This window comes from Micromonospora sp. M42 (assembly GCF_000568915.1).
Taxonomy (GTDB): Bacteria; Actinomycetota; Actinomycetes; order Mycobacteriales; family Micromonosporaceae; genus Micromonospora; species Micromonospora chalcea.
Genome location: NZ_KK037233.1, coordinates 5,456,650 through 5,500,408 on the forward strand (window position 1 = coordinate 5,456,650; position 43,759 = coordinate 5,500,408).

Annotated in this window: 41 protein-coding genes and 1 pseudogene; 31 read left to right on the top strand and 11 right to left on the bottom strand. The window is 72.2% G+C overall.

The features are described from left to right. The 4 genes from rho to prfA all read left to right on the top strand — a co-directional run. The coding region (gene rho, locus MCBG_RS25210; protein ID WP_043328632.1) for a transcription termination factor Rho at positions 1-1,037 on the top strand (1,037 nt) is incomplete at its 5' end. A 144-nt stretch (positions 1,038-1,181) separates the two neighbouring features. Continuing rightward, entirely contained in the window at positions 1,182-4,634 is a 3,453-nt protein-coding gene (locus MCBG_RS25215; protein ID WP_043328633.1) for a phosphodiester glycosidase family protein, read from the top strand. 333 nt (positions 4,635-4,967) lie between these two features. Beyond that, a complete protein-coding gene (rpmE, locus tag MCBG_RS25220; protein ID WP_030504744.1) occupies positions 4,968-5,192 on the top strand; it encodes a 50S ribosomal protein L31 in 225 nt (74 codons plus the stop codon). A gap of 88 nt (positions 5,193-5,280) precedes the next feature. Then, a complete protein-coding gene (prfA, locus tag MCBG_RS25225) occupies positions 5,281-6,369 on the top strand; it encodes a peptide chain release factor 1 (RefSeq protein ID WP_043328634.1) in 1,089 nt (362 codons plus the stop codon). 66 nt (positions 6,370-6,435) lie between these two features. Here the strand turns inward: prfA and MCBG_RS25230 are convergent. Further along, positions 6,436-7,990, bottom strand: a pseudogene (locus MCBG_RS25230) (diguanylate cyclase domain-containing protein). 130 nt (positions 7,991-8,120) lie between these two features. Here MCBG_RS25230 and prmC point away from each other — a divergent pair. The 4 genes from prmC to MCBG_RS25250 all read left to right on the top strand — a co-directional run bounded on the left by prmC (position 8,121) and on the right by MCBG_RS25250 (position 12,488). Beyond that, positions 8,121-9,011, top strand: a complete 891-nt coding sequence (prmC, locus tag MCBG_RS25235) for a peptide chain release factor N(5)-glutamine methyltransferase (protein WP_043328636.1) — start codon at positions 8,121-8,123, stop codon at positions 9,009-9,011. Beyond that, entirely contained in the window at positions 9,011-9,655 is a 645-nt protein-coding gene (locus MCBG_RS25240; RefSeq protein WP_043330966.1) for an L-threonylcarbamoyladenylate synthase, read from the top strand. Before prmC ends, MCBG_RS25240 begins: the two co-directional genes overlap by 1 nt. Further along, on the top strand, positions 9,656-10,267 hold the full coding sequence (locus MCBG_RS25245; RefSeq protein ID WP_043328639.1) for an arsenate reductase/protein-tyrosine-phosphatase family protein: 612 nt from the start codon (positions 9,656-9,658) through the stop codon (positions 10,265-10,267). Positions 10,268-10,379: 112 nt separating this feature from the next. Next, positions 10,380-12,488, top strand: coding sequence for a transglycosylase domain-containing protein (locus MCBG_RS25250; RefSeq protein ID WP_043328641.1), 2,109 nt, complete (start codon positions 10,380-10,382; stop codon positions 12,486-12,488). Positions 12,489-12,491: 3 nt separating this feature from the next. Here the strand turns inward: MCBG_RS25250 and MCBG_RS25255 are convergent, their stop codons facing one another. After that, positions 12,492-13,118 carry a TetR/AcrR family transcriptional regulator gene (locus MCBG_RS25255; protein ID WP_043328643.1) on the bottom strand — a complete coding sequence of 209 codons (627 nt, stop codon included), beginning with the start codon at positions 13,116-13,118 and terminating at the stop codon, positions 12,492-12,494. 109 nt (positions 13,119-13,227) lie between these two features. Between MCBG_RS25255 and MCBG_RS25260 the strand changes: the two genes are divergently transcribed. After that, on the top strand, positions 13,228-14,010 hold the full coding sequence (locus MCBG_RS25260) for an SDR family NAD(P)-dependent oxidoreductase (protein WP_043328647.1): 783 nt from the start codon (positions 13,228-13,230) through the stop codon (positions 14,008-14,010). On the opposite strand, the gene MCBG_RS25265 is transcribed toward MCBG_RS25260, so the two are convergent. Further along, positions 14,007-15,473, bottom strand: coding sequence for an SDR family oxidoreductase (locus tag MCBG_RS25265; protein WP_043328651.1), 1,467 nt, complete (start codon positions 15,471-15,473; stop codon positions 14,007-14,009). The two genes, MCBG_RS25260 and MCBG_RS25265, sit on opposite strands and share 4 nt — an antisense overlap. 35 nt (positions 15,474-15,508) lie before the next feature. Between MCBG_RS25265 and glyA the strand changes: the two genes are divergently transcribed. The 14 genes from glyA to MCBG_RS25335 all read left to right on the top strand — a co-directional run bounded on the left by glyA (position 15,509) and on the right by MCBG_RS25335 (position 28,018). Next, positions 15,509-16,795, top strand: a complete 1,287-nt coding sequence (gene glyA / locus MCBG_RS25270; protein WP_043328653.1) for a serine hydroxymethyltransferase — start codon at positions 15,509-15,511, stop codon at positions 16,793-16,795. Then, positions 16,792-17,229, top strand: a complete 438-nt coding sequence (locus MCBG_RS25275) for a hypothetical protein (protein WP_030504734.1) — start codon at positions 16,792-16,794, stop codon at positions 17,227-17,229. The genes glyA and MCBG_RS25275 overlap by 4 nt, the downstream gene beginning before the upstream one ends. A 159-nt stretch (positions 17,230-17,388) precedes the next feature. Continuing rightward, complete coding sequence (locus tag MCBG_RS25280; protein ID WP_030504733.1) at positions 17,389-17,610, top strand: hypothetical protein; 222 nt, start codon at positions 17,389-17,391, stop codon at positions 17,608-17,610. 42 nt (positions 17,611-17,652) lie between these two features. After that, complete coding sequence (atpB, locus tag MCBG_RS25285; protein WP_043328655.1) at positions 17,653-18,432, top strand: F0F1 ATP synthase subunit A; 780 nt, start codon at positions 17,653-17,655, stop codon at positions 18,430-18,432. A gap of 93 nt (positions 18,433-18,525) precedes the next feature. Next, entirely contained in the window at positions 18,526-18,750 is a 225-nt protein-coding gene (atpE, locus tag MCBG_RS25290; RefSeq protein WP_018789141.1) for an ATP synthase F0 subunit C, read from the top strand. A gap of 29 nt (positions 18,751-18,779) precedes the next feature. Continuing rightward, on the top strand, positions 18,780-19,307 hold the full coding sequence (locus MCBG_RS25295) for a F0F1 ATP synthase subunit B (protein WP_030504731.1): 528 nt from the start codon (positions 18,780-18,782) through the stop codon (positions 19,305-19,307). After that, positions 19,307-20,128, top strand: coding sequence for a F0F1 ATP synthase subunit delta (locus tag MCBG_RS25300; protein WP_030504730.1), 822 nt, complete (start codon positions 19,307-19,309; stop codon positions 20,126-20,128). The genes MCBG_RS25295 and MCBG_RS25300 overlap by 1 nt, the downstream gene beginning before the upstream one ends. A 72-nt stretch (positions 20,129-20,200) precedes the next feature. Next, complete coding sequence (gene atpA, locus MCBG_RS25305) at positions 20,201-21,850, top strand: F0F1 ATP synthase subunit alpha (protein WP_030504729.1); 1,650 nt, start codon at positions 20,201-20,203, stop codon at positions 21,848-21,850. A gap of 4 nt (positions 21,851-21,854) precedes the next feature. After that, positions 21,855-22,784, top strand: coding sequence for a F0F1 ATP synthase subunit gamma (locus MCBG_RS25310; RefSeq protein WP_030504728.1), 930 nt, complete (start codon positions 21,855-21,857; stop codon positions 22,782-22,784). Then, a complete protein-coding gene (gene atpD, locus MCBG_RS25315) occupies positions 22,784-24,229 on the top strand; it encodes a F0F1 ATP synthase subunit beta (protein WP_043328657.1) in 1,446 nt (481 codons plus the stop codon). Before MCBG_RS25310 ends, atpD begins: the two co-directional genes overlap by 1 nt. A gap of 216 nt (positions 24,230-24,445) precedes the next feature. Then, positions 24,446-25,591, top strand: coding sequence for an LCP family protein (locus MCBG_RS25320; protein ID WP_043328659.1), 1,146 nt, complete (start codon positions 24,446-24,448; stop codon positions 25,589-25,591). A gap of 109 nt (positions 25,592-25,700) precedes the next feature. Beyond that, positions 25,701-25,979, top strand: a complete 279-nt coding sequence (locus tag MCBG_RS25325; RefSeq protein WP_043328661.1) for a F0F1 ATP synthase subunit epsilon — start codon at positions 25,701-25,703, stop codon at positions 25,977-25,979. 12 nt (positions 25,980-25,991) lie between these two features. Beyond that, positions 25,992-26,447, top strand: a complete 456-nt coding sequence (locus MCBG_RS25330) for a DUF2550 domain-containing protein (RefSeq protein ID WP_043328663.1) — start codon at positions 25,992-25,994, stop codon at positions 26,445-26,447. Positions 26,448-27,442: 995 nt separating this feature from the next. After that, a complete protein-coding gene (locus MCBG_RS25335; RefSeq protein ID WP_043328664.1) occupies positions 27,443-28,018 on the top strand; it encodes a hypothetical protein in 576 nt (191 codons plus the stop codon). 60 nt (positions 28,019-28,078) lie between these two features. Here the strand turns inward: MCBG_RS25335 and MCBG_RS25340 are convergent, their stop codons facing one another. Beyond that, the gene (locus tag MCBG_RS25340) at positions 28,079-28,495 is read right to left on the bottom strand and encodes a VOC family protein (protein ID WP_043328666.1); all 417 of its coding nucleotides are present in this window, start codon (positions 28,493-28,495) and stop codon (positions 28,079-28,081) included. Then, positions 28,471-29,043, bottom strand: a complete 573-nt coding sequence (locus MCBG_RS25345; RefSeq protein ID WP_043328669.1) for a cob(I)yrinic acid a,c-diamide adenosyltransferase — start codon at positions 29,041-29,043, stop codon at positions 28,471-28,473. The genes MCBG_RS25340 and MCBG_RS25345 overlap by 25 nt, the downstream gene beginning before the upstream one ends. Here MCBG_RS25345 and murA point away from each other — a divergent pair. Both murA and MCBG_RS25355 read left to right on the top strand, forming a co-directional pair. Further along, on the top strand, positions 29,042-30,463 hold the full coding sequence (gene murA, locus MCBG_RS25350) for a UDP-N-acetylglucosamine 1-carboxyvinyltransferase (RefSeq protein WP_043328672.1): 1,422 nt from the start codon (positions 29,042-29,044) through the stop codon (positions 30,461-30,463). The two genes, MCBG_RS25345 and murA, sit on opposite strands and share 2 nt — an antisense overlap. A 69-nt stretch (positions 30,464-30,532) precedes the next feature. Then, positions 30,533-31,381, top strand: a complete 849-nt coding sequence (locus MCBG_RS25355) for a 3-hydroxyacyl-CoA dehydrogenase family protein (RefSeq protein WP_043328675.1) — start codon at positions 30,533-30,535, stop codon at positions 31,379-31,381. A gap of 40 nt (positions 31,382-31,421) precedes the next feature. On the opposite strand, the gene MCBG_RS35340 is transcribed toward MCBG_RS25355, so the two are convergent. From MCBG_RS35340 to MCBG_RS25370, 3 genes are all read right to left on the bottom strand, one after another. Then, positions 31,422-31,817: an alpha/beta hydrolase-fold protein gene (locus MCBG_RS35340; protein WP_369799329.1), complete on the bottom strand. Its 396-nt coding sequence runs from the start codon at positions 31,815-31,817 to the stop codon at positions 31,422-31,424. Between the two features lie 499 nt (positions 31,818-32,316). After that, positions 32,317-33,162, bottom strand: a complete 846-nt coding sequence (locus tag MCBG_RS25365; protein WP_043328679.1) for an ABC transporter permease — start codon at positions 33,160-33,162, stop codon at positions 32,317-32,319. After that, entirely contained in the window at positions 33,159-34,007 is an 849-nt protein-coding gene (locus tag MCBG_RS25370) for an ABC transporter ATP-binding protein (RefSeq protein WP_043328681.1), read from the bottom strand. The genes MCBG_RS25365 and MCBG_RS25370 overlap by 4 nt, the downstream gene beginning before the upstream one ends. Before the next feature lie 86 nt (positions 34,008-34,093). Here MCBG_RS25370 and MCBG_RS25375 point away from each other — a divergent pair, with 86 nt between their 5' ends. The 4 genes from MCBG_RS25375 to MCBG_RS25390 all read left to right on the top strand — a co-directional run bounded on the left by MCBG_RS25375 (position 34,094) and on the right by MCBG_RS25390 (position 39,552). Continuing rightward, positions 34,094-34,618 carry a PadR family transcriptional regulator gene (locus MCBG_RS25375; RefSeq protein WP_043328685.1) on the top strand — a complete coding sequence of 175 codons (525 nt, stop codon included), beginning with the start codon at positions 34,094-34,096 and terminating at the stop codon, positions 34,616-34,618. After that, entirely contained in the window at positions 34,615-35,295 is a 681-nt protein-coding gene (locus tag MCBG_RS25380) for an ABC transporter ATP-binding protein (protein WP_043328688.1), read from the top strand. The genes MCBG_RS25375 and MCBG_RS25380 overlap by 4 nt, the downstream gene beginning before the upstream one ends. Continuing rightward, entirely contained in the window at positions 35,292-37,445 is a 2,154-nt protein-coding gene (locus tag MCBG_RS25385) for an FtsX-like permease family protein (protein ID WP_043328691.1), read from the top strand. The genes MCBG_RS25380 and MCBG_RS25385 overlap by 4 nt, the downstream gene beginning before the upstream one ends. A 103-nt stretch (positions 37,446-37,548) precedes the next feature. Next, the gene (locus tag MCBG_RS25390) at positions 37,549-39,552 is read left to right on the top strand and encodes a protein meaA (RefSeq protein WP_043328701.1); all 2,004 of its coding nucleotides are present in this window, start codon (positions 37,549-37,551) and stop codon (positions 39,550-39,552) included. A gap of 105 nt (positions 39,553-39,657) precedes the next feature. On the opposite strand, the gene MCBG_RS25395 is transcribed toward MCBG_RS25390, so the two are convergent. Together MCBG_RS25395 and MCBG_RS25400 are read right to left on the bottom strand one after the other, a co-directional pair. Further along, positions 39,658-39,954 carry a DUF1540 domain-containing protein gene (locus MCBG_RS25395; RefSeq protein WP_043328704.1) on the bottom strand — a complete coding sequence of 99 codons (297 nt, stop codon included), beginning with the start codon at positions 39,952-39,954 and terminating at the stop codon, positions 39,658-39,660. A 59-nt stretch (positions 39,955-40,013) separates the two neighbouring features. Further along, positions 40,014-40,631, bottom strand: a complete 618-nt coding sequence (locus tag MCBG_RS25400; protein WP_043328707.1) for a DUF4126 domain-containing protein — start codon at positions 40,629-40,631, stop codon at positions 40,014-40,016. A 71-nt stretch (positions 40,632-40,702) separates the two neighbouring features. On the opposite strand from MCBG_RS25400, the gene nucS reads away from it, so the two are divergent. Continuing rightward, on the top strand, positions 40,703-41,362 hold the full coding sequence (gene nucS / locus MCBG_RS25405; RefSeq protein WP_030503891.1) for an endonuclease NucS: 660 nt from the start codon (positions 40,703-40,705) through the stop codon (positions 41,360-41,362). 9 nt (positions 41,363-41,371) lie between these two features. Here nucS and MCBG_RS25410 read toward each other — a convergent pair whose 3' ends face one another. After that, a complete protein-coding gene (locus MCBG_RS25410) occupies positions 41,372-42,874 on the bottom strand; it encodes an aldehyde dehydrogenase family protein (protein WP_043328710.1) in 1,503 nt (500 codons plus the stop codon). A gap of 218 nt (positions 42,875-43,092) precedes the next feature. Between MCBG_RS25410 and MCBG_RS25415 the strand changes: the two genes are divergently transcribed. Beyond that, positions 43,093-43,539 carry an FHA domain-containing protein gene (locus tag MCBG_RS25415; RefSeq protein WP_043328712.1) on the top strand — a complete coding sequence of 149 codons (447 nt, stop codon included), beginning with the start codon at positions 43,093-43,095 and terminating at the stop codon, positions 43,537-43,539. Positions 43,540-43,759: the final 220 nt, after the last annotated feature.

Sequence of the window (43,759 nt, forward strand, 5' to 3'; positions counted from 1 at the left end):
ACGTCTCGATGTCCCAGATCAAGAAGTACGGCCTGCGCCGCGGTGACGCGATCACCGGCGCCGTGCGGGCCGCGCGGGACGGCGAGCAGCGGCGCGACAAGTACAACCCGCTGGTCCGGCTGGACACCATCAACGGGATGGAGCCGGACGAGGCGAAGCGCCGGCCGGAGTTCTACAAGCTCACCCCGCTCTACCCGCAGGAGCGCCTGCGGCTGGAGACCGAGCCGCACATCCTCACCACCCGGGTGATCGACCTGGTCATGCCGATCGGCAAGGGCCAGCGGGCGCTCATCGTGTCGCCGCCGAAGGCCGGCAAGACGATGGTGCTGCAGGCGATCGCGAACGCGATCACCCGCAACAACCCGGAGTGCCACCTGATGGTGGTGCTGGTCGACGAGCGGCCCGAAGAGGTCACCGACATGCAGCGCTCGGTGAAGGGCGAGGTCATCGCGGCCACGTTCGACCGTCCGCCGCAGGACCACACCACGGTGGCGGAGCTGGCGATCGAGCGGGCGAAGCGCCTGGTCGAGCTGGGGCACGACGTGGTCGTGCTGCTCGACTCGGTGACCCGGCTCGGCCGGTCGTACAACCTGGCGGCGCCGGCCAGCGGCCGGATCATGTCGGGTGGTATCGACTCCACCGCGCTCTACCCGCCCAAGCGCTTCCTCGGCGCGGCGCGCAACATCGAGAACGGTGGCTCGCTGACCATTCTCGCCACCGCGCTGGTGGAGACCGGGTCCATGGCGGACACGGTCATCTTCGAGGAGTTCAAGGGCACGGGTAACGCCGAGCTGAAGCTGGACCGGAAGATCGCCGACAAGCGTGTCTTCCCGGCGATCGACATCAACCCCTCCGGCACCCGCAAGGAGGAGGTCCTGCTCGCGCCGGAGGAGCTGGCGATCATCCACAAGCTCCGCAAGGTGCTGCACTCGCTGGACTCGCAGGCGGCGCTCGACCTCCTGCTGGACCGGCTCAAGCAGTCCCGCACCAACATCGAGTTCCTGATGCAGATCGCGAAGTCGACTCCGGGCGAGTGAGCTGACGGATCCGACGAACGAGGGGCACGGCCGTACGCGGCCGTGCCCCTCGTCGCGTACCGGGTACCGCCGATGGTGAAGTTTTCCTACGGTTCAGTCGCTAGGTATTGAAACTTCTGTTCATCGTCGGGTTGACTGTCGTCCATGCGAACCCGCAGTCGACCCGCCCGCCTCGCCGGCGTCCTGCTGCTGACGCCGTTGCTGACCATCACCGCGCCGACGCCGTCCGCCGCGACGGCCGCCGGGCCGTCGCCCGTCGCGCCGCCGGCCGCCACCGCCGCCGAGGACGCGCCACGCGCCTCGTCCCGCCCCGACCCCGCCGTCGCGCTCGCCGGTGTGGAGCCGGCCGGCGGCCTGGAGACCGCCAAGAGCACCCGGCCGGTCGCGCCCGGCCTGAGCCTGACCTCCTTCGACAGGTACGACGCGGCCGGCTGGCTGCGCGCCGACGCGCTCACCGCCGACCTGGGCGGCGGGCTGACGGTGGACTACGTGAACTCCGGCGAGGTGACCAGGGACGAGCCGCTGCGCGCCGCGGTGGACCGGTCCCGCGCGGTCGCGGCGGTCAACGGAGACTTCTTCGACATCAACAACTCCGGCGCCGCCCAGGGCGTCGGCATCCGCTCCGGCGAGCTGGTGCAGTCGCCGATCGCCGGGCACCCCAACGCGGTGGGCATCAGCGCGCAGGGCATCGGCCGGGTGGTCGAGGTCGGCTTCGAGGGCGCCGCGACGCTGCCCGCCGGCCCGGTGCCGCTCACCCAGTTCAACAACATGGTGCAGCGCGACGGCGTGGGCGTGTTCACGCCGCTCTGGGGCTCGTACACCCGCAAGCGGGCCGTGGAGGGCGCGGCCCGGACCGTCGAGGTGACGCTGACCGGCGGCCGGGTGGCGAGCGTGGCCACCACGGCGGGCGAGGGGCCGATCCCGGCCGGCAGCACCGTGCTGCTGGGCCGCGAGGCCGGTGCCGACGCGCTCGCCGCGCTGCGGCCCGGCGACGCGGTGGACGTGACCTGGCGGCCGCGGGCCTCCGACGGCGGTGACCTGCGCGCCGCCGTGGGCGGCGGCAACGTGCTGGTCCGCGACGGCGTGGTGCAGACCATCGCCGACGCGTCGCTGGCCCCGCGCACCGCTGTCGGTTTCTCCGCCGACGGACGCAAGATGATCATGATGACGGTGGACGGCCGGCAGGTGGACAGCCGGGGCGTCACCCAGACCGAGATGGGCCGCATGATGGCCGAGCTGGGCGCCGCGAACGCGCTCAACCTCGATGGCGGCGGCTCCTCCACGCTGCTCGCCCGGGAGCCGGGCGCGGCCACGGTCCAGGTCGAGAACAGCCCGTCCGACGGCAGCGAGCGGCCGGTACCGAACGGGCTCGCCGTCTACGCCCCGAAGGGCAGCGGCCGGCTCGCCGGCTACTGGCTGGAGACCGCCAGCGACCCGACCGCCGCGCCGGGCGTCGCACCGGTGCGCGGCGGCCGGCCGGACCGGGTCTTCCCCGGCCTCACCCGCCGGCTCACCGCCGCCGGATACGACGAGACGTACGGCCCGGCCGCCGGCGAGCCGCGCTGGCACGCCATCCACGGACGGGTCGACGGCGACGGCGTGTTCCGGGCCGCCGTCCCCGGCCGCAGCACCGTCACCGCCGCCCGCGGCCGGGCCCGCGGCACCATCGAGCTGACGGTGCTCGGCCCGCTGCAGCGGATCGACGGCACCGTCGACCGGGTCGGCCTGGACCGCGCCGGTGACAGCGGCCTGTTCGGCGTGGTCGGCTACGACGCCGAGGGCAACACCGCGCCGATCGAGCCGGCCGACCTGAAGCTGGAGTACGACAGGGACCTGCTCTCCGTCACCCCCACCGCCGACGGCAACCTGTCCGTCAAAGCGCTCGCCGCGACCGGCTCGGCGCTGGTCACCGCACGGGTGGGCAACCACAGCACGGTCCTGCCGGTGACCGTCGGGCTCACCGACGTGCCGGTGGCCGGGTTCGACGACGCGGCGTCCTGGAAGTTCAGCCAGGCCCGCGCCTCCGGGTCGGTCGCACCGGCGGAGGGGCACACCGGGGGCGGGCTGCGGATGTCGTACGACTTCAGCCAGTCCACCGGCACCCGGGCCGCGTACGCCGACCCGCCCGCGTGGATCGACGTACCGGGCCAGCCGCAGGCGTTCGGCATGTGGATCAAGGCCAACGGCACCGGCGAGTGGCCCAGCCTGCACCTGCACGACGCGCAGGACACCCAGTTCGTGCTGCGCGGCCCGTACCTGGACTGGACCGGTTGGAAGTACGTCGAGTTCGCCGTACCGCCGGGCGTGCAGTACCCGGTGCGGGTGCGCCGGTTCTACGTGGCCGAGACCGACCCGGCCAAGCAGTACCGCAGCGAGGTCGTGATCGACGACCTGGTGGCCCGGGTGCCGCCGGACGTGCAGGCGCCGCCCGAGCCGAACCGCACCGACCGGGTGGTGCTGCGCGACGGCACAGTGGACGGGGCGCCCTGGCGCTTCGCGGTGCTCTCCGACGCCCAGTTCGTCGCCGCGAACCCGGACAGCGACCTGGTCGCCCAGGCCCGCCGTACGCTGCGCGAGGTCCGCGCCGCCCGGCCGGACTTCCTGATCATCAACGGCGACTTCGTGGACACCGCCTACCCGGCCGACTTCGCGCTGGCCAAGCGCATCCTGGACGAGGAGCTCGGCGGCGAGGTGCCCTATCACTACGTGCCCGGCAACCACGAGATCATGGGCGCGCCGATCGACAACTTCCGCAGCGTCTTCGGGGACACCTCGCGCGTCTTCGACCACCGGGGCACCCGGTTCCTCACACTCAGCACGGCCACCGGCTCGCTGCGCGGCGGCGGGTTCGACCAGGTGGAGCTGCTGCGCCGGACGCTCGACCAGGCCGCCGGCGACCGCTCGGTGGGCTCGGTGGCGGTGCTGTTCCACCACCCGCCGCGCGACCCGAGCCCGGCCAAGGCCAGCCAGCTCGGCGACCGTAAGGAGGCGGCGCTGGTCGAGCAGTGGCTGGCCGACTTCCAGCACCGCACCGGCAAGGGCGCGCTGATGGTCAACGGGCACGTCGGCACGTTCCACGCCGACCGGGTGGACGGCGTGCCGTACGTGATCAACGGCAACTCGGGCAAGGACCCGTCCACCCCGGCGGCGCTCGGCGGGTTCACCGGCTGGACCGAGTTCGGGGTGGACCCGGTGACGCCGGGGGAGGCCGAGCGGGCCCGCCGTGACCCGCTGGCCGAGGGCCCGACGTGGGTGAGCGCGGAGATGCACGCGCACGTCGACCGGCTCGCGCTGACCGCGCCCGCGCAGGTGCGCCAGGGTTCGCCGGTGGACGTCACGGCCACGCTCACCCAGCCCAGCGGCCGGCAGGTGCCGGTGGCGGCGCCGGTCAGCGCCGACTGGTCCGGGTTCCCGAACCTGCACATCGGCGGCGCGACGGGCGTACGGCCGTGGCACGTGGCCCGGTTCGACCCGGCCACCGGCCGGCTGACCGCGCTGCGCCCGGGGGCGCAGGTGCTGCTGGCGGTGACCGTCAACGGCGTGAAGGCCGAGACGACTGTCACGACGGCCGCAGCGGTCCGCGCCCCCGCCGCCTGACCCGGAGGCCGGGGCTCCTCATCCTGGGGGAGGAGCCCCGCCCCCCGCCCCCCGCCTCGCTCCGCCGCTCCGCTCCGTTGATCATGAAGTTGACCTGGACAAAAGCGACAGGAATTGCCGCCAAGTTCATGATCAGCAGGGTGGGGGGCGTGGGGGTGGGAATGCGGGAGTGTGGGCGGGCGTTGCGGGTGGCGGACCTCCTGTGCCGGGTGGAAGACGCCCGTGGCAGACTGGTCAATCGGCCACCGGTTCCGGTTCACGCCCGAGCCCGTCGCGGACGACGGGGAGCATCGACGGCGACCCGGCGACCACCGACGAAAGGACCGAGGCGACATGAAGCCCAACATCCACCCGGAGTACGTGACCACCGAGGTCCGCTGCTCCTGCGGCAACACCTTCACGACCCGCAGCACCGCCAAGGGCGGCGCCATCAGCGTCGAGACCTGCAGCGCCTGCCACCCGTTCTACACCGGTAAGCAGCGCGTGCTGGACACCGCCGGCCGGGTCGCGAAGTTCCAGCAGAAGTACGCCAAGGTTCAGGGCAAGAAGGCCAAGTAGCTCCGTCGACGACGCCCGTGTCCGGCTCCTGCCGGGCACGGGCGTTCGTCCGTTTGTGCCGGTTTTCACCCCAAGGAGCATCCGCAGCATGAGCAGTGAGCGCCTGGCCGCCCTCCTCGACGAGTACGCCGAGCTGGAGCGGCGGCTGGCCGACCCGGCCATCCACGCCGACCAGGGCACCGCCCGGCGGGTCGGCCGCCGGTACGCCGAACTGGTCCCGCTGCACAAGGCGGCCGGCGAGCTGGAGCAGGCCCGCGCCGACCTGGCCGCCGCGCGCGAGCTGGCCGCCGAGGACCCGACGTTCGCCACCGAGGCGGAGGCCATCGCCAGCTCCCTGCCGGCGCTCGAGGAACGGCTCGCGGAACTGCTCATCCCGCGCGACCCGCACGACGCCAAGGACGTGATCGTCGAGATCAAGGCCGGCGAGGGCGGCGAGGAGTCGGCGCTGTTCGCGGGGGACCTGCTGCGGATGTACACCAGGTACGCCGAGCGGCACGGCTGGGTCACCGAGGTGATCGACGCCCAGGACTCCGACCTCGGCGGCGTCAAGGACGTGTCGCTGGCGATCAAGAGCAAGGGCGTGCCGGAGGGCGGCAACGGGGTCTGGTCCCGGCTCAAGTGGGAGGGCGGCGTGCACCGGGTGCAGCGCGTCCCGGTGACCGAGTCGCAGGGCCGGATCCACACCAGCGCCGCCGGCGTGCTGGTGCTGCCCGAGGCGGAGGACGTCGACGTCACCATCGACCCGAACGAGCTGCGCATCGACGTGTTCCGCTCGTCCGGCCCCGGCGGGCAGTCGGTGAACACCACCGACTCGGCGGTACGGATCACCCACGTGCCGACCGGCATCGTGGTGTCCTGCCAGAACGAGAAGTCGCAGCTGCAGAACCGCGAGCAGGCCATGCGCATCCTGCGGGCCCGCCTGCTCGCCGCGGCCCAGGAGCAGGCCGACGCGGCGGCGTCGGACGCCCGCAAGGCGCAGGTCCGCACCGTGGACCGGTCCGAGCGGATCCGCACCTACAACTTCCCGCAGAACCGGATCACCGACCACCGTATCGGCTACACCGCGTACAACCTGGACCTGGCGCTGGCCGGCGAGCTGGACGGGGTGCTCGACGCGCTGGCCGAGGCGGACCGCGCGGCCCGCCTGGCCGGCGAGACGGAGCTGTCCCGCCGCTGACCGCTGGGTGTTAACAGGGGGCCCTTCCTCTACCGGAGGCGTTAACAGGGGGCCCTTCCTTACCGCTCAGCTCGCGCGTGGTCGCGCCTTGGCGCGCAGCATCTCCCGGTCGGCCAGCTCGAACGCGGTGCCGAGCGCCTCCCGGACGCTGACAGTGGTGCTGCCGTCGACCTCGGCGAAACCGATCGTCACCCCGACCGGCGTGCCCGGGACCAGGGACTCCCAGTCCTCGGTGCGGACGGCGGCCTCGATCCGCCGGGCCACCTCGACCGCCTCCGGCATGACGGTGTCGGGCAGCACCACGACGAACTCGTCGCCGCCGTAGCGGGCCACGAAGTCGCCCCGCCGCATCACCCGGTTGATCACCCCGGCGACCCGTTGCAGCACCAGGTCGCCGGAGTGGTGGCCGTGGCGGGTGTTCACCGCCTTGAACCCGTCGAGGTCGCAGACCCCGATCACCACGCGCTCGCCCCGGGACACCACGGCGCCCAGGTAGCGCTCCAGCCGGCGCCGGTTGGGCAGGCCGGTGAGCGGGTCGGTGAGCGCCTCGCCCTCGTACCGGGCCGCCTCGCGGCGCATCTCCTCGTGGTCGATCCGGGCGGCGATGCCGTCGATGTAGACGTCCCGCAGCCGGTCGCTGCGCCGCGCGGCCAGCCGGAACGCGTGCCGGTCGGCCCGGTGCGCGCCCGCGTGGTCGCCGGCCCGGGCAGCGCGACGCTGCGCAGCCGGGGTGCCTCGGCCGCGCCGAGCGTCTCGTCGGATACTTGGAGCGCGTCCAGCCGGTTGACCGCCTCGATCGGGCGGTTGGCGGCGACGGGCCAGGCAGACCTGACCGAGCTGGCGCAGTTCAGCGGGCGCGGGCGCTGTCGCCGCCGTGGCCGAGCAGCCGTTTCGGGTCGGCGTCCCCGGCGGACTCCACCCGGTCGCCGAGCGCGGCCCGCCGGGCGGCCGCGTAGCCGTACGCGGCGAGGCTGCTGGGGCGCAGGTTGCCGGCCCGCCCGCCGCGCAGGAAGCGGGCCAGGTCACCGGCGACGTCGCGCAGCACCCGCAGGCAGCCGTCGCTGTCGCCGTTGTGGTCCAGCGCCACCGCGTTGCGCAGCCGGATCCCCGGCGCGGCGAACGTCTCCTCCGGGATGCCGGCGCTGAGCCCCACCTCGCGGGCCCGCTCGATCGCGCCCAGAGCGTGGCCGTGGAAGCTCAGGTACGAGTACGCCATCGCGAGGTCGTGCCAGCCCCACGCGGTGTCCCGGTCCGGCGTGTCGTCGGCGCCCAGCGCGCGGGCGGCCCGGACCAGGTGCATCACGCACCGGTCCAGCGCGCCCTGGTGGTGGGCGGCGAGCGCGGCGAGCGCGTTGAGGTGCCCGTGCAGGTAGGGCTCGGCGAGGTCGCGTACCGCGGCGGAGGCGTCCTCGACGGCCCGGGTGAACTCGGCGGTCCGGCCGAGGTTGATCAGCGCGGACAGGCGCTGCACGAGCGCGTCGGCGCGGGCGTACGGGTCGCCGGTGGTGCGGATGACGCGGTCGAGCAGGACGCACGCCTCCGCGGACCGGCTGGCCTCCTGCAGTGACCGTGCGCGTCGGAGAGCGTCAACCTGGTCCTCGACCTGGTCGAGCCAGCCCACTCGCGACCTCCCTGCGGTGTGCGCCCGGACGCACCCGCTCGTGAGGTGAGCCGCGACGCCTCATGATTATTGCGTGACCGCACTCCCGCAACACCCGTCCGAAGGGACAGAACGCGAACGCGCCTCGCTGGTGATCAACCGGGTGGCGCGCGCGCTCGCCGCGGCGGGCGTCGAGGCGCCCCGCGCCGAGGCCGAGCAGCTGGCCGCGTACGTCCTGGACGTGCCACGCGGCCGGCTGGCGCTGGCCGACGGCTTCACCCCGGCGCAGCGTGACCGCCTGGACGCCCTCGTCGGGCGGCGGGTGACCCGGGAGCCGCTGCAGCACCTGCTCGGCTCGGCCGGTTTCCGGCACCTGGAGCTGGCGGTCGGACCGGGCGTGTTCGTGCCCCGGCCGGAGACCGAGCTGCTGGCCGGGTGGGGGATCGAGCGGGCCCGGGAGCACGCCGCGCCGCTCGTGGTCGACCTGTGCAGCGGCTCCGGCGCGATCGCCCTGGCGGTGGCGCAGGAGGTGCCCGCGGCCCGGGTGGTGGCTGTGGAACGGTCCCCGGCCGCGCTGGCCTGGCTGCGGCGCAACGCGGCCGACCGGGCTGCCGCCGGGGACCGGCCGGTCGAGGTGGTGGCCGCCGACGTGACCGGTCCGGAGCTGCTGGCCGGCCTGGCCGGGCGGGTCGACGTGCTGCTGTGCAACCCCCCGTACGTGCCGAGGTCGGTGGCGGTGCCGCCGGAGGTGGCCGGGCACGACCCGGACGAGGCGGTGTTCGGCGGCGCGGACGGGCTGGACGTGATCCGCCCGGTGGTGCGCCGGGCCGCCGAGCTGCTGCGCCCGGGCGGCGCGATCGGGATCGAGCACGACGACACGCACGCGGCGGCGGTGCCCGCGCTGCTGCGCGGCGACGGCCGCTACGACCGCGTCGAGGAGCACCGGGACCTGGCCGGGCGGCCCCGCTGGGCGAGCGCGTCCCGGCGGGCGGACGGCACCCACGCCGAGACCGCCCGGGCGTGGCAGACTGACTCCTCGTGATGCTCTACGACTGTCGGTCGCCCGCCGACCGGGACCGCGGCATCGCCGCTGCCATCGAGGCGGTCAAGAACGGGGAACTCGTCGTCCTGCCGACCGACACGGTCTACGGCATCGGGGCGGACGCGTTCACGCCGTACGCGGTGAAGGCCCTGGCGGACACCAAGGGCGGCGCCCGGCAGGCGCCCCCGGTGCTCATCGGCTCCCGGCACACGCTCGACGGCCTGGTGTTCTCGCTGCCCGGCGCGGCCCGCGACCTGGTCGAGGCGTTCTGGCCGGGCGCGCTGACCATCGTCGTGGAGCACTCGCCGAGCCTGGCCTGGGACCTGGGCGACACCAGCGGGACGGTGGCGGTGCGGATGCCGCTGCACCCGGTGGCGCTGGAGGTGCTGCGGGAGACCGGGCCGATGGCCGTCGCGTCGGCCAACAAGGTCGGCCAGCCGGCCGCGCTCACCGCCGAGGAGGCGCGCGACCAGCTCGGCTACGGCGTGCGGGCCTACCTGGAGGCCGGGCCGGCGGTGGACCCGGTGCCGAGCACGATCGTCGACCTGACCGGCGAGGTGCCGCGGGTGCTGCGTGAGGGCGCGGTGACGCTGGCGAAGCTGCGGGAGGTCGTGCCGGGCATCCTCGACGAGCGGGGGATCTGAGTGCCGCCCTTCACCGTCCTGCACGTCTGCATGGGCAACATCTGCCGGTCGCCGATGGCCGAGCGGCTGCTGCTGCTCGCGGTCCGGGAGCGGCTGGCCCGCCTCGGCGTCGACCCGGCCGGGTCGGACGCGCTCGTGCACAGCCACAGCGCCGGCACCGGCGGCTGGCACGCGGGCGAGGAGATGAACCCGCCCGCCGCCCGCCAGGTGCTCTCGCGCGGCGGCGACACCGAGGGGTTCGCCGCCCGGCGGCTGCGCTCGGACCTGATCGACGCCGCCGACCTGGTGCTCACCGCCACCGCCGACCAGCAGGAGTACGTGGTGGCGCTGCGGCCGGACGCCGCCGCGCGCACGTTCGTGCTGGGTGAGTTCGGCCGTCTGCTCGGCGGGCTGGACCGCGCCGCGCTGCCGCCGGCCGAGCCCACGCCGGACGCCGTGTACGCGCGCGGCGTCGCGCTCGTGGCGGCTGTCGACGCGGCCCGGCAGAACGCCTCCGCGCTGCCCACCGACGATCTGGACGATCCGTGGGGCCGGGGCGACCAGTGCTTCAGCCGGGTCGCGGACGAGATCGAGGAGACGGTGCAGCCGCTGGCTGCCGCGTTGTTGCCCTGAGATTCATCCTTCCTCGCGAACTTTCTGCGCCTTTCTCGGAAGGTGTCGGCTAAAGCGAACATTCGGGTCATTCTGAACTGGTCCGTACGGCCGGCTCCTGCGGGGAGAGCTGATGAACCGGGCCTATCTCGACAAACTGTTCACCGTTGTGCTCGCCGGCGTGCTCGCCGGGCTGGTCCTGGCCGTCGCGGCGCTGCCGGCCGCGCTGGTCTTCGGGCTGGGCCTGAAGAACCTGATGCCGTACACCGCGCTGCCGGAAGCGCTCAAGACGCCGCAGCCGGCACAGCGGTCCAACCTGTACGCCAACGACGGGCGGACGCTCATCACCTCGTTCTACGTCGAGGACCGGGTGGACGTGCCGGTCGCCGAGGTGGCGCCGGTGATGCGCGACGCCATCGTGGCCGCCGAGGACGTGCGCTTCTACGAGCACCACGGCGTCGACGTGCGCGGCGTCGCGCGGGCGTTCACCGCCAACCGCCGCGAGGGCACCCGCCAGGGCGCCTCCACGCTGACCATGCAGTACGTGCGCAACGCGCTGGCCGGGGACCCACGGCTGACCGAGGAGCAGCGCGCCGCCGCCACCGAGATCACCGTCGGGCGCAAGATCCGCGAGATGCGGTACGCGCTGACGCTGGAACGGCAGATCGGCAAGGACGAGATCCTCGGGCGCTACCTGAACATCGCGTACTTCGGCGCCGGGGCGTACGGCATCGCCGCCGCCAGCAAGCGCTACTTCTCCACCACACCGGACCGGCTCACGCTGGCCCAGGCCGCGCTGCTCGCCGGGCTGGTCCGGTCCCCGGCGGACGACCCGATCAACGGCGACGCCGACTCGGCGCGGCAACGGCGGGCGTACGTGCTGGACCGGATGGTGGAGACCGGCCGGGCGAGCGCGGCCGACGCCGAGGCGGCGAAGGCGGCGGAGCTGGCGCTGGCGCCCAACACCACCCCGAACGACTGCGCCGCGGTGCCCGCCGACCACAACGACTGGGGCTTCTTCTGCGACTGGTTCACCCAGTGGTGGAACGCCCAGCCGGCGTTCGGCGAGACGGTGGACGAGCGGCAACGCACGCTGCGCCGCGGCGGCTGGTCGATCGTGTCCTCGCTCGACCCGGACGTGCAGGCCAAGACGAGCGAGCAGGTGCGGGAGATCTACCCGGAGACGATCGCGCGCGCCGCGCCGACCGCAGTGGTGCAACCGGGCACCGGGCGGGTGCTGGCGATGGCGGTGAACCGCACGTACGGCGTGGCCGCGAACCCGGACGGTCAGCAGAACTACCCGAACACGGTCAACCAGCTGGTGGCTGGCGGTGGCGGCATCACCGGCTACCAGGCGGGCTCGACGTTCAAGCTGTTCGCCCTGCTGGCCGCGTTGGAGTCCGGGCTGCCGCTGGACACGGTGTTCGACGCGCCGCGCGTCTACGTCACGCAGTACCCGGTCGGCGCCGGCCCGGCGAGCTGCGGCGGCCGGTGGTGCCCGGCGAACGCCAACACCTACTGGATGGACGGCGACCGGGACATGTGGGACGCGTTCGGCCGGTCGGTGAACACGTACTTCGCCTGGCTCACCGAGCGGGTCGGCGCGGACCGGGTGGTCGAGATGGCCCAGCGGCTGGGCATCGTGTTCCGCGCCCCGGCCGACGCGAAGATGGCCCACGACGGCGCGAAGAGCTGGGGCCCGTTCACGCTCGGCGTCTCCGCCACCACGCCGCTCGACCTGGCCGGCGCGTACGCCGCGGTGGCCGCCGAGGGCACCTGGTGCCGGCCCACGCCGGTCACCTCGATCACCGACCCGTCCGGCCGGAAGATCCCCGCCGGGAACACCGACTGCCGGCAGGTGCTCGACACCGAGGTCGCCCGCGCGGCGGCCGACGCCAGCCGCTGCCCGGTCGGCGACCAGTCGATGTACCGGCGTTGCGACGGCGGCACGGCCGAGGAGCTGGCTCCGGGCCTGCGCCGCCCGGTGGCCGGCAAGACCGGCAGCTCGGAGCGGAACGCCACGGAGACGGTCGTCGCGTTCACGCCGCAGCTCTCGGTGGCGACGATCGCGGCGAACCCGGACGACCCCCGGGACGCGGTCGGCGGCGGCGTGCAGAAGCGGCAGATCGCCGCGGTGGGCCGCATCCTCGCGTGGGCGTTGCGCGACGAGCCGGTACGCGACTTCGTCCCGCCGGGCCAGGCGGTCGCCTTCCAGCACACCAGCCCGCGCACCGGCAACTGAGAGTCAGCTCGCCGGCCTGCCGTATCGCGCGACCATGGTTCGGACGGCTTCGTCGACGACCGCTGTCGTGCGGTCCGGGGTGACCGTCCAGTCCGGGAGGACCAGGCGCGGCCAGAGCAGGTAATTGGAGATCATCCCGAGGAAGTGCGTGGCGGCCATCTCCGGGTCGGCGACGTCCGCGGCTCCCGCGTCGTGCTCGGCCGAGAGGTAGATCCGGACGGACTCGAAGTACGGCAGTTTGCCCTGCGCGAAATGTGCTCTGGCCAGCTCGGGAAAGCGTGGCAGCTCGGCGATCACGATGCGGAACAGGTCGGTCATCTCCGGCCGGCTCAACAGCGTCGCGTAGTGCCGTCCGAGGACCGTCAAGCCGGCCGTCAGGTCACCGGCAGGTGGCACGTCGGCGACCTCGTTGCGGGCCCAGGAGTCGATGACGATGGCGTCGAACAGAGCCGCCTTCGTCGGAAACTGCTTGAACAGCGTCGCCTTCGACACGCCGGCACTGGCGGCCACACGCGCCAGTGAGGCCCGGTCGTAGCCCAACTCCAGGAAGAGCTCGGTGGCGGCCTGCACGATCAGCGCGCGCTTCTCCTCCGCCACACGCTGGTGATAGGCCGACGGCGCTGGGGTCATGCGGCCATCATAGCGAGGCGAGTGGGTTGACTCACCATTCGCCCAGGGCGTAGCGTCGGCATGGTGAGTCGCCCGACTCGCCATCCGTCTCGCGTCACCGGAGGATCCGATGTCCCGCTTCGCCAATCAGACAGTTCTCGTCACCGGCGGCACCGGTGGGCAGGGGGCCAGCCACGTTCGCGCCCTGCACGCCGAGGGCGCCAACGTCGTCATCGGCGCCATCGACGCCGAGCGGGGCGCCGGCCTCGCCGCCGAGCTGGGACACCGGGCGCGGTTCGTCCGCCTGGACGTCTCCCGGGAGGAGTCGTGGGTCGCCGCCGTCGCGGAGACCGAGAAGGCATTCGGCGCGCTCACGATCCTGGTCAACAACGCCGGGGTGCAGAACCCGCCGGCCCTCATCGAGTCCACCGACCGGGCCACCTGGGCTCGTATCCTCGACGTCAACCTCACCGGCACGTTCCTCGGCATCAAGGCGGCCGCCCCGGCGCTGCGTCGCGCGGGGGGAGGAGCGATCGTCAACATCGGCTCCACCATGGGCATGGGTGGTACCGCCCTCTACGCGCCCTACGTCGCCGCTAAGTGGGCGGTGCGTGGGCTCACCCGGACCGCCGCCCTGGAGCTGGGCCGCGACAACATCCGCGTCAACGCGATCCACCCCGGCGTGATCGAGACCCCGTTCATCACCGAGCCGGCGGCCGGCAGCGACGCCCCGATCGCCGACTTCTACTCGCCGGAGCCGTTCGCCGTCCCGCGACTCGGGCAGCCCGCCGACATCACCGCGCTGCTGTTGTTCCTCACGTCGCCGGACGCGGCCTTCATCACCGGCGCCGAGTACGTCATCGACGGGGGACTGCTCCTCGGCCCCGCACTGCGGGGCGACTCTCCCGCCTAACCGGCCGGGTGTTCGGCGCCCTTGGCGATGTTGCGGGCCATGCCGCCGAAGACGACGGCGTGGAACGGCGCCACCGAGGCCCAGTAGAGGTGGCCGGGCAGCCCGCGCGGGAGGAACACGGCACGCTGCACGTACCTGCTGCCGCCGTTACCGGCCGGTTCGGCGCGCATCTCCAGCCACGCCCGGCCGGGCAGCCGCATCTCGGCGCGCAGCCGCAGCAGCTCGCCCGGGACGATCTCCTCGACCCGCCAGAAGTCCAGCGCCTCACCGACCTGGAGGCGATGCGGGTCGCGCCGCCCCCGGCGCAGCCCGACGCCGCCGACCAGCCGGTCCATCCAGCCGCGGACCGACCAGGCCAGCGGGAACGAGTACCAGCCGTGCTCGCCGCCGACGCCCTCGATGACCCGCCACAGCGCCTCCGGTGGCGCGTCCACCGCCCGCTCCCGCATGTCGGTGTACGCGGTGCCGCCGGACCAGCGCGGGTCCGACGGCAGCGGCTCGGCCGGCGCGTCCGGCCCGCTCGCGTTCGACCAGCGCGTCTCCACCTGCGCGTCGCGCACCTTGGACAGCGCCAGCGCCACCGCCTGGTCGAAGCCGGTCAGCCCCTCGGGCGGGTCCGGCACGTACGCGGCGATGTCGTGCTCGTGCGCCACCGCCTCATGCACCAAGCTCTCCACCAGCGGCCGGGCGATCGCGTTCGGCACCGGCGTGATCAGGCCGACCCAGTGCGAGGACAGCGACGGGGTGAGCGGGCGCACCGGCAGGATGACCCGGGGGCGCAGCCCGGCCACCCGGGCGTAGCGCTGCATCATGTCGCTGAAGGTCAGCACGTCCGGGCCGCCGATGTCGAAGGCCCGGTTCACCTCGGCCGGCAGGTGCGCGCAGCCGACCAGGTAGCGCAGCACGTCCCGGACCGCGATCGGCTGGATCCGGTTGCGCACCCAGCGCGGGGTGACCATCGCCGGCAGCCGCTCGGTCAGGTACCGCAGCATCTCGAACGAGGCCGAGCCGGATCCGATGATCACCGCGGCGCGCAGCACCGCCGTCGGCACGCCGCTGTCCAGCAGGATCCGCGCGACCTCCGCCCGGGAGCGCAGGTGCGCCGAGGGCAGGCCGTCACGCTCCGCCGGCTCCGGCCCGCCGAGGTACACGATCCGGCGTACGCCGGCGGCGCGCGCCGCCTCGGCGAAGTTGGTCGCCGCCTCCCGGTCGGCCGCCTCGAAGCCGCGCTGGCCGAGCGAGTGGACCAGGTAGTACGCGACCTCCACGCCCTCGAACGCGGACGGCAGCGTCTCCGGGCGGCGCAGGTCGCCCTCGACGATCTCCGCGTCGGCCGCCCAGGGCACGTCCCGCAGCCGCCCGGCCGTGCGGGCCAGGCAGCGTACGGTGTGTCCCTCGGCCAGCAGCCGGGGCGCCAGGCGCCCGCCGATGTAGCCGGTCGCGCCGGTGACGAGGCATCTCACGGCCTCCAGTCTGCGGCTCCGTAGACTCCTTCGCTGTGGAGAACGCGAGGGACACCTTCTGGGGGCCGGACTTCCAGCAGCTCAGTACCGTCGACCCGGAGATCGCCGAGGTGGTGCTGGGGGAGCTGGACCGGCTGCGCGGCGGTCTGCAACTGATCGCCAGCGAGAACCTCACCTCGCCCGCGGTGCTGGCCGCGCTCGGTTCCACGCTCACCAACAAGTACGCCGAGGGCTACCCGGGCCGGCGCTACTACGGCGGCTGCGCCGAGGTGGACCGGGCCGAGGAGCTGGGCATCGCCCGGGCGAAGGACCTGTTCGGCGCCGAGCACGCCAACCTCCAGCCGCACTCCGGGGCGAGCGCCAACCTGGCCGCGTACGCCGCCCTGGTGCAGCCCGGTGACACGGTGCTGGCCATGGACCTGCCGCACGGCGGGCACCTGACCCACGGCAGCCGGGTGAACTTCTCCGGCAAGTGGTTCCACCCGGTCGGCTACACCGTCCGGCCGGACACCGAGACGATCGACTACGACGAGGTACGCGACCTGGCCCGGGCGCACCGGCCGAAGCTGATCATCTGTGGCGCGACCGCGTACCCCCGGCTCATCGACTTCGCTCGCTTCCGCGAGATCGCCGACGAGGTCGGCGCGTACCTGATGGTGGACGCCGCCCACTTCGTCGGCCTGGTGGCCGGCGGCGCGATCCCGTCCCCGGTGCCGCACGCCGACGTGGTCACCGCGACCACGCACAAGGTGCTGCGCGGTCCGCGCGGCGGCATGATCCTGTGCCGGGAGTCGCTGGCCGCGCGGATCGACAAGGCGGTCTTCCCGTTCACCCAGGGCGGCCCGCTGATGCACGCGGTGGCGGCCAAGGCGGTCGCGCTGCGCGAGGCCGCGCAGCCGGAGTTCCGCACGTACGCCGCCCAGGTGGTGACGAACGCGCGGGCGCTGGCCGACGGCCTGGTCGCCGACGGCCTGCGGCCGGTCTCCGGCGGCACCGACACCCACCTGGCGCTGCTGGACCTGCGTGAGACGGGCGTGACCGGCGCCGAGGCCGAGGCCCGCTGCGATGCCGCCGGCATCACGCTGAACAAGAACGCGATCCCGTACGACCCGCAGCCGCCGATGGTCGCCTCCGGCATCCGGGTGGGTACGCCGAGCGTCACCACCCAGGGCATGCGCGAGGGGGAGATGGGCCGGATCGCCGGGCTGATCGCGCGCGCGGTACGCACCGATCCCGGCGCCCCCGGAGGCGCCGACACGCTGGCCGGGGTGGCCCGCGAGGTCGCCGAGCTGGTCGCCGCCTTCCCGGCGTACCCCCGATGACGGCGCCACGGGCGGGTGAGCCCGGCGCGATCCGGTCCCGGCTGAACCACCTGCGGCTACCGTTGCTGGCGTGCGCGGCCCTCGCGGTGGTGGGGGTGCCGGCGGCGGCGCTGCTGCGCGGCCCGACCGGGGCGGCCGGCTTCGCGGCCGGGGTGGCGCTGGTGATCGTCAGCTACCTGATCTCCAGCCTCTCGGTGGCCTGGGCGGACGCCATCCACCCTCGGATGATCATGTCGGTCGGGTTGGTCACCTACGCCACCAAGATCGTGATCCTGGGCGTGGTGATGGCCGCCGTGGCGGCCACCGGCTGGCCCGGCCTGCCGGACATGGGCGTGGCGATCATCGCGGCCGTGGTGGTGTGGACCGGCGCCCACCTGACCTGGGCGATGAGGTCCCCGCTGCCCACATTCGAGCGTCGCGACGACAGCGAGTGACTTTGCTGAATCGTGTCCGGTACGGCGGGTGCCCTGACGGGCGCGACAGGAGTAACGTGGCGCCAGGTTGACGCGCCCGCAGTACGGCCCGCACGCTGTCCGCAGTGTGGGGGGTGCCGCACATCCCCGCGCGCCCCTGCTGATATTGTTCGCCACGTCATGGCCGATGACCCCCACTCCCACAAGTCCGACGAGCACTCGTCGGAGGGTGTGGCAGGCGCCGTCGTGGGTTACCTGCTCGCCGGCATTCTGGTGTGGGGTGGCCTCGGCTGGTTGGCGGAACGGTTCCTCGGTCTGCCAGCCGGCATCGGGGTCGCCGTCGGCATGATGCTCGGCGCGGCCGGGGCGATCTACCTGATCATGAAGAGGCTCAGTGCCTGAGTTCCGGCACACGCGGGTCTGTTGAGTGCGGAGGATGACACGGTGAGCGGACAGCTGGTCGTCGCCCAGGACCTTCCCTGGCCCCCCAGCGTCGGGGATTTCTACCCGCCGGACGTGGCCGGCCCCTGGGTCACCAAGTTCAGCATCATGATCTGGATCGCCGTCGCGCTGCTGATCATCTTCTTCGTGGCCGCGTACCGGAAGCCGAAGCTGGTGCCGGGCAAGGGCCAGTGGGCCGCCGAGGCCGTCTACGGGCTGGTCCGGGACAACATCGCCCGTGAGCAGATGGGCAACGCGGGCATCCGCTTCGCGCCCTACCTCACCGTGCTGTTCAGCTTCATCCTGCTGACAAACATCTTCAGCATCGTGCCCGGCCTGCAGATCTCGCCGAACTCGCACATCGCGTTCCCGATCGTGCTCGCCGCCATCTCGTACGTCATGTACAACTACGTCGGCGTCCGCAAGCACGGCCTCGGCAAGTACCTCAAGCAGAGCCTCATCCTGCCCGGCGTGCCGTGGCCGATGCACTTCCTGCTGATTCCGATCGAGTTCCTGCAGAACTTCGTCGTCCGGCCGGTCACCCTGGCACTGCGACTCTTCGCCAACATGTTCGCCGGCCACCTGCTCCTGCTGGTCTTCACCGTCGGCGGCTTCGTGATGCTCGGGTCGAGCAGCGTCTTCGTGCAGGCGACCTCGGTCTTCTCCTTCGCGATGGCGATCGTGATGGCCTTCTTCGAGGCGCTGGTGGCGGTGCTGCAGGCATACGTCTTCGTCACGCTGAGCGCCAACTACATCGGCACGTCGCTGGCCGACGAGCACTGAGATCCGGCTCGGCGGGCACCCGGCCCGGCCAAGCATCTGGTACCGACCGCGTACACGTGAGCCCTCACGTGTGAACTAGGAGGAATACCCGCAATGAACGTTCTTGCCGAGATCGGTGGCAACGTCAACACCATCGGCTACGGCCTCGCCGCCATCGGCCCCGGTATCGGTGTGGCCCTGGTCTTCGCGGCCTACATCCAGTCGAGCGCCCGCCAGCCCGAGTCGGCCGGCTACAACCGCACCTGGCTGGTGCTGGGCTTCGCCCTGGTCGAGGCGCTGGCGCTGTTCGGCCTGGTGCTCGCCTTCGCCGTTAGCTGACGCGAGCTCTCCCGATCCGGAGGTCTGACATGTATCTCGCCGCCGAAGGCGCGCACAATCCGATCTTGCCGATCTGGCAGGAGATGGTCGTCGGAACGATCTCCTTCGCCCTGCTCGTCTTCGTCCTGCTGAAGTTCGTCATGCCCCGCATGGAGGCGATGTACCAGGCGCGGGTCGACGCGATCGAGGGTGGCATCAAGCGCGCCGAGGCGGCCCAGGCCGAGGCGAACAAGCTGCTCGAGCAGTACCGGGCCCAGCTCGCGGAGGCGCGTACCGACGCCGCCAAGATCCGCGACGACGCACGGGCCGACGCCGACGGGATCCGCCAGGACATCCTCGCCAAGGCGCGTGAGGAGTCCGACCGGATCATCGCCGCCGGCAAGGAGCAGCTCGCCGCCGAGCGGGCCACCATCGTGCGCGAGCTGCGTACCGAGGTGGGCACCATCGCGGTGGACCTGGCCAGCAAGATCGTCGGTGAGTCGCTCGCCGACGAGGCGCGTCGCAAGGGCACCGTCGACCGGTTCCTGAGCGGTCTCGAGAGCACGGGGGCCCGCTGATGCAGGCCGCCAGCCGGGAGTCGTACCGGGCCGGGGCCGAGCGCCTCGACGCGTACGTCCGCGGCGCGGAGCCGTCGGCGGTGGCTGCCACCGCCGACGACATCCTCTCCGTCGCCGCCCTGCTGCGGCGTGAGCCGCGGCTGCGCCGGGCGCTCTCCGACCCGGCCCGGGCCGGCGCCGACCGCTCCGGCCTGCTCGGCGACATGCTGCGCGGCCGGGTCGGCGCGGAAGCGCTCGACCTGCTCGCGTCGATGGTGTCCGGCCGCTGGTCGGCCCCGTCCGAGCTGCTCGACGGTGTCGAGCGCCTCGGCGTGGAGGCGCTGCTGGCCAGCGCCGACCTGTCCGGCGACCTGGGCGAGGTCGAGGACGAGCTGTTCCGCTTCGGGCAGGTCGTCTCCGGTTCCGCCGAGCTGTCCAACACGCTCTCCGACCCGATGGCGTCGGTCGAGCGGCGGGCAGAACTGGCCCGGCAGCTGCTCGCCGGCAAGGCCCAGCCGGTCACCGTCAGCCTCGTCGAGGCCGCGCTCGCTGGTTTCGGTGGACGCTCCTTCACCGGTGCGCTCACCCGGCTGGTCGAGCTCGCCGCCGACCGGCGGGACCGTCAGGTCGCGTACGTGACCGTGGCGGCTCCGCTGACCGAGGAGGAGGAGCGACGCCTCGGTGCCCGCCTCTCGGAGATGTACGGTCGGGAGGTCTCCGTCAAGCAGACGGTCGACCCCGACGTACTCGGCGGGGCGCGCGTACAGGTCGGCTCCGACCTGTACGACGGCACCGTCCTGCGCCGCCTCAACGAGACCCGCAACGCGCTCGCCAAGCGCTGAGCCCTGATTCGTCGCCACCGGACCGGTCGGTACCAGGTATCCCGGGCCCTGAGATACTTAAGGAAGCAGAGGATGGCCGAGCTGACCATCTCGACGGAGGAGATCCGCGGCGCCCTGGAGCGCTACGTCTCCTCCTACACGGCCGACGTCTCCCGCGAGGAGGTCGGCACCGTCGCCGACGCCGGCGACGGCATCGCCCACGTCGAGGGCCTCCCCTCGACCATGACCAACGAGCTCCTGGAGTTCGAGGACGGCACGCTCGGTGTGGCGCTGAACCTCGACGTCCGGGAGATCGGTGTCGTCGTCCTCGGTGACTTCGGCGGGATCGAAGAGGGCCAGCGCGTCAAGCGCACCGGCCGGGTGCTCTCCGTGCCGATCGGTGACGCGTTCCTCGGCCGCGTGGTCAACGCGCTCGGCGAGCCCATCGACGGCCTCGGCGACATCGCCAACGAGGGCTACCGCGAGCTGGAGCTCCAGGCCCCGAACGTGATGTCCCGCAAGTCGGTCGACGAGCCGCTGCAGACCGGCATCAAGGCCATCGACGCGATGACCCCGATCGGCCGCGGTCAGCGTCAGCTGATCATCGGTGACCGGAAGACCGGCAAGACCACCGTCGCGCTGGACACCATCCTCAACCAGCGCGAGAACTGGCGCTCCGGCGACCCGAAGAAGCAGGTCCGCTGCATCTACGTCGCGATCGGCCAGAAGGCCTCCACCATCGCCTCCATCAAGGGGACGCTGGAGGAGGCGGGCGCGATGGAGTACACCACCATCGTCGCCTCCCCGGCCTCCGACCCGGCCGGCTTCAAGTACCTCGCCCCGTACACCGGCTCGTCCATCGGGCAGCACTGGATGTACGGCGGCAAGCACGTCCTGATCGTCTTCGACGACCTGAGCAAGCAGGCCGAGGCGTACCGGGCCGTGTCGCTGCTGCTGCGCCGCCCGCCGGGCCGTGAGGCCTACCCGGGTGACGTCTTCTACCTGCACTCGCGTCTGCTGGAGCGCTGCGCCAAGCTCTCCGACGAGCTGGGTGGCGGCTCGATGACCGGCCTGCCGATCATCGAGACCAAGGCGAACGACATCTCGGCGTTCATCCCGACCAACGTCATCTCCATCACCGACGGCCAGATCTTCCTCGAGACCGACCTGTTCAACCAGGGCGTCCGGCCGGCCATCAACGTCGGCACCTCGGTCTCCCGGGTCGGTGGCGCCGCGCAGGTGAAGCCGATGAAGAAGGTCGCCGGCTCGCTGCGGCTGAACCTGGCCCAGTACCGCGAGCTGGAGGCGTTCGCCGCCTTCGCCTCCGACCTGGACCGGGCCTCCCGCGCCCAGCTGGACCGCGGTTCCCGCCTGGTCGAGCTGCTCAAGCAGCCGAACTACTCGCCGTACCCGGTGCAGGAGCAGGTCGTCTCCGTCTGGGCCGGCACCGAGGGCAAGCTGGACGACGTCCCGGTCGGCGAGGTCCGCCGCTTCGAGTCGGAGTTCCTGCAGTACCTGCGGCACAAGCACGAGGGCGTCCTGGCCTCGATCGCGGACCACAAGTGGGACGACGACATCATCGCCTCGCTCGACTCGGCGATCACCGAGTTCAAGCAGCTCTTCCTGGGCAAGGAGGACGAGGTCCGGATCAACGAGGCGCCGGCCAAGCCGCTGGAGGGTGAGCAGTCCCGCGAGACGGTGACCCGCCTGCGCGACGGCGCCGACCGCCCGGCCGAGAGCTGATCCGATGGCCGCCCAGGTACGCGTTCTCCGGCAGCGGATCCGTTCCGCCAAGGGGATGAAGAAGATCACCAAGGCGATGGAGCTCGTCGCGACGAGCCGCATCGCCAAGGCCCAGGCCAAGGTGGCGGCCTCGCTGCCGTACGCCGAGGCGATCACCGGCGTGCTGACGGCGCTGGCCTCGAACGCGCGGATCGACCACCCGCTGCTCACCCCGCGCGAGCGGGTGCGGCGGGCGGGCGTCCTGCTGGTGACGGCCGACCGGGGTCTGGCCGGCGGCTACAGCTCGAACGCGATCCGGACCGCCGAGTCGCTGATCGCCCGGCTGCGCGCCGACGGCAAGGAGCCGGTGCTCTACGTCATCGGCCGCAAGGGCGTGGCGTACTACCGGTTCCGCAGTCGGCAGATCGCCGGAAGCTGGACCGGCTTCTCGGAGCAGCCGACGTTCGCCGACGCCCGCGAGGTCGGTGACACGCTGATCAAGGCGTTCACCGCCGGCGCGGACGACGTGGACGGGGATGCCGGCGCCGACGGGATCCTCGGCGTGGACGAGTTGCACATCGTCTACACCGAGTTCAAGTCCCTGATGACGCAGAACCCGGTGACCCGGATCATCGGCCCGATGCAGGTCGAGGACCGGCCTCGGACCGAGGGCGCGCTGCCGGCGTACGAGTTCGAGCCGGAGCCGGAGTCGCTGCTCGACGCCCTGCTGCCGAAGTACATCAACACGCGGATCTTCGCGGCGTTGCTGGAGTCGGCGGCGAGCGAGTCGGCCGCCCGCCGGCGGGCGATGAAGAGCGCCACCGACAACGCCGAAGAGATGATCGAGAAGTACACGCGCGAGATGAACTCGGCCCGTCAGGCCGGGATCACCCAGGAGATCAGTGAGATCGTCGGCGGCGCGAACGCGCTGGCCGCGTCGGGAAGTGAAGTGTGATGACTGTATCCGCAGTTGAGACCAAGACGGCCACGGGTCGCGTGGTCCGGGTCATCGGCCCGGTCGTCGACGCCGAGTTCCCGCGCGACGCCATGCCGGAGCTGTTCAACGCTCTGCACGTCGACGTGACCCTTTCGGGTGGTGAGAAGACGCTGACCCTGGAGGTCGCCCAGCACCTGGGTGACAACCTGGTCCGTGCCATCTCGATGCAGCCGACCGACGGTCTGGTCCGCGGCGCCGACGTGCGTGACACCGGGGCGCCGATCAGCGTGCCGGTGGGCGACGCGGTCAAGGGCCACGTGTTCAACGCGATCGGCGAGTGCCTCAACCTCACCGAGGGCGAGACGATCGAGGCCGACGACCGGTGGGGCATCCACCGCAAGGCCCCGGCCTTCGCGGACCTGGAGCCGAAGACCGAGATGCTGGAGACCGGCATCAAGGTCATCGACCTGCTCGCCCCGTACGTCAAGGGCGGCAAGATCGGCCTGTTCGGCGGCGCCGGCGTGGGCAAGACGGTGCTCATCCAGGAGATGATCACCCGCGTGGCCCGGAACTTCGGTGGTACCTCGGTCTTCGCCGGCGTGGGTGAGCGCACCCGCGAGGGCAACGACCTCATCGCCGAGATGACCGAGTCGGGCGTCATCGACAAGACCGCGCTCGTGTACGGCCAGATGGACGAGCCGCCGGGCACCCGTCTGCGGGTCGCGCTCTCCGCGCTCACCATGGCGGAGTACTTCCGCGACGTGAAGAAGCAGGAGGTGCTGCTCTTCATCGACAACATCTTCCGCTTCACCCAGGCCGGTTCCGAGGTGTCCACGCTGCTCGGCCGTATGCCGAGCGCCGTGGGTTACCAGCCGACCCTGGCCGACGAGATGGGCGAGCTCCAGGAGCGGATCACCTCCGTCCGGGGCCAGGCCATCACCTCGATGCAGGCGATCTACGTGCCCGCCGACGACTACACCGACCCGGCGCCGGCCACCACGTTCGCCCACCTCGACGCGACCACCAACCTGGAGCGGTCGATCTCCGACAAGGGCATCTACCCGGCCGTGGACCCGCTGGCGTCCTCGTCCCGGATTCTCGCCCCGGAGTTCGTCGGCGAGGAGCACTTCGCCGTCGCCACCGAGGTGAAGCGGATCCTGCAGCGCTACAAGGACCTGCAGGACATCATCGCCATCCTCGGTATCGAGGAGCTCTCCGAGGAGGACAAGCTCACCGTCGGCCGTGCCCGCCGGATCGAGCGGTTCCTCTCGCAGAACACGTACGCGGCGGAGCAGTTCACCGGCGTCCCCGGCTCGACGGTCCCGATCGCCGAGACCATCGACGCCTTCCGCCGGATCAGCGAGGGGGAGTTCGACCACTTCCCGGAGCAGGCGTTCTTCATGTGCGGCGGCCTGGAGGACCTCAAGGCCAAGGCCAAGGAACTGATGGGTGAGGAGGGCTGAGAGCCCGCTCACACAGGGGAGGGCCGTCCCGGCGAAAGCCGGGGCGGCCCTCGCCGTTTCCGACCATTGCACTACCAGATGCCCGGATCTCCGGCAAGCAGTTCGCCGAATCGCGCGGTACCGTTCCTGACACGACTTTCACATCCCGGCCGTTGATCTCTGCAACCAAACGGACCCCCGCGCCCGTCTTCCTACCCGTGGGCGTGACGATTGGAGATGCTCGTGGGCGGTAAGGGCGGCACGGACCGCGGCAAGCGGTCCATGTGGCGAGGCGTGCCCCGCTGGGCCCGCGTGTGCACGATCCTGGGCATCGTCATGGTGGTGCTCAGCGGCTCCGTGCTGCTCGGCTCCCGCGCCCTCGTCGCCCGCTACGAGGGCTCGGTCGGCAAGGCCGACCTCTTCGGTGACCAGGCCGCCGGCGCCAACGAGAAGAAGAGCGACATCAAGGGTCCGCTCAACATCCTGCTCGTCGGCGTCGACCCGCGTACGTCGACCGCCCGGCCGCTCGCCGACTCGATCATGGTGCTGCACGTGCCCGCCAGCATGGACCGGGGTTACCTCTTCTCGCTCCCGCGCGACCTGCGGGTGGACATCCCGGCCTTCGCCAAGGCCGACTACTCCGGCGGCAACGACCGGCTCAACGCCGCCATGTCGCACGGCAGCAACGTACCGGGGCAGAATCCCAGCACCGCGCAGGGCTTCGAACTGCTCGCCAAGACCGTGCAGGACGTCACCGGCATCAAGCGCTTCGACGCCGGCGCGATCATCAACTTCAGCGGCTTCAAGAAGATCGTCGACGCCATGGGCGGCGTGGACATGTACATCGAGCGGGAGGTCCGGTCCGAACACCTCCAGCCGGACGGTACGCCCCGCCAGCTCCGGCCCGGTGGCGGCGGCTACCTCGGACCGCAGGCGGTGTACAAGAAGGGCAACGCCCACCTCGAAGGCTGGCAGGCGCTGGACTACGTCCGGCAGCGCTACCCGAAGAACGGCGTGCCGGACGGTGACTACGGCCGGCAGCGGCACCAGCAGCAGTTCGTCAAGGCCATGGCGAGCCAGGCGGTCAGCGCCGACGTGGTGACCAACCCGGTCAAGCTCGACCGGGTGCTGCGGGCCGCCGGCAAGTCGCTCGTCTTCAACGGGCGCGGCAACAGCGTGGTGGACTTCGGGCTGGCGCTGAAGGACATCCGTCCGAACGCGATCGAGACGATCAAGCTGCCCGGCGGGGCGATCGGCTCCGGCAGCGCGTACCGGGGTGAGCGGCTGCTCGAACCGGCGGAGGACTTCTTCACCGCCCTGCGCACCGAACAGCTCGATGCCTTCCTGCTGGAGCACCCCGATTTCATTCAGAAAACCAAGTAGCCTGGGCGGGTGCGGGGCCGTGGTGGTCCGGCTCTCACCACCCGCGTTGGGTGGGCCGCGGGGGCGCGACTAGACTTTCGGCAATCCGCCGCCGCAGCAAGGAGACAGCGTGGCACAGCAGCTTCACGTCGAGCTCGTAGCCGTCGAGGAGAAGGTCTGGACCGGCGAGGCCGAAATGGTCGTCGCGCGGACGACCGAGGGTGAGCTCGGTGTGTTGCCGGGGCACGCGCCGCTGCTCGGCCAGCTCGCGGAGCCCAGCCAGGTACGCATCAAGCAGGCCGGTGGCCAGCAGGTCGTCTTCGACGTGCCCGGCGGCTTCCTGTCGGTGACCAGCGAGGGCGTCACGGTGCTCGCCGAGAGCGCGACCCCCGCCACCCCGGCCCGCTGAGCAGACCCGCCGATGGAGATCGTCGAAGGGTTCGGAATCGGCGTAGCGGTAGTCGTCGTCGCCATTCTGATCCTCTTCATCCGGCGGGCCCTGTTCACACGTAGCGGTGGCACCATCCGGCTGAGCGTGCGGGTCTCCACGATCCTCGACGGTCGCGGCTGGTCACCCGGGTTCGGTCGCTTCGTCGGCGACGAACTCCGCTGGTACCGCATGTTCAGCTTCGCGCTGCGCCCCAAGCGGGTGCTCTCCCGCGAGGGGCTGGCGGTCGAGCGACGCCGGCTGCCCGAGGGCCAGGAACGCATGTCCATGCCGGCCGAGTGGGTGATCCTGCGCTGTACCAGCCACCACGCGCCGATCGAGATCGCCATGGCGCGTTCCACGGTTACCGGATTCCTGTCCTGGCTCGAGGCCGCCCCACCCGGGGCGGTCTCGCCGCGTCTGGCCTCCCAGGACTGGCCCGCCGCCTGACCCCGGCCGCTTGATCGACTCCACCTCCCCGAGGTGGCGGCACCCCCGCACACCTTGGCCGGGCTGAATCCGGCACCCGGTTCGCCCAGTCCAGCTGCCCCCGCACGACAGCCCTCACCTCGCCATCGATCTTGGAGTTGTGGCGCCCACGATGCCCGTTTGACGAGGTATGCGAGGCACCACAACTCCAAGATCGCCGAAGTTCCCAGAAGTTCGGGACGGGTTGCCGCCCCCTAGCTCCTGATGCCCCGCGCGATCTTGCACTTAGGTGCCCCATAAATCCGGCGAATCGGGTGTTCCGAGGGCTCAAAGTGCAAGATCGCGCGTGCGGACCTGCGGCGGGGCGGCCGCCTCGGGTCAGCCCCCCTCCGATAGCGTCGATCATGAACTTGGCGGCACTTGGTGTCCGTTATGTCGCCGCTAACCTCATGATCAACCCTGTGGTGGGCGCCCGGGGGGCCTTCGCAGGTGATCAAGGGGTTTGTGTCCTCGTGGGTGCCGGAAAGGGCCGCAAACTCCTTGATCAACAGGGCGTGGAGCGAGGCGGCCGGGCCGGGGCGCGGTGGGGGTTTGGCGTGTGTGGGCGGGGTGTCGGGTTCGGGGGTGGTGGGCGGCACTCTGGTGGCGGAATCGTGGGCGGGCCGGTGGCGTTGTAACCGGGTGAACGATCGAGCAGGGCCGCGCCCCCGGAGCGAGGGGGTGCGGGCTGTGGGAACAGTGCCGGTCGTGCGGCGGCGTGAGCCGCGGGGAATCATCCCGCTCGGCTGGTCGTTGAACACGGTTCCGACGACGTGAACCCCCGCCGCCCCCGGCGGCGAGCTGGCCCGGGAATGATGCCGGGTCGACGGTCGTTGGACATCCTTCCGGCGCCGCGGAGAGGCCCCCAGCCCCCGCGAGCAGCCGAGATCCCCTGAGACTTTCTTGAGCGCCTGACGGTGCCCACGCACCCCCGGTCCCCCCGGGGGGTGTGTCGACCCCCGAATGGAGCCCCCATCATGAACACGATTCTGCGTAAGAGCGTTCTGGGTATTGCTGGTCTGGCTTTCACCGGTGGCGTGTTCGCCGGCCCGGTCGCCGCTCACGCGGCCGACACCACCCACGCTGCGAAGCCGGTCACCGCCACGGTGCAGTCCGACAAGCTGATCCCGCACGGCGTGCAGGGCGACCAGTCCCGCATCGACCTCAATGACGAGCAGACCGCCAACGTCAAGGCGATCATTGCCGCGACGAAGAAGGCCGGCATGGACGAGCGTGCCGCGGTCGTGTCGATCGCGACCGCGTTGCAGGAGTCGAAGCTGGAGAACCTCGGTCACCTGGGTGACCGTAACGACCACGACTCGCAGGGCTTGTTCCAGCAGCGCCCGTCCTCCGGTTGGGGCACGGTGGAGCAGATCACCGACCCCGAGTACTCCACGACCGCGTTCCTGAAGGGTCTGAAGCAGGTCGACGGCTGGCAGGACATGCCGCTGACCAAGGCCGCCCAGACCGTCCAGGTCTCCGCCTACCCGGACCACTACGCCCAGTGGGAGCAGCAGGCCGCCGACCTCGTCGCCCAGCACTGGAACAGCTAAGACGAACACGTAAGACACAGCGAAAGGCCGGCACCCCGAACCAACGGGGTGCCGGCCTTTTCACGTCTCCGCTACCAGCTCGACCTCGTACCCCTGCCCGTCGGTGAGGTAGGCGGCGTAGCTGTCCGGGCCGCCCGCGTGCGGGTGCCGGTCCGGGAACAGCAGCGTCCAGCCGTACTCTCCGGCGGCAGTGACCAGCCGCTCGACGGCGGCCGGCGGGCCGGCGTGGAAGGCCAGGTGGTTCAGGCCGGGCGCGCGCCTGTCGTGGGTGCGGCCGGTGAGCGCCGGTGACTGCTCCAGCACGATGTACGTCGCGCCGAGCCGCCAGGAGCGGCCGGCGGGCCAGTCCTGGTAGAGCGTCCAGCCCAGCTCGCCGAGAAGCCAGCCCCACGAACGACTGGCCGCCGCCAGGTCGGGTACCCACACCTCCACGTGATGGAGGCCGCCGATGGTCAGCGTTTCCCGCCCGGAACCCATAGCACGTCGCCGTTCGGATTTGCCGTTCTTGACAGGATAAAGAGCAAATCGGAGAGCCGGTTGAGATACTTTGCCGGGAGGGGACTGGTCCGATCGGGGTCGTGTGCGACCAGCGCCCATGCCGCACGCTCGGCGCGCCGGGCGGTCGTCCGTGCCACGTGCAGCAGTGCCGCACCAGCGGTGCCACCGGGGAGGATGAAGGAGTCGAGCTTGCTCAGGCGCGCGTTGTACTCGTCGCACCAGCCCTCGAGGCGCTCGACGTACTCCTCGGTCACCCGCAGCGGCGGGTACTTCGGGTCCGGCTCGACCGGCGTCGCCAGGTCCGCGCCGACGTCGAACATGTCGTTCTGTACGGACTCCAGCACGGCTCGCAGCTCGTCCGAGAGCTGCCCCAGGGCGAGCGCCACGCCGATCGAGGCGTTGCACTCGTCCACGTCCGCGTACGCGGCGATGCGCGGATCGGTCTTCGGCACCTGCTCGTTGTTGCTCAGCCTGGTCATGCCGGCGTCGCCGGCCTTGGTGTAGATGCGCGTGAGGTGGACGGCCATGACGCACAGCCTACGGATACCGGACCTGACCATCCCGGCCCGGCCGAGTCCGGTTGGGCCGGGGGACGCGAGCGATCCGGCGGTCAGCGACGTCGACGTCATCCGGGTACGCGGTGACGCCCGGCTCGACGGCACGGTGCACGTGGTGGGTGCGAAGAACTCCGCGCTGAAGCTGATGGCGGCGGCGCTGCTCGCGCCCGGCCGCAGCCTGATCACCAATGTGCCCCGGATCACCGACATCGCGATCATGGGCGAGGTGCTGCGGCGGCTCGGCTGTGGCGTACGTTTCGGGCCGGACGACCCGGTCGACCCGATGGTGGCCCACGGCGGTGTGGAGCGGTCCCGCTCGGTGCTCATCGACGTGCCGGAACGGCCGGGCGCGGAGGCCGACTACGACCTGGTGCGGCGGCTGCGCGCGTCGATCTGCGTGCTCGGTCCGCTGCTGGCCCGCCGGGGGTACGTGCGGGTGGCGCACCCGGGCGGCGACGCGATCGGCTCACGCGGCCTGGACATGCACATCGCCGGGCTGGCCCGGATGGGCGCGGAGATCTCCGGTGAGCACGGCTTCGTCATCGCCGAGGCCCCGGACGGGCTGCACGGCGCGGACATCGTGCTGGACTTCCCGAGCGTGGGCGCGACCGAGAACCTGGTGATGGCGGCGGTGCTGGCCCGTGGCGCCACGACTATCGACAACGCGGCCCGGGAGCCGGAGATCGTCGACATCTGCACCATGCTGAACCGGATGGGCGCCCGGATCGAGGGGGCCGGCACGTCGACGCTGCACATCGTCGGCGTACCCGGGTTGCGGCCGGTCCGGCACGCCACGGTGGGGGACCGGATCGTGGCCGGGACGTGGGCGTTCGCCGCCGCGATGACCCGCGGCGACGTGACGGTGACCGGCCTGGACCCGGCGTACCTGGAGGTCGCGCTGGACAAGCTGGTCGCGGCCGGCGGCCTGGTCGAGACCCGGGGTGACGCCTTCCGGGTACGCATGGACGACCGCCCGAAGGCGGTGGACGTGGTGACGCTGCCGTACCCGGGTTTCGCCACCGACCTGCTGCCGATGGCGATCGGGCTGGCGGCGGTCAGCGAGGGCGGCTCGCTGATCACCGAGAACATCTTCGACGGCCGGTTCATGTTCGCCAACGAGATGATGCGGCTGGGCGCGGAGATCCGTACCGACGGCCACCACGCGCTGGTGTGCGGCCGGGAGCGGCTCTCCGGCGCCCCGGTACGCGCGACGGACATCCGGGCCGGCGCCGGCCTGATCATCGCCGGGCTCTGCGCCGACGGGCTGACCGAGGTGTCGCACGTGCACCACGTCGACCGGGGCTACCCGGACTTCGTGGCGGATCTGCGGGCGCTCGGCGTCGAGGTGGAACGCGGGACCGCGCCGGAGGAACCGGACCTGGCCATCTGACAGCCGGTGCTTATCCGTCGTTAAGTAGGGTTCTGGCAGACGTTGCAGAACACGGCGAGGGAGAAGCAGATGGCGGGTCGACTCGCGGTCGTCGGTGCCGGGCTGATGGGCTCGGGCATCGCCCAGGTGGCGGCGCAGGCGGGCTGGCAGGTGACGCTGCGCGACATCGACGACGCGGCCACGAAGCGCGGTGTGGACGGCATCCGGAAGTCGCTGACGAAGTTCGCCGAGAAGGGCAAGATCGAGGCGTCCGACGTCGAGGCGACGCTGGGCCGGATCACGCCGACCACCGACCTGGAGGCCGCCGCCGACGCGGACATCGTGGTCGAGGCGGTCTTCGAGAAGATCGAGATCAAGCACGAGGTGTTCCGCGCGCTGGACAAGATCTGCAAGGCGGACGCGGTGCTGGCCACCAACACGTCGGCCATCCCGGTGACCCAGATCGCCACCGCCACCGAGCGCCCGGAGTCGGTCGTCGGCACGCACTTCTTCTCGCCGGTGCCGATGATGAAGCTCTGCGAGCTGGTACGCGGCTACAAGACCAGCGACGCGACCATGGACACGGTCAAGTCGTTCGCCGAGGAGATCGGCAAGACGGTGGTGGTGGTCAACCGGGACATCGCCGGTTTCGTCACCACCCGGCTGATCTGCGCGTTGGCGATGGAGGCGGTCAAGCTCGTCGAGGCCGGCGTGATCTCCGCCGAGGACCTGGACACCGCCTGCAAGCTGGGCTTCGGCCACGCCATGGGCCCGCTCGCCACCGTCGACCTGACCGGCGTGGACGTGCTGCTCAACGCCACCCGCAACATCTACACCGACACCGCGGACGAGAAGTTCTTCCCGCCGGAGCTGCTCCAGCGCATGGCCACCGCCGGCGACCTGGGCCGCAAGACCGGCCAGGGCTTCTACTCGTACTGACCGGACCGTCCCGCCCCCGGCCCGCGCGGCCGGGGGCGGTTCACGTCCGGGGCGGGCTGAGCGCGGCGCCGATCAGCGCGAACGCGTCCGGGATGACTGTGCCCCAGTAGCCGAAGTTGTGCCGCCCGTCGGCCCAGGCGGCGCGTACCGGCTCCTCCGGCAGCGCCCGGGCCAGCGCACGGACATCCTTGAGGAAGTTGTCCTGCCGCCCGCACCAGAGCCCGACCGGCGTGCCGCGCAGTTTGTCCACACCGGTGAAGACCGCGTCGCCGGGGCTCACCGCGGGGGAGAAGGCCGCCGCCATCCGCAGCCATTTCGGGTACGTCTCGGCGAGCAGCAACGCGCCGAAGCCGCCCATCGACCAGCCCCACACGGCCAGCCGGCTGCTGTCGAACCCGCGCCGGGCGCACCAGGTGGGCACCTCCTCGCGCACCATCCGCTGCGGGTCGTCGTCACCGGAGGCGCGCCAGGACAGCCGCCCGCCGGTGGCGCCCGCGAGCGCAACGGCGGGGCGCCCCGGCGTACCGCGTCGGTGAGGAAGCGGGCCAGGCCGAACCGGCCGTAGTCGCGCGGGGTGGCCGACGCGCCGTGCAGCACCAGGCAGACGGGCAGGCCGCGGCCGTCGCCGTACCCGTCGGGCACCGCCGTCCAGAAGTCGACCTCGCGGCCGCGCGCGCCGGACGCGATGTGGATCAGGCGTTCGTCGCCGGCCGGGGCGTCCGGCAGGGCCGGGGCCGGTCCCGGGCGGGGGCCGGCCAGTTGCCGGGCGGCCAGACCGCCGACCACCGCGGCGCCGGCCACGCCGGCGGCGGCGCCGAGCAGGGTGCGCCGGGTCAGCGTGGGTGCCATGCCGGCGAGTGTGCCACCGCCGGGCGCGTGTTAAGAAGGGGCCCTTTCTCTACCGGAGGCGTTAAAAGGGGGCCCTTCCTTACACCTCAGCCGTCGCGTTTGGTGGTCCAGCGGAACGTGGTCAGGCAGAGCACCAGGCCGATGACGCACCAGGCGCCCAGCACCAGCGCGACGGTGCCCAGCTCGAACGAGCCGCCCGGCTCCCGCGCGCCGAAGCTGTCCGGCAGGAACACCGAGCGCAGCCCCTGGCACATCCACTTGAGCGGGAAGATCGCCGCGACCTGCTGCATCCAGGTGGGCAGGCTGGTGAAGACGAAGAACACGCCGGAGATGAACTGGAGCACCAGCGCGACCGGGGTGACCACCGCCGAGCCGCTGCGGGCGGTACGGGCCAGCGACGAGATGGCGATGCCGCAGAGCGTGCAGGCGGTGACGCCGAGGACGGAGACCCAGGCGAACGTCAGCCACTTGGCGGTGGTCTGCGGCAGGTCCAGGTCGAACATCGCCACCGAGACGGCGAGCAGCAGCACGGTCTCGGCGATGCCGATGACCACCACCATGATCACCTTGCCGGCGAACCAGACCCACTTCGGCATCGGCGTACCGCGGTAGCGCTTGAGCACGCCCCGGTCCCGCTCGATCGGGATCCAGATGCCGAGGTTCTGGAAGCTCACTGTCATCAGGCCGGTCGCGATCATGCCGGTGATGAAGTACTGCGTGTAGCTGACCCCGGGCGCGATCTCGTCGCTGAAGATCGCCGCGAAGATCAGGATCATGATGATCGGGAAGCCCATCGTGAACACGACGGACTCCCGGCTGCGCAGGAACTGGGTGATCTCCAGCCGCCCCTGGCGCAGCGCCAGCGCGCCCGCGCCGGGCCGCCGGGCCGCGGCGGCGGTGACCGGGGCCGCGGGGTTCGTCGTGGTGGTCATGAGTGTCCGATCATCCGCAGGTAGACGTCTTCCAGGGTCGGCCGGGTCACGGTGAGGCCGGGCACCTCGCCGCCGAAGCGCGCGGCCAGGTCGTACACCAGCGCCGTCGGCGTCGCGGTCTCCGCCGAGGCCAATGTCCCGTCGGGGGTACGCCAGGAGACGGTCGCCAGCGACTCCTGCCGGTTGCCCAGCCGGTTGGGCGGCGCGACCTCGATCACCCGCCCGGCGGCGATCACGCCGACCCGGTCGGCGAGCGCCTCGGCCTCGTCCAGGTAGTGGGTGGTGAGCACGATCGTGGTGCCGGCGGCGGACAGGTCCCGGATCAGCTCCCAGAACTCACGCCGGGCCTCCGGGTCGAAGCCGGTGGTCGGCTCGTCGAGGAAGAGCAGCTCGGGGCGGCCGATGATGCCCAGCGCCACGTCCAGGCGGCGCTTCTGCCCGCCGGAGAGCGTGTGCGTACGGGCCTTGGCCTTGGCGCCCAGCCCGACCCGCTCGACCACCTTGTCCGGGTCGTCCGCGCCCGGGTAGAAGCCGGAGAAGTGCCGGACCACCTCGATGACGCTGAGCTCGTCGAACTCGCCGGTGCCCTGGAGCACGATGCCGACCCGGGAGCGCCAGGCGGCGTCGGGGTGGGCGGGGTCGGCGCCGAGGACGCGCACCTCGCCGGCGTCGCGCTGCCGGTAGCCCTCCAGGATCTCGACCGTTGTGGTCTTGCCGGCGCCGTTCGGGCCGAGCAGGGCGAACACCTCGCCCCGGTGGACGTCCAGGTCCACCCCGGCCACGGCGACGTTGTCGCCGTACGCCTTGCGCAGCCCTCGCACGGAAATCGCGAGCTCGTTCTCCATGCCGTCAAGTGTGCGTCGTGCGGTGGCCCGTTCCGCTGCCGGGTCAGCTATATACGCGAGGTATACACTCGGTGTAGTCTCTGCTCATGACGGTTCCCCTGACCCTGCTCGGGCTGCTCGAACGCGAACCGAGCCACGGCTACGACCTCAAGCGCGACTACGACACCTTCTTCGGACGCGGCAAGCCGCTGCCGTACGGGCAGGTCTACTCGACGCTGAGCCGGCTGGCCCGCGACGGCAAGGTGGTGGTCGGCGACGTGGCTCCCGGCGCGGGGCCGGACCGCAAGCGCTACGTGATCACCGACCTGGGCGCCACCGAGGTGGAGCACTGGCTGACCGAGCCGGTCGAGCCGGAACCGCACCTGCAGACCCTGCTGTTCACCAAGGTCGTGCTCGCGCTGATGCTCGACCGCCCGGCCGAGGAGTACCTGGACACCCAGCGCGCCGCGCACCTGCGCCGGATGCGCGAGCTCACCGAGATCAAGCGCAGCGGCGAATTCGTCGACGTGATGCTGGCCGACCACGGCCTCTACCACCTCGAGGCGGACCTGCGGTGGATCGAGACGACGGGCGCCCGGCTGGACGCCCTGAGAAAGGCGGTACGGCCATGAGCCCGATGATCGAGGCACGTGACGTCACGTACGCGTTCGGCGAGACACCCGCCCTGCGCGGCGCGAACCTCGCCGTGGCCGCCGGCGAGGTGGTCGCCGTGATGGGACCGAGCGGCTCCGGCAAGTCGACGCTGCTGCACTGCCTGGCCGGCATCCTGCGCCCCGACTCCGGCGAGGTCCGGTTCGACGGCGCCCGGATCGACACGCTCGGCGAGGCCGACCGGAGCACGCTGCGCCGCGACAGCTTCGGCTTCGTCTTCCAGTTCGGGCAGCTCGTGCCGGAACTCACCGCGGCCGAGAACGTGGCGCTGCCGCTGCTGCTGCGCGGTGTCCGCCGCACTCCGGCGCTGCGCGCCGCGCGGGGCTGGTTCGAGCGGCTCGGCCTGGCCGGCATGGAGCACCGCCGCTCCGGCGAACTGTCCGGCGGGCAGGCCCAGCGGGTCGCGCTGGCCCGCGGCCTGGTCGCGGAGCCCCGGGTGCTGTTCGCCGACGAGCCCACCGGCGCGCTCGACTCGCTCACCGGCGAGGAGGTGATGACGCTGCTGGTGGACGCCGCCCGAGAGAAGGGCACCACAGTCGTCCTGGTGACGCACGAGGCGCGCATCGCCGCGTACGCCGACCGCGAGGTCATGGTGCGCGACGGCCGGGTCAACGCGCCCGCCGGGGTCGCCTCGTGATCGGGCTGGCGCTCCGGCTCGCCGTCGCCGGTGGCCGTGAGGCGCTGCTCCGGCTGGTCGCCATCGCCGCCGCCGTCGCGGTCGGCACCGGGCTGCTGCTCACCACGCTTGCCGGTGTGCACGCCACCGACGCCCAGCTCACCCGCTACGCGTCGATGTACCCGCAGGAGACGGCGGGCGGGTCCGCCGACCCGCTGCTGTGGTCGACCCGGTTTGACTACTTCCGGGGCGACCAGATCGTTCGCATCGACGTCGCCGCCACCGGCCCGGACGCGCCCACGCCGGTCGGCGTTCCCCGCGCGCCAGGACCCGGCGAGTTCTACGCCTCCCCGGCGCTGCGCAAGCTGCTGGCCACCACCCCCGCCGACCAGCTCGCCGACCGCTACCCGGGCCGGGACCTCGGCGAGATCGGGCCGGCGGCGCTCACCTCACCGGACACCCTGCTCGTCCTGGTCGGCGGCACCCCGGAGCAGGTGGGCGGGCTGGACCAGGTCCGCAAGGTCACCCGGCTCGACGGCAACAGCGCTCCGCTGCCCGGGGCCGCGGTCGACCTCATCCTCGGCGTGGTGGCGGGCGGACTGCTGTTCCCCGTGCTCGTCTTCATCGGCACGGCGACCCGGCTCGGCGCCGCCCGCCGGGAGCAGCGGTTCGCCGCGATGCGGCTGGTCGGGGCCACGCCCCGGCAGATCTCGGCGGTCGCGGCCGTCGAGGCCGCGCTCGCGGCGGCGGCCGGCGCGTCGGTCGGCTTCGCGGTGTTCTTCGCGTTCCGCAGCCAGCTAGCCGGCATCCCGTTCACCGGCATGCCGTTCTTCCCCGGGGACATGGCCATCGGTGCGCCGGAGGCCCTCCTGGTGGCCCTCGGCGTGCCGGCGGGCGCGGCGGCCGCGGCCTGGGTCGCGCTGCGCCGGGTACGGATCTCCCCGCTCGGCGTCACCCGCCGCGTCACGCCCCGACCGCCCCGGGCGTACCGGCTGATCCCGCTCGCGCTCGGCCTGGCCGGGCTCGGCTTCGCCCTGGTGTACCGGCCGCCCACGTCGGACGGTCAGACCGCGCTGTTCCTGCCCGCGCTGCTGCTGGTCATGGTCGGGCTGATCACCGGCGGCCCCTGGCTGACCATGGTCGGCGCCAAGGTGCTGGCCGCCCGGGCCGGCCGGCCGGCCGCGCTGATCGCCGCGCGCCGGCTCGCCGACAACCCGGCAGCCGGTTTCCGGGCGGTGAGCGGCGTGATGCTCGCGCTGTTCGTCACCACGGTGGCCGTCGGTGTGATGGGGACGATCACGTACGAGCGCGGTCCGGCGCCCCGGGGGTCGCTGGAGGCCGGCCGGCTGTCGATGGTGCTCACCGACGACCCGCCGGTGCCGGGCACGCTGCTGGCCGACCTGGCGGCGGTGCCCGGCGTCCGCAACCCGGTGCTCGTCCGGGAGAACCCGGTACGCGGTGACGGCCGCGACTCCGGGGTGATCGCCTGCGCGGACATCCCGCCCGCGTACGGGCGGTGTGCCGCCGGGGCGAGCGTCGCCGAGGTGCCGCCGGACCTGATCCCGTGGCGGGAGTCCGCCTCGGCCGACCGGATCTGGCCGTCGTCCCCGGTGGACCCGGCTGCCCTCGCGGGACTCCCGGCGGGTTCGGTGGCGGTCGAGGCGGAGGATCCGGTCGCGGTGGAGCGGGCCCGGACGGTCCTCGAAGCCGCGTTCCCGACGTTCTACGTGGCGCCGAACGTGCCCGGCGACTTCGAGGCCGACTTCGCCGACACCATGCGGGGCTGGCAGCGGCTGGCCGACATCGTCGTGGTGGCCGGTCTCGTGCTCGCCGGGTGCAGCCTGGCCGTGGCCGTGGCGGCCGGCCTCAGCGAACGGAAGCGGCCGTTCAGCCTGCTGCGGCTCAGCGGCGCCCCGGTTCGGCTGCTGCGCCGGGTGGTGGCCCTGGAGAGCGTGGTGCCGCTGCTGACCGTCGCCGTGGTGGCGGTCGGGATGGGACTGGTCGCCGCGCACCTGTTCCTGCGCGCCCAGATGCAGTACGACCTGCGCGTACCGGGGATCGGGTTCGCCGCTGTGGTGGCCCTCGGCGTGCTGGGCTGCCTCGCGGTCATCGCGGCCACGCTGCCGCTGCTGGAACGGATCACCGGCCCGGAGACCGCCCGCAGCGAATGACCCGTACGGTGGGCCGGTGTGTGCGGCCGGCCCACCGTCGCGGGCCTGGGGTTGTGTGGTTTTCCACACTCTCTTTTACTAAACGGTAACTTAAACTCCGGCCATGGACGACGCGATGCCGGGACGGCTGCCCGAGCGGGACCGCCCGTGGGTGATGCGCACGTACGCCGGGCACTCCTCCGCCGCGGCCACCAACGCGCTCTTCCGCCGCAACCTGGCGAAGGGGCAGACCGGCCTGTCGGTCGCCTTCGACCTGCCCACCCAGACCGGGTACGACCCGGACCACGAGCTGGCCTCCGGTGAGGTGGGCCGGGTCGGCGTGCCGGTGGCGCACCTGGGCGACATGCGGGCGCTGTTCGAGGGCATCCCGCTCGCCGAGATGAACACCTCGATGACCATCAACGCCCCGGCCATGTGGCTGCTCGGCCTCTACGGCACCGTCGCCGCCGAGCAGGGCGCGGAACTGAGCCGCTGCGCCGGCACCACGCAGAACGACATCATCAAGGAGTACCTGTCCCGGGGGACGTACATCTTCCCGCCGGCGGCCTCGCTGCGGCTGACCGCCGACATCATCGCGTACACGCTGCGCGAGATGCCCCGGTGGAACCCGGTGAACATCTGCTCGTACCACCTCCAGGAGGCCGGGGCGACGCCGGTGCAGGAGGTCGGCTTCGCGCTGGCCACCGCCGTCGCCGTGCTCGACACCGTGCGCGACTCCGGCCAGGTGCCGCCCGAGCGGATGGGCGACGTGGTCCAGCGGATCTCGTTCTTCGTCAACGCCGGGGTGCGCTTCGTCGAGGAGATCGCCAAGATGCGCGCGTTCGGCGCGCTCTGGGACGAGATCACCCGCGACCGCTACGGCGTGGCGAACCCCAAGCAGCGCCGGTTCCGTTACGGCGTCCAGGTCAACTCGCTGGGCCTGACCGAGGCGCAGCCGGAGAACAACATCCAGCGCATCGTGCTGGAGATGCTGGGCGTCACGCTGTCCCGCGACGCCCGCGCCCGGGCCGTGCAGCTGCCCGCCTGGAACGAGGCGCTGGGCCTGCCCCGCCCGTGGGACCAGCAGTGGTCGCTGCGCATGCAGCAGGTGCTGGCGTACGAGTCGGACCTGCTGGAGTACCCGGACCTGTTCGCCGGCTCGCACGTGATGACCGCGCTGGTCGACGACATCGTCTCCGGCGCCCGCGTCGAGCTGGAGAAGGTGCTGGAGATGGGCGGCGTGGTCACCGCCGTCGAGTCCGGCTACCTCAAGAGCGCGCTGGTGGCCTCGCTCGCCGAGCGCCGTCGCCGGATGGAGTCCGGTTCGGACGTGGTGGTCGGCGTCAACCGGTTCACCGAGACCGAGCCGTCGCCGCTCACCGCAGCGGGCGCCGAGGCGATCGAGCAGGTGGACCCGGCCGTCGAGGAGGCGGCCACCGACGGCGTACGCCGGTGGCGGGCCGACCGGGACGCGGCGGCTGTCGAGGCGGCGCTGGACCGGCTGCGCGCCGACGCCGCCACCACGGCGAACCTGATGCCGGCGACGCTTACCTGTGTACGGGCCGGGGTCACCACCGGCGAGTGGGCGGGCGCGCTGCGCCAGGTGTACGGCGAGTACCGCGCGCCGACCGGCCTGGCCGGGGCGGTCGGAACGGCCGGTGACGCGACCCTCGCCGGGGTGCGGGAGCGGGTCGCCGCCACCGCGCGGGAGCTGGGCAGCGGCCGGCTGCGGCTGCTGGTCGGCAAGCCGGGGCTGGACGGGCACTCCAACGGCGCGGAGCAGATCGCGGTACGCGCCCGCGACGCCGGGTTCGAGGTGGTCTACCAGGGCATCCGGCTGACCGCCGGGCAGATCGTGGCGGCCGCCGTGGAGGAGGACGTCGACCTGGTCGGGCTCTCCGTGCTGTCCGGCTCGCATCTGGCCGCCGTGCCGGCGGTGCTGGACGGGCTGCGCGCGGCCGGTCGGGGCGACCTGCCGGTGGTGGTGGGCGGGATCATCCCGGCCGCCGACGCCGAGGCGCTGCGGGCCGCCGGGGTGGCCCGGGTGTTCACGCCGAAGGACTTCGCGCTCACCGGCATCATCGACGAGCTGGTGACGGTGATCCGCGAGGCCAACGCCCTGTCGTGAAAGGAAGGGCCCCTTATTAACGCCTCCGGTAGGGAAGGGGCCCCTTCTTAACACCCGCGCGCGGAAGCGGCGCCTCCATGCGGACGGCGCCTCCGGACGGGTGGGTCAGCGGCTCTGGTAGGTCATGCAGTCGGCCATGTCCATGTCGGGACCGACGGTGATGGCCGGGGCGTGGCACTCCAGGTCGGCGTTGTGCCGGCAGTCGGCGCGCGAACACGCGCCGACCTGGGCGACCAACTGGTCGAGGCCGCCGCGCACCGGCATCTCCACGAACGTGTGGCAGTGGGCGTGGTCGCTGCTGCCGATCGTGATGGCGAACGCGTGGCAGTCGTTCGTGTGGTTGTAGGCGCAGGACCGGACGGCGCACTCCTGGACCCGGGGCATCTCCAACGACGCGGTCATCTCCCGTACCTCCTTGGGTTTCTTGCCCCGATTTTAGAGGTTTCGGGAGCCCGCGCGGGTCAGACGCGGAAGCCGGCCGCGCGGGCCGCGGCGCGTTCCCGTCGCCGCTCCCGGCGGCGGCGGAACAGCCACGGTACGAAGAACACCAGGCCGAGCAGGAACACCAGGACCAGCACCGGTAGCAGCAGCGCCACCACCGACATGACGACGCTCGTCGCGTCCTCGGCGGTGCTGGCCACCGGCGCGCCCACCCCGGCGGTGGTCGCGTTGATGACCGGCCGGGCGGCGGCCTTGAGTAGGTGCACGCCGAGCGCGATGAGCACGCCGACCACGACCGGCACCCACTGGTGCGAGGAGAAGAACGTGTCCGGGTCGCTGACGGTGACGGTCTCCGAGCCGGCGCCCGCGCCGAACGCGAGCCCGCCGGCGGTCGGCCGGACCACCGTCTGCACCACGTCGTTTACGTGGTCGACCACAGGCACCTTGTCGGCCACCACCTCGACCGCGAGCAGGACGGCGAGGATCAGCACCACCCAGCCGTTGCCGAGCCACTGCCAGCCGCTGGGCAGCTCGACCAGGTCGGTGTAGCGGGACAGCAGCCCCATCAGCAGCAGCGGGATGTAGGCGTTCAGGCCCGCCGAGGCGGCCAGACCGGAACCGGTGAGGACTTCGAGCACGATCTCAATATGGCACCGGTACGCCAGTGGCGCTCGTCGGCGTCCGCCGGGGCCTCGGCTACCCTCGGCGGGTGCGGTTGGTGATTGCGAAGTGCTCAGTGGACTACGTCGGACGGCTCTCGGCCCACCTGCCCCCGGCGACCCGGTTGCTGATGGTGAAGGCGGACGGCTCGGTGTCGATCCACGCGGACGACCGGGCCTACAAGCCGTTGAACTGGATGAGCCCGCCCTGCCGGCTGGAGGAGGCGCCAGGCGTCTGGCGGGTGGTCAACAAGGCCGGCGAGGAGCTGCGCATCACCCTGGAGGAGATCTTCCAGGACACCTCGTACGAGCTGGGCGTGGACCCGGGCCTGCGCAAGGACGGCGTCGAGGCGCACCTGCAGGAGCTGCTCGCCGCGAACCCGGAGACGCTGGGGGAGGGCTTCACGCTGGTCCGCCGCGAGTACATGACCGCGATCGGGCCGGTCGACCTGCTCTGCCGCGACGCGGTCGGCGGCGCGGTGGCGGTGGAGGTGAAGCGGCGCGGCGAGATCGACGGCGTGGAGCAGCTCACCCGCTACCTGGAGCTGATGAACCGGGACCCGCTGCTCGCGCCGGTGGCCGGTGTGTTCGCCGCGCAGGAGATCAAGCCGCAGGCCCGGGTGCTCGCCACCGACCGCGGCATCCGCTGCGTGGTGGTCGACTACGACAAGCTGCGCGGCATCGAACGCGACGAGCTGACGCTGTTCTGAGGCGCCGCCTCAGCGGCCCCGGCCGTACATCAGCTTGGCGATCTTGACGATGCGGGCGATGTCGGCCGGGGTGCGCTCGAACGTCATCGCCGGCAGCAGCGACCGGGCCCGGCGGCGGGTGACCGACTTGGGCCGGCCGAACTCGCGCAGCCCCTCCTCGCCGTGGATGCGGCCGATGCCGGACTCGCCGACGCCGCCGAACGGCAGCGTCGACATGCCGGCGAAGGTCAGCGCCGAGTTGACCGAGGCCATACCGGAACGCAGCCGCCGCGCCACCGCCACCGCCCGCGCCCGGCCGAAGACCGAACCCCCGAGCCCGTACGGCAGCGCGTTGGCCCGCTCGACCGCCTCGTCCATGTCCCGGACGCGATTGACGACGAGCGTCGGGCCGAACGTCTCCTCCTGCACGGCGGCCGAGTCCTCCGGCACGTCGACCAGCACGGTCGGGTGCACGTACGGCGGCTGGACCGCCTCTGGGCCGCCCAGCACCGCCCGGCCGCCCCGGTCGAGCGCGTCGTCGATGTGCCGGCGGATGATGTCGATCTGCGACGGCATGGTGATCGGGCCGAGGTCGGTCCCGTCGGGGCCGACAGTCAGCCGCCCGGCCTTCGCCACCACCTTCTCGACGAAGGCGTCGTAGACCTGGTCGACGGCGTAGACCCGCTCGATGCCGATGCACGTCTGGCCGGCGTTGGTCATTCCGCCCCACACGCACGCGTCGGCGGCGGCGTCCAGGTCGGCGTCGCTGTCCACGATCATCGCGTCCTTGCCGCCGGCCTCCAGCAGCACCGGGGTGAGCGTCTCCGCGCAGGCTGCCATCACCCGCTTCGCGGTGGCGGTCGAGCCGGTGAACGACCTTTTGCCGACGCCGGAGCGGCACAGCGCCGCGCCGACCGCGCCGAAGCCGTGCACCACCTGGAACACCGGCTGCTCCGGCACCACCTCGGCGAACCTGTCGACCAGCCACTGACCGACCGCCGGGGTGTACTCGCTCGGCTTGAAGACCACCGCGTTGCCGGCCGCGAGCGCGTACGCGGCGGAGCCGATCGGGGTGAAGACCGGGTAGTTCCACGGGCCGATCACGCCCACCACGCCGTACGGCTGGTATTCCAGGTGGCCGGAGAACTCGGCGAGGACCAGCCGGGAACGGACCCGGCGCGGCCCGAGCACCCGCTGCGCGTTGCGGGCCGCCCAGTCGATGTGCTCCAGCGCGGTGAGGATCTCCACGACAGCGTCACCGACCGGCTTGCCGCCCTCGGTGTGCATCAGGTCGGCCAGTTCCTCGATCCGCCGCGCGAGCACGCCACGCCAGCGCTGGAGACGGTCCCGCCGGCCGGCGAAGCCGAGCCCGGCCCACCAGTCGCCGGCCGCCCGGGCGCGGTCGACCGCGGCACGCACGTCCGCCTCGGAGGCCAGCGGGAAACTGCCTGCCTCGGCGCCGGTGGCCGGGCTGGTCGACACCAGCCGACCTTCGGAGATGAGCGGGGCGCCCGGCACATGCACAGCGGTCATGGCCGAAGTCTAGACCCGAGGATTACTCGCCGGTAGGTGTCGCACGCGCCGTACGCTGCGCGGACGATCAGCCCTCGCATCGACGGAGATGCCGTCCGAAACGGCGAACGGGAGATGACCGGCCGGGGTCGCGGGGGTGACCGCGCGGTGGTGCAAGCCACTACGGTGAGGTGGCAGGCTGACGCCGCGGGGCGATGTGGGGTGGAGGTCGACTGTCCATGGAGGAGCATCCTGAGCTGATGCCGTTGCTGACGGTGTCCGGCGGGGCGATGCGGGGGCTCACGTTCCGGGTCGGCCAGGACGCGCAGGTGATCGGCCGGGCGCCGACCGCCGACATCGTGCTCGCCGATCCGCACCTGAGCCGGCGGCACGCCACCGTCCGGGCCACCCCCGAGGGGGTGCTGCTCACCGACCTCGGCTCGACCAACGGCACCTGGCTCAACGACACCCGGGTCACCGGCAGCGTGGCGATCGCCGACGGCGACGTGGTCCGGCTCGGCCGCACGGATTTGCGCCTCTACGACCCGGGGGTGGCCCGCACCGACCCGGTCGGGATGAGCTTCGGCGCGCTGCGCCGCGACCAGCGTCCCACCCTGCCGCTGCCGGTCCCGGCGCCCCGCCGGCCGATCGAGGCGCGCGAGGCGCAGCCGGCCGACGTGAGCTAGACCTCGGGCATCCGCTGGACCCGGGGGCCACTGAGTGCCGCCGATCCCCGGGCCCCGCTGACCCCTCACGCCCGCGCCGCCCCCGGCCGCGCCCCGCCACCCGCCACCCGCCACCTCCCCACCCTCCCCGCCCCACCCATTCGCGGTGATCAAGGAGTTTGGGTACGGAAACGGCTCCCGCGGTGACGCAAACTCCTTGATCACCGCCGCGCCGCGCGGC

Coding starts and splice junctions, on each gene's coding strand:
- atpA (WP_030504729.1), top strand. CDS start 20,201: ATGGCCGAGCTGACCATCTCGACGGAGGAGATCCGCGGCGCCCTGGAG.
- MCBG_RS25260 (WP_043328647.1), top strand. CDS start 13,228: ATGTCCCGCTTCGCCAATCAGACAGTTCTCGTCACCGGCGGCACCGGT.
- MCBG_RS25255 (WP_043328643.1), bottom strand. CDS start 13,118: ATGACCCCAGCGCCGTCGGCCTATCACCAGCGTGTGGCGGAGGAGAAG.
- MCBG_RS25375 (WP_043328685.1), top strand. CDS start 34,094: ATGACGGTTCCCCTGACCCTGCTCGGGCTGCTCGAACGCGAACCGAGC.
- MCBG_RS25365 (WP_043328679.1), bottom strand. CDS start 33,162: ATGACCACCACGACGAACCCCGCGGCCCCGGTCACCGCCGCCGCGGCC.
- MCBG_RS25395 (WP_043328704.1), bottom strand. CDS start 39,954: ATGACCGCGTCGTTGGAGATGCCCCGGGTCCAGGAGTGCGCCGTCCGG.
- MCBG_RS25295 (WP_030504731.1), top strand. CDS start 18,780: ATGTATCTCGCCGCCGAAGGCGCGCACAATCCGATCTTGCCGATCTGG.
- MCBG_RS25310 (WP_030504728.1), top strand. CDS start 21,855: ATGGCCGCCCAGGTACGCGTTCTCCGGCAGCGGATCCGTTCCGCCAAG.
- MCBG_RS25390 (WP_043328701.1), top strand. CDS start 37,549: ATGGACGACGCGATGCCGGGACGGCTGCCCGAGCGGGACCGCCCGTGG.
- MCBG_RS25355 (WP_043328675.1), top strand. CDS start 30,533: ATGGCGGGTCGACTCGCGGTCGTCGGTGCCGGGCTGATGGGCTCGGGC.
- MCBG_RS25330 (WP_043328663.1), top strand. CDS start 25,992: ATGGAGATCGTCGAAGGGTTCGGAATCGGCGTAGCGGTAGTCGTCGTC.
- MCBG_RS25275 (WP_030504734.1), top strand. CDS start 16,792: ATGACGGCGCCACGGGCGGGTGAGCCCGGCGCGATCCGGTCCCGGCTG.
- MCBG_RS25370 (WP_043328681.1), bottom strand. CDS start 34,007: ATGGAGAACGAGCTCGCGATTTCCGTGCGAGGGCTGCGCAAGGCGTAC.
- MCBG_RS25345 (WP_043328669.1), bottom strand. CDS start 29,043: ATGGCCGTCCACCTCACGCGCATCTACACCAAGGCCGGCGACGCCGGC.
- rpmE (WP_030504744.1), top strand. CDS start 4,968: ATGAAGCCCAACATCCACCCGGAGTACGTGACCACCGAGGTCCGCTGC.
- MCBG_RS25240 (WP_043330966.1), top strand. CDS start 9,011: ATGCTCTACGACTGTCGGTCGCCCGCCGACCGGGACCGCGGCATCGCC.
- murA (WP_043328672.1), top strand. CDS start 29,042: ATGACGCACAGCCTACGGATACCGGACCTGACCATCCCGGCCCGGCCG.
- prfA (WP_043328634.1), top strand. CDS start 5,281: ATGAGCAGTGAGCGCCTGGCCGCCCTCCTCGACGAGTACGCCGAGCTG.
- atpD (WP_043328657.1), top strand. CDS start 22,784: ATGACTGTATCCGCAGTTGAGACCAAGACGGCCACGGGTCGCGTGGTC.
- MCBG_RS25380 (WP_043328688.1), top strand. CDS start 34,615: ATGAGCCCGATGATCGAGGCACGTGACGTCACGTACGCGTTCGGCGAG.
- atpE (WP_018789141.1), top strand. CDS start 18,526: ATGAACGTTCTTGCCGAGATCGGTGGCAACGTCAACACCATCGGCTAC.
- MCBG_RS25335 (WP_043328664.1), top strand. CDS start 27,443: ATGAACACGATTCTGCGTAAGAGCGTTCTGGGTATTGCTGGTCTGGCT.
- MCBG_RS25410 (WP_043328710.1), bottom strand. CDS start 42,874: ATGACCGCTGTGCATGTGCCGGGCGCCCCGCTCATCTCCGAAGGTCGG.
- MCBG_RS25215 (WP_043328633.1), top strand. CDS start 1,182: ATGCGAACCCGCAGTCGACCCGCCCGCCTCGCCGGCGTCCTGCTGCTG.
- MCBG_RS25280 (WP_030504733.1), top strand. CDS start 17,389: ATGGCCGATGACCCCCACTCCCACAAGTCCGACGAGCACTCGTCGGAG.
- MCBG_RS25300 (WP_030504730.1), top strand. CDS start 19,307: ATGCAGGCCGCCAGCCGGGAGTCGTACCGGGCCGGGGCCGAGCGCCTC.
- MCBG_RS25415 (WP_043328712.1), top strand. CDS start 43,093: ATGGAGGAGCATCCTGAGCTGATGCCGTTGCTGACGGTGTCCGGCGGG.
- MCBG_RS25340 (WP_043328666.1), bottom strand. CDS start 28,495: ATGGGTTCCGGGCGGGAAACGCTGACCATCGGCGGCCTCCATCACGTG.
- MCBG_RS35340 (WP_369799329.1), bottom strand. CDS start 31,817: ATGGTGCGCGAGGAGGTGCCCACCTGGTGCGCCCGGCGCGGGTTCGAC.
- MCBG_RS25320 (WP_043328659.1), top strand. CDS start 24,446: ATGCTCGTGGGCGGTAAGGGCGGCACGGACCGCGGCAAGCGGTCCATG.
- MCBG_RS25250 (WP_043328641.1), top strand. CDS start 10,380: ATGAACCGGGCCTATCTCGACAAACTGTTCACCGTTGTGCTCGCCGGC.